Below are 57,671 nucleotides of genomic sequence, written 5' to 3'. Positions count from 1 at the left end.
ACTTGGTATCACGCACGTGGCAGAGCCGGAGACGGATCACTTGTTTTCGATGACAATAATAAAGATGGTGTTTGGGATCCAGTTCATCAGGGGAGTGAAAATCTTGCATATGAAATAGGGCGTGATGGATCGATGACGCGTTATTTGGAAGGATCATTGAACTATAATCGGTTGTTTGGCAATAAACATAGAATAGGAGCACTGTTCCTTTACAATCAAAAAATTTATGTCAAGACTCAAGCGGGAGATGCGAATAGCTCGCTCCCATATAAGAATCAAGGTATCGCAGGTCGCCTTACATATGCATTCAATGACACTTATTTCGGTGAGGTGAATGTGGGTTACAACGGTTCTGAGAATTTTGCACGTGGACATCGTTTCGGAGTTTTCCCTGCTGTAGCGATAGGTTGGATGGTATCTCATGAGAAATGGTTTCAACCATTGATTAAAACTCTTGATCTGCTAAAACTGAAAGCTTCTTATGGTAAAGTAGGTAATGATGATATCGGCGGACAGAGACGCTGGGTATATGAATCGACTATAGTTAACAGTGGATCGTGGAATTATGGTGACAATGGTACTCAAGGTGGAACAGGTATTCGTATCGGTGAAGTAGAAAATCTGAATGCTTCTTGGGAAGAAGCTTTGAAACTGAATGTAGGAGTTGAGTTCTCCTTGTTCAATAAGGTAAAGGTTCAAGCTGACTATTTTAAAGAAAAACGCAACGGTATTTTTCTTCAGCGTTCAGGATTGCCAGCTATTGTAGGTCTGTCTACTACTCCTTATGTAAATGTCGGTAAAACGATGAATCAGGGATTCGATGGTACGGTAGAATATTCACAAAAAGTGGGTGAAATCTTTTTAACTGCACGTGGTAATCTGACTTATACCCGTAATAAATTGCTGAACAATGACGATCCGGATTGGGAATATAAATATCAGAATCGCATCGGTAAGCCTTTCGGAAAAGGCGGGGGGATGCAACCATTTGGTCTGATTGCCTTGGGATTATTCGAAAGTCAGGAAGAAATTGATGCCAGCCCGAAACAAAACTTTGGTGCATATCGTGTGGGAGATATTCGATATCAGGACATTAATGGTGATGGAGTGATTGATGCTCAAGACCAAGTAGCCATCGGATATACGAATTTGCCGGAAATTGTTTATGGTTTTGGAGCAACAGCTCAATGGAAAAATTGGGATATTAATGTATTTTTTCAGGGTGTAGGGCATTCTTCCTTCTTTTTGGATGGTTCTTCTATTCGTAAGCCATTCTCTACAGATAATATGGAACGGTCGTCTATTAACAGCGATGTGTATGGAAATGTATGGATGTCTACCAATACGCCCGAAGAAAATGCGAACGTTATTTATCCGCGTATGAGTAACGGCGGTGGTGGAGCAGGTGCTTCAAATAATAATCAGACTTCTACATGGTGGTTACGTGATGGAAGCTTCATGCGTCTGAAAAACTTTGAGATTGGCTATTCTCTTCCTAAATCGTTGTTGAATAAAACTTTCATTAAATCATTCCGTATCTATGCGTCAGGTAGTAACTTACTGACATTTAGTGATTTTAAATTGTGGGATCCTGAGAAAGGAAATGGAGATGGTTCGGGGTATCCGCTGAACAGAGTCATCACGTTTGGTTTTAATGCAAACTTCTAATAAACAGTTGAATCATGAATAAATTTTGGACTAAAACAATTTATATAATGGCTGCTGCATGTAGCCTCACTTTCTCTTCTTGCAGTGATTTTCTGGATAGACAAGAGGACGAAAAACTAACTTTTGATAAGATTTGGCAATCCCGCAATACTATCAAACAGTATTGGTTGAACACAATGTCCTTTCTGCCGAATGAGAATATCAGCAATGTGATAGATAACGATCCCTACCTCGGTGCTGCCGATGAAATTACAGTGGCTTATGACCGTCAATACCGTAAAATAAACTTTGGTTCGTGGAATGCGAATAATGTTCCTTACGATCGCTTTGCAAAATATTATAAAGGTATCCGGGAGTGCAACATCTTTTTGCAGAATGTAGACCGGTCGTCCGATCCGATTTTGACTAAAGACCAGATTGAAGAATGGAAAGTGCAGACTCGCTTTGCCAGAGCTTACTACTATTTTCTTTTGATGCGCGACTATGGCCCGGTGTTCCTTGTAGGTGATGAATTGCTTGATTTCGCGGCATCTACGGCAGAATTGTATCGTCCTCGTAATACTTGGGAACAATGTGTAGATTATGTTGTAGCCGAGATGAAAGCATGCGCCGAGAATCCATCTATGCTAAGGCAAGCCGAACTGGAGAAAATGAATTACGGCTTTGCAACCAAAGGTACTTGTTATGCTGTTATATCGCGCCTGACATTGTACTCTGCACGTGACCTATACAATGGTAACACATTATATAAAAGTGTAAAAAACCCCGTAGTCTCCGAATTTCCCGAACTCTCCGGCGTTAATCTTTTCCCACAAGAATACAAGGCGGATAAATGGTTGATAGCTGCCGAGGCTGCTCGTAAAGTATTTGAAGATGGTAGTTACCAGCTTTACCGTGCGACTTCTAACAATCCCTATGAAAATTATGTAGGTGTAATCAATGAAACGTGGAATAGTGAGTTGATTTGGACTGACAGATATTGTAAAATAAACGATTGGGGATTGTGTACAGTTCCTACCAGTGTAGGTGGTACGGCCTATGGTTCTATGGGTCCTACTCAGCAACAAGTAGATGCTTATGCCATGAACAACGGTCGTTATCCGATCATCGGTTACGAGTCTAATGGAATACCCGTCATTGATCCGCTATCAAATTATAGCAAAAATGAGTTTGAAAAAACGAAATGGACATACCCCAGCAAAGGATGGTCTAATAAAGACAATTTCGATATTACCGCTCCCAATATGTATAAGGATCGTGAACCTCGTTTTTATGTTTCCATCTTCTTTGGCGGAAACTATTTTATCCACGGACAGAGCGGTGCTACTCAGGGCACAATGACTTCATTTGCCAAAGGTGCTAATGGTAACAAGTCGCAAGACTTCCCGAAAAGCGGATACCTTATTAATCGTGTTTACAACCATAAATTAAACTCTGCCAATGGCAACTGGGGTAATATGACATTCCCACTGTTCCGTTTGGGAGAAACCTACCTGAACTTTATAGAAGCAGTGCTCGAATGTAAAAAACGTGGAGTAGTACTTCCCGCAGGTTATGAGCAGGAGGCGATGGATAAATGGGCGGATTTGAGAAGCCGTTCGGGTATGTCACCGATTACGGATAGTTATCCGAATGCTTCTGTAGAAGAGTTGATTGAACTTTGTCGTAAGGAGAGAAGAGTAGAGTTGGCTTTCGAAAGACATCGTTACTTTGATACTCGTACGTGGATGATTGCCGAACAAACCGATAATGGGCCGATGTATGGTATGGACACTACTTGTCCGTTGGAGAAGAATATGGATTCTAGTGAAACTCCTGACGGATTTTGGAAACGTGTTGTATTTGAAACACGTGTGTTCAAGAGTAACCACTATCTCTATCCGTTCTCCCAGAGAGAGTTGGACAGAAATATGATTCTGACTCAAAACTATGGCTGGTAATCTGAATAGTAAGATATATAATAGAATGAATGTGATGAAAAAACAATTATTATACATATCCCTGGCAAGCATGTTATTGACTATGAGTGCTTGTGAAAACGATGGAAAAAATGATTTTCTGAGTGACTTCTCCACCACCATGTACTTCACAAATAGTGGAGTGCAGGAGTTGGGATGTCTCAAGATAGGCGAACCTGCTGATTATAATGTGTATGTCTACAAAGCCGGTAGCGACCTGTCTGCTGTGTCGGATGCAACGGCTACATTGCTTACTGAAGAAGAATTGCAGGAATATAATCAGGCTAACGGCACCCAGTACAAACTGTTGCCCGAAAATTGTTATGAAGCTCAGAAAAGAGTTGATCTACAGTTTGCATCTTCTGAGCTGGTACATGCTTTCCCTGTCGAATTTGACGCTGACAAGATTGATGCGTTGGATAAGAGTGTGGAATATGTGTTACCCTACAATCTGACTTCGTCAAAGCCGGTCAATGAAAATAAAAATATAGTGCTGATTAAGCCGGTAGTGGTTATGCCTACAATCGGTTTCAATAATCCGGATATGGAAGTGGTGACTGTATCTCCATCAGATCCGAAACAGGTGGTCATACAGAAAGTACTTTCTGTACCCTTTCAGAACCGTTGGACTTTTGACTGCACGCTCGCTGTTGATGAGTCGGCAATTGAGAAGTACAATAGAGAAAACGACACAGATTATAAGTTACTTCCCGCAGACCAATATAAATATGATAAAGCCATTTCGTTCAAGGCAGGAAGCAATGAGGCAATTGTAAAAGTAACCATTAACCGTACGGAAGAACTCGTTTGTGGCAATTATATGCTGCCACTTAAATTAGTTTCATGTACACATCCCCATATTGTAGCTGAAGACTCCAAGAGTGTAGCGGCGGTAGGTTACTGTTATACATTACCCAAAATACCTTTGTCGATTGAAATGTTGAGTGCCAACGCAACGACAACTGACGGAAAGGGATTGCCCGGATTGATTGACGGAGTGGGAAATGGTATGCATTATCATACAGACTGGAATGGAAAATATGTAGATGAAACATACAGACACTACATCGATATCCACTTTAAGGCTCCTATTCAACGGATGATGCTCGAGTACTGGACTCGATTTAATAATGCTACACTTGCTCCACAGAGAGTGGTGTTGTGGACGAGCAACGATGGAGTGACGTGGGCGCAATGGCAGGTATTGGAAGGGAATCTTCCCACTACGAAGAATACCAAATACCAGTCTACCTTCTTCAAATCCGAACAGCCATTTAGCTATTTGCGTTTCTCTGTGACCAAGAATTCTGCCGGAGAAGTAGGATCGGCGGTAAAAAAAGACGGATGCTTTAGTATAGATGACTTAATTATCTACGGTCAGTAATTATTTATTTTCAGGAAAGATTAGGACCTGTTTCTGCCATCCGATATGAGATAGGTCCTTATTTTTTTATAAATTAAGCAGATAAGTACCGATTATAAATTAAGTATGACATGAAAAAAAAGTTATTGTATGTATTGTATATGCTTTGCGGTGTTTTATGTAATGCTTGCGAAGAAAGTAGCGAAGAATCATTCGTAGTCCCTTCTCTTGAGGTAGATAGTAAGAGTATGTATTTTGGTGAAGAGGCCGATACCAAAGAAATAGAAGTCACTTCGAATGTGGAGTGGGTAGCCGCTGTAGATGCATCCGGAAGAAGTTGGTGTCATATGACCGTAGAACAAGGAAAGATGATTGTTCGGGTGGATGAAAATACCGATAAGGATATGCGGAGGGCAAGCATTGAAATATCGGCTTCAGAATTAAGAAAGACCATTGAGGTAGCTCAACTTGGTTGGGGAAAAGCCATTTTGGTATCTCCGAAAGATGCCAATGTGGAAGCTATTGGAGGGAATCTCACCTTTGAAGTAACTGCAAATATAGAATATGCCATCCGGTTGGAAGACGGATGTAACTGGGTTCATCTCTCCCCCCAGACACGCGGAGCACACGATATGGTGACGAATGTTGTCTCATTTAAGATAGACATGAACGAGGGAGAAGTTCGTGCAACTACCATTTGGGTGACAGATAAGGATGAAGATTCGGAAATAGAACCGGTCCCTTTCAAAGTGAATCAGAAGAAGCTGGGTGATACCTACGAATCTACCGGTATGGAGGGACTCAAAGAAGACATTAAAGTCTTAGTCTCGAGAGCTGAAGCCAATAAACAACAGTCAACCAATGAAGGAGCAGCAAAAATGATAGACGGAGATATGAAAACGATCTATCATTCTCCTTACAACAATAATGAGGTGACTGAGCAATCGCCAGCTATCCTTACCTACTATTTTGACAGTGCGGTGGATATGGATTATCTGCTATATTACCCTCGGGCAGATGGAGGAACGAACGGTGTATTTAAAGAAGTAGAAGTGAAAGTGCTGTCTAATGCCAACGCTCGCGGAGTGGAGGAATGGCAAATCGTAGCAACGAAAAATCTGAATGGATCTACCAGTGCAAGTCGTATCGACTTCCCTGTTTCCCAGATTGGCGTGACTGCTGTACAGGTCGTTGTCAAATCGGGAGTTAATGAGTTGGCCTCTTGCGCGGAGATGGAGTTTTATAAGAAGAATCCGGATCACTTTGATTATGCCACCTTGTTTACAGATGCAAGTTGTAGTCAGTTGAAAGCTGGTGTAACGGAGCAAGATATCCAAAACTGTACTTATTCTTTCTTCAAGAATATTGCTTATTTCATGTATCATCGAAAGTATCCTCAAGAATTCAGGATTGCAGAGTTCAAAGCTTATCCGCATCCCAGCATTCAGCAGAAGATAAACAAAACCGGTGCATATAGTTTGATGGACAATCCGGCGGGGATCTATGTAACACAGGGGCAGGAACTAGTGGTTCTGGTGGCTGATACACACGGTGAAACTATTACTTTGCGTGTACAAAACCTTGATGTACCTGGTGGAAATGGTTATGGTGGCGATAGTTATCCACTGACAACCGGCATTAATAAACTGAAAATGAGGAATAAAGGACTGGTGTACGTAATGTATCACACTCAAACCCTCGAAGAAGTAGACCGGAAACTACCTGTCAAGATTCATTTTGCTTCGGGACAAGTCAACGGCTATTTCGATAGTCAGAAACACGAAGCCAGTCGTTGGAATGAACTATTGAACAGTACAGTATGCGGGTATTTTGATGTGTTGGGCAAGTATGCCCATCTTACATTCCCGGTAAACCGCTTTCGTACACATACTGGAAGCAGAGGAAAAGAATTGATTGACCTGTACGATAAATTTGTAGAGGGAGAGCAAATCTTTTTGGGATTGAAAAAATACGGAGGTATGTTCCAGAACCGCTTGTATTTCCATGTCGTTTATACTACCGGTGCTATGTATGCCGCTGATAACCACACTTATTATCCTGACGACAACATGCCCGCATTGTGTGATCCGACCTTACTAAGTACCACCTCATGCTGGGGGCCGGCACATGAAGTGGGACATGTGAACCAAACTCGTCCGGGATTGAAATGGGTAGGAACTACCGAAGTAACCAATAATATAATGTCGCAATATATACAGACCGTTGTGCTTAATAATGCTTCTCGTCTGCAAACAGACGGGTGTTACCCTAAAGCCTGGTCGAGTATCATTGCCAGCAAACACTCGCATTTATTGGAAACGGACTTCTTTTTCAAATTGGTCCCCTTCTGGCAACTGCAACTTTATTTTGGCAAGGTGAAAGGGCTTACTCCTACCGAAGCCAATGGATGGGATGGCTTTTATCCTCAAGTGTATGAATATATTCGGAAGAATCCGGATCTTTCCACAGATAGTGAAAGACAATTGGAGTTTGCTTATATATGTAGTAAAATAGCCAAAATGAATTTGACTTCCTTCTTCACTAAATGGGGATTTCTGGCTGCGGCGAGAATGACTGTCGATGACTATGGAACGAAAGAAGTGGTCATAACACAGGAACAAGTAGATGCTGTGAAAGCCCGTATTAAAGACTTGGGATATCCTGAACTGGGGGTGAATATTGAGTATATAACAGATAATAATGTGGATGAATTTGAACATCCGCAATCGGTGAAAGTAGGAACGGCAACCCGTAAAGGAGGAACTATTACTCTGAATGGCTGGGCAAATGTACTGGTATTCGAAGTGATGGATGGTGATAAAGTGGTATACGTGGCAGATGGAGTAAAACAGGTTGCCGGATTCACTGTGACGGGATGGAAAGATAGCTATAAAGTATTTGCGCTTTCAGCTAAAGAACGTATGGAAGTAATTCTTAAATAAACCCTTTATTCAAATAAATGAGTATAAGTATATTTCTGGTGTAAAAGTTGACAACATTGGTATAGCAATGTTCAATGTATGTAAGAAATAGTAGGTAAATTAATAAAAATTAAGTTTGTGATGAAAGTAATATTTGTTTTATTTGCTTGTGTATTAGGGAGTTTGCTCCCTCTAAAAGCACAGGAACTTGTTCCGTCCACTAAACCCAATGCGACACAACAAGCGTTGCAGAAGCGTGGATATGGTATGTTTATTCATTTTGGTATCAACACGTTTTGTCAGAAAGAATGGTCTGACGGTAGTGTACCGGCTTCAGCCTATAATCCGACGAATCTGGATTGTGACCAATGGGTTCGTGTAGCCCGGGATGCAGGTTTCCGTTACGTATTGCTTATAACGAAGCATCATGACGGATTCTGTTTATGGGATAGTCCTCATACGACCTATGATGTCGCTTCTTCTCCAAATAAAACGGATATTGTGGCTGAAGTTTCAAAAGCGTGTCGCAAATATGGGCTGCAGTTTGCTATCTATTATTCGTTGTGGGATCGTAAAGAGCCTTCGTTCCGTGATAAGGATAAGACAAAGTACATCGATTTTATGTGTAATCAGCTTACCGAACTCTTGACGAACTATGGTGAAGTATGCGAATTGTGGCTTGACGGTGGTTGGGCACGTAGTGTAAAGGACTGGGAGTTGCCCCGTGTTTATAAACTGGTGAAAAAATTGCAGCCCCACTGTGCAGTAGGTATTAATCATACCATCCAGACGGCACCGGGAAGCAGAAAGAATGTACTACCGGACTCAATGACGGTGGACAATCGTTATACTTTTCATTATTTTCCTAGTGATTTCCGCCTGTGGGATCCGAAGATTGCCCATCAGAACGATGCTAAGCAATATCTACATGAAGGTCAATCCTATTATCTGCCATTTGAACATACGGTATGTTTAAGTAAGGCATGGAACTGGTTTCAGAAACGTGAACCGCTACCTGTGAGGGATTTGGATGAATTGGAAGAATTATTCTATTGGTGCACCGACAATGGAAATACACTGGTGATGAATATACCACCCGATGAATCCGGACGTATACGTGAATATGAGGCAAATACCGCTATTGAATTAGGCAAGCGCTTGGGGCTGAAGAAAGGAAAACCGTTACCTAAAAATGGAAGATGTATTTCTATGAATCAAGCTGCGGAAGCTACATCTGTATATAAAGACGATTCACGTTTTACGGCGGATAAGGCTGTCGACGGTGGTATGCAAACTCGTTGGGCGGCAGCAGTGAATGACACATTGCCTACACTTACCATTGCATTGGACGCGACAAAGCCATTTAATAAAATAGCTATTTTTGAATATTGTGATACACGTAGTGGAGGTGATGGTTTTTCGAATTATCGAAAAAATAGGATTCAGGCCTATCGGATTGAAATCATGCAAGATGGTGAATGGATACCTGTTTATGTGAGTGATGAGCCAATGGGAGACTGTAAAATTATTCGCTTCCCGTGTCATTATCGTACTTCAAATATCCGATTGAAGGTTACCCGTGCCGTTGCTCCCCCTTCCATCTATGAGTTCAGTGTAATTGATAATTCGGACAAGAAGAAATAATATAGAATAGTTTGTAAGAATATGAGAGAAGTATCAATAGGCAAGCAAGGCAAAACGCTTTTGTTTGTTTTGGGATTATTTGTGCTGTTTTGCCCTTCTTCAATGAAGGCCATCCCATCCTTTGGGCAGTATCAAATGGAGTGCTCAGCAAAGCAAAAATCAATTCTTGGTGTACAGAGAATAAATCCGACTACAGTAGAAGTCTTATTCTCCGACAATCACAGGATGTCCTTCGATTTTTATGGAGATAATATATTTCGGATATTTCAAGATAATTCGGGGGGGATTATCAGGGATCCTAAAGCTAAACCTGAAGCGCAGATATTAGTCGACAATCCTCGAAAAATGCCGTTTAAGCTGGATTTGGAAGAGAATAACGATTTTGTCTTTTTGACTACAGAAAAGGTAAAGGTTCAACTGGATAAAAAGACCTCTTTACTCAAGGTGATTAATTTGTTGACTAACACTGTTGTAGTGGAAGAAATCGAAGCACCGCTTTTTGAGAAAGGAAAAGTAATCTTGACCTTGAAGGAGAATCCACAAGAATACTTCTACGGTGGAGGTGTCCAGAACGGACGTTTCTCCCACAAGGGCAAAGTGATTTCCATCGAAAACCAGAATAGCTGGACAGACGGGGGAGTTGCATCACCCACTCCTTATTACTGGTCTACGAATGGGTATGGCGTGATGTGGTACACATTTAAAAAAGGAAAATACGATTTCGGCGCTTCTGAACAGGGAAAGGTTAAGTTATATCACGAGTCAGACTATTTGGATGTATTCTATATGATTAACGACGGAGCGGTAGCCTTGTTGAATGACTTCTATCAACTGACGGGAAACCCTGTTCTGTTGCCTAAGTTCGGATTCTATCAGGGACACCTGAATGCCTATAATCGCGACTACTGGACAGAAAATGAGAAAGGTATCCTGTTTGAAGACGGCAAACGTTATAAAGAAAGCCAGAAAGATAACGGCGGAATCAAAGAATCGCTGAACGGAGAAAAGAACAACTACCAATTTTCCGCACGTGCAGTAATCGACCGTTATAAGAAACAGGATATGCCGTTAGGCTGGCTGCTCCCGAACGACGGCTATGGAGCCGGATACGGACAGACGGAAACACTGGATGGAAACATACAAAACCTGAAAAGCCTGGGCGATTATGCCCGTCAGAACGGAGTGGAAATCGGACTATGGACACAGTCGGACCTGCACCCGAAAGAAGGAGTGAGCGCTTTACTGCAAAGAGATATTGTGAAAGAAGTAAGAGATGCCGGAGTGCGAGTGTTGAAAACTGACGTAGCCTGGGTAGGTGCCGGCTATTCTTTCGGATTGAACGGGGTAGCTGACGTAGGACATATTATGCCTTACTACGGAAGTGATGCCCGACCGTTTATCATCTCCCTTGACGGCTGGGCAGGAACACAACGTTATGCCGGAATTTGGTCGGGCGACCAGACAGGTGGCGTATGGGAATATATCCGCTTCCACATCCCGACCTATATAGGTTCGGGACTGTCGGGACAACCGAACATCACCTCTGATATGGACGGTATCTTCGGTGGCAAGAATTTGCAGGTGAACACCCGTGACTTCCAATGGAAAACCTTTACTCCAATGGAGTTGAACATGGACGGCTGGGGATCGAATGAAAAATATCCGCATGCATTGGGAGAACCGGCTACTTCCATTAACCGCTGGTATCTGAAACTGAAATCGGAACTGATGCCTTATGCTTACAGCATTGCTAAAGAAGCTGTAGACGGTATGCCGATGATAAGAGCCATGTTTTTGGAATATCCGAACTCCTATACTCAAGGCACTGCCACGCAATATCAATATCTCTACGGCCCCTATTTCCTGGTTGCTCCTATTTATCAGACAACTAAAGCAGATGAGCAGGGAAATGATATCCGCAACGGCATTTACTTGCCCGAGGGTAGTACATGGATTGATTATTTTACAGGCGAGAAATACGAAGGAAACTGCATTCTCAATAATTTTGCAACTCCTCTCTGGAAACTCCCCGTATTCGTGAAGAACGGAGCAATTATTCCGCTGACGAATCCTAATAATAATGTAAGTGAAATCAATAAAGGCATCCGTATCTATGAGCTTTATCCGTATGGCAAGAGCACTTTTACCGAATATGACGATGACGGAGTAACCGAAGAATATAAACGGGGAAAAGGAGTGACAACGGATATAGAATCCGAAGTTGACAGCAAGAATAACGTCACTGTTACCATTTATCCTGCTAAAGGTGATTTTACAGGTTTTGTGAAAGAAAAGGCTACTGAATTCAGAATCAACGTCACTGCACAGCCGAAGAAAGTAACGGCACAACTGGGAAAGAAAAAAGTGAAACTGACAAAGGCCACCTCGAAAGATGAATTTGAGAAAAGTGAAAACGTATTCTTCTATGATGAAGCTCCCAATTTGAATCGGTTTGCTACCAAAGGAAGTGAGTTTGAAAAAGTAGTTATCACCAAGAATCCACAGCTTCTGGTGAAACTGGCTACTACTGATATTACGGCGAATACAACGGTTTTGCGTATCGAAGAATTCCGATTTGCTCCCGAAGACCAGCACCGGATAACTGCCGGAACTCTAGCTGCTCCTATTGCCCGGGTTACTGCCGGCAACACAGAAGCTTATACGCTAAAACCGACATGGGATAAAGTGGCTAATGCCGATTTCTATGAGATAGACTTTATGAATATGCTATATACTACGATTAAGGATACGGAACTGATGTTTGAGGACCTGGCTCCCGAAACTCCTTACTCGTTTAAGATACGTGCAGTCAATAAAGACGGAGTTTCCGACTGGGCCGAGTTCGGCGCTACAACCAAATCCGATCCGCTGGAATTTGCCATCCGTGGTATCAAGGGCGAATGTACGGCTGCCTCGCAAGGGAGAGTAGGAGTGAAGCGTCTGTTCGACTTAGTAGAATCAGGTGACATCTGGCATACGAAATACGGAGAGAAAGCCGTTCCGTTCGAACTGGTTATGGACTTGGTGACCGTCAACCAACTGGATAAGTTCCACTATCTGCCGCGTACAAACGCCGGTAACGGAACATTACTGAAAGGAACCGTTTCTTATAGCATGAATAAAGAGCAGTGGACGGAAGCCGGAACATTTGAATGGCAACGCAACGATGATGTGAAGATATTCGATTTCGCAAATCATCCTACCGCCCGTTATATCAAGTTAGCTGTTACCGAAGCTGTCGGCAACTACGGCTCGGGCAAAGAAATCTATGTATTCAAAGTACCTGGAACAGAGAGTTATCTCCAAGGGGATATCAATGTCGATGGTAAGATTGACGGCAATGACTTGACATCATATACCAACTACACAGGACTGAGAAAGGGTGACTCCGATTTCGAAGGATACATCAGCAATGGTGATATCAATAGAAATGGGCTGATTGACGCTTATGATATTTCGGTGGTTGCCACGCAGCTTGAAGGTGGTGTTGATAACCGCGGAAACGGGAAAGTGAACGGTGCGCTTGAAATCAGCACCCCGAAACAAATATATGACAAAGACGAGATTATTGAAATTCAAGTGAAAGGTGCCGACTTGTGTGCTGTCAACGCATTCAGCTTTGCTTTGCCTTATGACCAGCAGGATTATGAGTTTGTCGGGGTTGAATTACAGAACATGAATGCAATGGAGAATTTGACTTACGACCGTCTTCACACCAATGGCTCAAAAGCCCTGTATCCTACTTTCGTCAATGTAGGAAACAAGAAGACTCTTGAAGGAACCGCTGACTTATGCCTTTTGAAGCTTAAGGCAAAACGTAAATTGAAATTCGATCTGAAAATCATTGATGGCTTGTTAGTAGATAAGAAATTGAATACTCATAAACTGGGTATTCACTGATTGGGTTAGTTAGTAGAATTGTTCAGAAAGCTGCTCTTTTCTTTCTTTATGGAAGATAAGGGCAGCTTAAACGGAAAATATAACTCTCCTTAATCTATAAAGCCTGTTATCTTTGTCTTGAAAAATATAGTATTTATGAAGAAATTACTCTTAACCCTTGCCCTATGCATGGGCTATTTGTGTACTACAGTTGCGCAGACATTTATTAAAACCGAAGTGAAGCAGTCGATGCGGCGGGTGGCCGACTGGCAGATTGCTCATTACAACAAAGCAGTTTATGGTGACCTCAACTGGGTGAATGCCACTTTCTATCTGGGACTTGTCCACTGGGCTGCGATAGCCGAACAGACGGACAAGGACGATTCCTATTATAAATGGCTGTTACGTTTGGGAAACCGGAATTACTGGCAGGTAGACCAGCGGATGTATCATGCGGATGATATCTGTATTTCGCAGATGTATCTGTATATGTACGAAAAGTACAAGAAGAAAAACATGCTCATCCCGACACAGGCGCGTGCCGGATGGGTGATTGACAACCCGCCTTCCGGCTCGTTCAAACTGAACTATGGCGACGCAAGTACATTGGAACATTGGACTTGGTGTGACGCCCTGTTCATGGCTCCACCTGTTTACATGAAACTCTACAATATCACAGGAGACAAGAAATTCATCCGTTTCATGGATAAGGAATACAAAGCCACTTATGACTTCCTGTTCGACAAAGAAGAAAACCTCTTCTACCGTGACCACCGTTATTTTACAATGAAAGAAGCCAATGGCGCAAAAGTGTTCTGGGGACGCGGTAATGGTTGGGTGCTCGGCGGACTTGTAGAGATGTTGCGTGAACTTCCTGCCAAAAGCAAATACCGCCCGTTCTATCAGGATTTGTTTCAGAAGTTATGCCGGCGGATTGCTCCTCTCCAGAATAAGGACGGTTTCTGGCACGCAAGCCTGCTCGACCCTGCTTCCTATCCGTCGCCCGAGACGAGTTGCAGTGGTTTCTTTGTTTACGCCCTTGCCTATGGAATCAACGAAGGGCTTCTGCCGAAAGAAGAATTTCTGCCTGTGGTGGAGAAAGGATGGCAAGCCTTGGTGTCGGCTGTGGGAGAAGACGGAAAACTGGGATACGTGCAGCCTATCGGTGCCGACCCTAAGAAGGTGACTCCCAATATGACTGAAGTGTACGGTCCGGGTGCTTTCCTGCTGGCAGGGACGGAAGTTTACCGTATGGCACAGGATACCCCGAAACAAAACACGAATATCTCTCAAAGCCGTATTCGTGAAATCGCTGCCATGCTGCCCGATAAACCCGAAGAAATGGGTGTTTCCTATAAAGACCGTACTTTCTGGAACAAAGTAAAAGAGAGCGGCAATGCAGAAAAACTACTGACAGAAGAAGCTCCCGTATTATTGAAAAAGGGTATGCCCCCTTTTGTTGACTCATTATATCTGCATCTGAACAAGACGAATATCCGCCTGCCGGGTGAAAACATGATGAATGCGCGTTATCATTATCTTTTCCGGCTGACATTGGCCGAATGTCTTGAAAACAAAAGACGATATATTCCCGCCATTGAGAAAGCTCTGATTGCTCTTTGCAATCAGAACTCGTGGTCGATTCCCGCCCACGACCGCAATCTGAATAATTATCATGGGACAGATTATTATGTCGATTTGGTAGTTGCTACGGCCGGAAACGGAATCGCGCAGTGTGTAGCCATGCTCAACGACCGTTTGTCACCGGAAGTAAAGGCTCGTGTGCAGTGCGCTTTTCGTGAGAAAGTATTTCGTCCCGTGTACCGTTGCCTGGAAGAGACAAAACCTTTCTGGTGGTTCACGGCAACAAATAACTGGAACTCAGTTTGTCTGGCAGGCGTTACGGGGGCTGCCCTCACTCTGCTGGCGGATAAGGAAGAACGTGCTTATTTCGTAGCCGCAGCCGAAAAATATAACGTGTACGGTATGAAAGGGTATGCCGACGACGGTTATTGCAGTGAAGGCGTCGGTTACTACAATTACGGTTTCCGTGCCTACATCCTGCTGCGTGAGGAAGTATGTCGTGCCACACAAGGCAAGATAGACTTCTTCCGTGACCCTAAATTTGTACGTATCGCCCGATATGGTAAGAAAATACAGATGAATGAGGGCGTATGTCCGGCTTATTCCGATTGCCGTATCGGTCTGTCGACAGATAAATTCATTACGGATTATTGTGACCGTGCGCTTGGCGTTACTTCTCCGGCAGAAAAATACATTCTTCCGGCAGGAAATAATTTCTCTTTGTATCTCATAGAACTGTCCCCCCGACAAGTATGGAAGATGGAAATGACGGATGCTATCCGTCAAGCGTTAAAGGAAGACTCTGATTCTCTGCGTGCTTACTATGAAAAAGCGGGAATTCTCGTTGCGCGTCCTGCTGTGGGGAGTTCGTGTCTGCTGGCTGTCTCGGCCAAAGGTGGTAATAATGACGAAAACCATAATCATAATGATGTCGGTTCTTATGCCGTCGCTTTGGGAAAGAGTATGATGGTTGGCGATCAGGGCGGCCCTTTCTCTTATCCCGGTGATTATTTCAGTGCGGAAGCTCCCGCGAAATATAAGATCAAAGGTTCTTTCGGCCATCCTGTTCCGGTGGTAGACGGGAAAACGCAATCTGCCGGTTCCAAGGCGAAAGCTATTGTGCTCAGGAAAGAATTTGCAGAAGAAAAAGACTTGTTCAGTATTGACTATACATCAGCTTATTCTACCCCCAATCTGGATAAGTTGATCCGTACTTTCGTCTATGACCGCCAGGGTGAAGGCAGTTTCACCGTCAGTGACGAATTTACAGCCAATGCGCCTATCCGGTTCGAAACAGCCGTAACAACACAAGCCGACTGGAAAATTATTGATGACACACATCTTTTGCTCACTACTGGTACAGAACAGATGATTGTCAATGTCGAAGCATCCGGCAAAGTCGCATTTACTTCTGAAATCATCGAAGTGAATGCTCCGGCTTATACCCGCATCGGGATTGCGCTGAAGGAGCAGGCGGCGAAAGGATATATTCGGCTGAAGATGCAGGCGAAACAATTGTAATAATGAAGATACTGTGAAAAACACTATTTATATTTTATGATTCCGTAGGGGAGCTCTTTCAAAGATGCTGTTGGCGTGATGTAAATATTATAAAATAAAAATCATGATGACGGGACAGCCCCTCATCGCCCTCTATGCGAAAAAAGCAAAATCATTTCTCATATTCTCATGAAGAATGTTATTTGATTGATAATTAGAGGTATAGACTATGAGAATTAAAATGTTTACATGCATTTCTCATAGTTTATAGCTCTAAAATGCCTTCAAAGAAGGTATTTCTCATACTTTATTTTGCATTTCTCATGCTGTATATTATGCTTGTCCTTGTTTCAGGATACTAATATGTATAGGATAATATAACCGTAGTTTGTGTGTTAAGTCGGTAGACAACATATCTTTCACAACAGACATTGTTGTGTTTTCCTGCCTTCATCCGTATTATTCCACTCCAGTGAACAGACTGGTGCACTCAAGTAGATAGACATGTTCACTCTAGTGCACGAATCTGTTCACTGGAGTGCAACGATAGAGATGTCTTATTGAAAATCTATTGATTGCAATAGCATAATCTTTGGATATCAGCTAGTTATGATGAAGATGAGCGGTAGTTTTGCTACAGTTTATTAAGTGTTGATGATTAGACTATAAGAATACTATTTTTGATGAATGAGAAATGCTGGTAATGGTATGAGAAATGCATTGTTTTAAGTGCGTTTTCTTGATAAAACAATGAGAAATGCATGTAAATAATTTTATTCTCATTCTTTATGTGGTTAGTAATCAGATGAATATGTTTTGCTATGAGAATATGAGAAATGATTTTGTTTTTTTATTCTAGAAGCGGTCTGCCCTGATGTTGTAATGAAATTAGGATAGCCGCTCAATCATCTTCACATTTTCTCTATTTTATCAATGACACAGTATAGTTCACACCATAACGGTGCTCCCTTATGCAATTTCATATAATATGTTTTAATACCTTTAAGAATATCGTTGATACTTGTCAACTGTGTCATTTTAATATTTAAACGCAAACATGCTTCTTTTAGCTCATTCAAATAAGAAGGATCAAAAGGTAGTGTGGACACTATATCACGTGGAGATGAAATGCGGGAACTTACATAACAGGTAATCCCTTTTAATCCGTGTTCTAAGGATTTATCTTCGATCCGACGGATATCTATTTCCATTACTTTTTTATCCAGTTCTGATAATATATCATCTGTACAACCTGCCACAAATCCGTGATGTACAAGATATTCAATTCCCCATCCTATGCCACACAGTCCTGAAGAAAAACTTATCGAAAGATCCCAATGAATTCCTTCATAAATTTCAGATAACAATTCTTCAGCGTATTCTTCATACCATATATTATTCAGAAAGCGGGCACAATGAAAAAAGAATAGGACATAACCCATTTTGCCGTTATACAGTCCGATATTTTCAGTGACTTGACTTTTTAAAATTTGTTGTCCAATAATATTATTCAATTGTTTTTTGTCTATATTTATCGGAAGTTTGATCCATTCCGTGGGCAAGAGGTCGGGGGTATCTTTCCAGAAACTCCAGTTTTTGGGAGCAATGACTAACTTTTCCGTATTTTTGCCAAGCCAGGCTCCCCACCAACTAAAGCTATTATTGGTAATGATATGATGTTTACATTGTGATATCAGAAAAAGTTCTTCCCAAAGTTCTTCTACTGGACATTCGTCGCGGAAAAAGAAGAAAATGGGTTCACATTGTAATGATATACGCATTTGTTCCATAGCACGTTCGAAATAGTTATCAGAAATTATTTTTTGAAGAAGAATATTATAACTATCTGCCGTATTAGCTGGAACGTGCACGCTGACCGAACATTTACAACTGCGAATTTTATTCAAGATTTCTTTCGATTGCTCACTCAAGTGTGTTAAAGAAAACTGAAATGATTCACGAAGTTCATCTTCACAAGCTTCAGCATATTGATAACATTGCCATTTTCCATCAAATACCACCACAGGAGCATTAAAATCTTCAACTTGGTAAAAGACAGAAGAGAACTTTTCTGTAACTTTAATAATTTTCTTTTCCGGTAAGTTTTTACATTGCTGCTCTACGATTTTTATATCATCAGTTATATCAATAGGAAAAACGCCGTATAGAGAATCTGTTGTACGCCTTCCCTCAGGAAGAAGTGAAAGTATTGTTTTTCTTTGACCATCACGCCAAAACTTCTTAAGATAGCAGTAGAAGGCAAAGCCAAACATCTGGTCACCCAGGTTTCCCTGTAATTTAACTTGTGATACAGGTAAAAGACTTCTTGCATGGAGCAAGCTTGTACCAAGGTATTGATTCTTGTTGATAAGTTCTGCTTTATACTCTCCTTGATAATGAGTAAAGTCAGAATATCCATAAGCATCACTTAGAACCAAAGGTTCCGAGTCCTGTAAATAACAGTTCAAATATGATTCATCCTGATATCGTGCTATAATACCATTTGATATATCTTTGTTAATCATATTTCTACTCCATTCTGAAAACTTCAATAGCTCGTCTGTACGTCCTCCATAAAAACTGGCTTGATAATATCTTTTTCCTTTTCCAAAAGGAATATATGCATGACTATTCTTGTTGCGGTCATAGTGGTATTCATTAGGAGATTTATATCTGTTATGTTGAAAAGAAAGAGCTGCAAAATATCCATTCTGCTCTTCAGGAAGTATTTCAGTACTATAAATGGATTTTAAACAGCGGAAGTTTCCATTTAAGTAATAGATATAATCATAATTTTGACGCAATCGTTCACTTATTGAACAGATAAAATCAGATTTGGAAGAAACATTAATTATCCATCCCTTATCTTTTATAGCATGAAATGAAACATTTGGAATGTTCATCTTTAATAGTTCTATTGAATCTGTGAATACTTCATATCCTTTTTCCGCATCTATACAAAAGAATGTTTCGCAGGAAATATAAAATTCTTTCCAGAAACGGCAATAATATCCTGTTGCCATATAAACTATTCCAATTCTTATCATACAGGTTCTTTTATTTACGTGTTCTTAAAATAGACACCTCGCAGCTAACCATAAGGTAAACCTCTAATATAAATACTCTCAGCTTTTATTATACCCTATTAGAAAAATCAGTATTTAACTCTGATTAACTAGTCTGTTTTACTAAAAAGGTAGTGAGCATATTTATCCTCACACCTTCATATTCTATGATGATACGTTATTTGCCGAATTTATAGCAAAGAATAGGTGGATTTACAATAAGGCTTAAAAGTTAAAATACATTGTATGGTTATGTGTGTGGTAGGGTCAAGAAGGTATGCTGCGTATTTATATAAAAGGCAAAAAACAAAAGAAGCATATTTTCATTTGGATGATAGATGAAGAATGTGGCTTGAAATGTTCTGATATTTAGTCTTTAAGCAGTCATGTGTATAACTATAAAAAAAATGATTATGAAAAAGTTAAAGAAATTAGATCTAAAACAAGTAGAACTGAGTGATGATGAAATGAAGGTTTTAATTGGAGGGAAAATGATTTATAATTGTATTCGTACTCAGAAATACGACGACACTGGTGCAATATTTTATAAATTCTCAACTGATAGTTTGAGCTTAGCAAACTCTTGGTGTGCATTTTGGGAAAGTGCCGGTTGGGATACTACCGTAATCCCAGTAGATGATGGTAGTGGTAATCAGAATGTTCCATATTATTATGTATGATATTAATATTATGACTATGAATAAGTTTATCGCTTTCCTATTAACACTAAGTAGCAGTTTGTTTTGCATAGCACAGCAATATAAGGTTGATATAACAAAAGCTATTGTTAAAGAAATTTCCATTTCTGATGTTTTGTACGATATAAAGACTGTTAATGTAATAATACCAGATACTGTTGTATTAGATAATCCTTTTTTGTATTTAGCAGGAGATAAAAAATACTTAGTTTCGACCCAATTTAGTCCTGAGAGTTATCTATTTGATATACAAGGGAAATTTATACAAGAAATCTGTGGTAATCACATTCGTTGGCCTTGCAAACATTTTGATATGAAGAGGAATATCTTATATAGAGATAACTTTAAATATTGGCTTGGCATTGATGTTCAAACTAATAAAATAGTGAAACAAATTACAAAACCGAAGCAATTTAAGGATCAAATTGCTAATTTCATGCAAATATCTGAAGATAAATATATTGGGTATGTCAACAATCAATCTGGTAATTGTACTACTTTATTTGTCATTTTTGATAGCAGAGGAAACATTCTTTATCGGGAACCGAATAATCGAACTTATGTTAAAGCTCATATTGATAGCCCATATTTCCTCGGCTCTTTTTATGAATATGAGTCTCGTTATTTTTGTTTAGAGCCATTTTCGGGAACAACTGTATATGAAATAGGAGATAATATTCTATATCCGCATATTTACTTTTATGTGGGTGATAAAACACCAATTTATGAGTTTCAGGAATTGAATAGGGATAATCTAAATCATAAAGATGAATGGAAATTGTTTACAGTGCGAGAAACCCCAAATAGAATCTATTTCAGTTATATAACGCCTAAAGGATCGCGCTGGGGATTTTACAGCAAGAAAGAGGATCAGGCATATATTGCTCCTGCGTCGGATGAATCTAGAGAATCACTTCATTTCGGTGAAAAGAATTTTACCCCAGCTTTACTTCAAGACCAATATTCTGTAAGATCCGTAGTCAAAGGTGATACGCTTAAGGTATTAATAGGTGCATTAAAGTAAATTCTTATAGATAGAGCAAAACATGCAAGTAAGTATTATAGTTCCGGTATATAATTCGGCCGATTATTTGCCACTGTGTATTGAATCTTTACAAGCACAAAGTTTGTTGGACTATGAAATACTTCTGGTTGATGATGGATCTACGGATGTGACAGGAAGTATTTGTGATTCTTATATTGGTAAGGATTCACGTATAAAAGTCTTTCATCAGCCCAATAACGGCCTGTCGGAAGCACGGAACTTTGGTTTGAGAGAAGCTACGGGAGAATATGTTCTCTTTGTTGATAGTGATGATTGGATAGCATATAACACTTGCAATCTATTATATCAAAGAGCGAAGGAGACCGATGCGGATATTGTACTCACTACGATGTCTTATTGGAATAATGATAATACTTCTTATAAAATAGGAGAAAAGTCGGTACTTTTTTCCCAAGATGTGATATTGAATGGGGGATATTGCTTGCATGAAATGCTTAAAACAGGTTGCTATACTCCAATGGTTTGCGGCAATCTCTATCGTAAACAGTTTTTGGATTCTTTTCATCTGTTTTTTGAAGGGAGAATACATGAAGATGAGAGATTTTCTCCAATGGCATATTATTATGCAGAGCGGGTAGTTTACTTGTCCGGTGATTTTTACTTTTATCGGCAGCATGAGGATTCTATCATGCATAATTTTAAGTTTAAGGATCGTATGTTGGCATTGGTTGATATAAGTGAAGGATTATATGCGTTTACCGTGTCTCAAGATGATAAGGAAAAAATGTGCAAAAGGGATTTATGTTCTTTACTTTGGCTGGCCGGTTCGCTTTACCTTCGTGCACTCAAACTTAATGGTAGTTTACTTAGGGAAGGTGAGGAAGAACGTCTGGCAGATTGGAATACTTCCAATTTTCAGCAGTTTAAAGGTTCACTGACAAAAGAGAATTGGGAATGGCTTGAAGATTTAGAAATTCTTTTATTGGAACATCAGAAGAAAAATTGCTATATCAGTCAATGTAGTAATGATAAAAGGCAGTTATTTATTTTTTCATGTGAAAGTATTGGCAATAAGTATGGAGTAGGTACTTATTTACGTCAATTAATGCAATGTTTTGATTTGAAAGAATGGATGGTTTGCATAGTTTCGCTTTATGCTAGTGTTAAAGAACACTCTTTAGAAGAAAAGGACGGTATATTTTATTTTTCAATACCTTACAATTCATCTAATGTGGTTTCAAAAGGAAAAGACAGCACAGAAAGTCGATATTATAAAAGTGTCTTTTATTTTTTGACTTCTCACGTTCGTTATAGAAAGGTGTTTTGCCATTTTAATTTTGTTCATGTTTATGAATTGGCAATGCTTTTCAAACAAAAACTGAATAGCATTAATGTCTTTACTTTGCATTATATGGGATGGAGTTTTGATTTATTGGGTGATAGAGAAACTTTAGAATATGCTTTAGTTAATGCTAATGACGATAATGAGAAATATCTGAAAATGGAATTTGAAAAGGAACAACGTTTCATGACCGAATGCTGCGATAAAGTAATCACTATTGCGCGGCATTCCTATGATACTGTACGCACATTGTATAAGATTCCTGAATCGAAGCTTGTACTTATCCCCAATGCTTTACAAGATGAATATTTTGAACGTACTCCTGAAGAAGTGAAACAATTGAGGCAAAAGTATGGATTTGGTAACAATGAAAGGTTGTTAATATTTGCAGGAAGACTTAATCCGGTGAAAGGTGTTATTGAATTGATTAAAGCTTTTAAATTTTTACAAGAAGAAATGCCTGATGTTCGATTGATTATATCTGGTGATGGAGATTTTAAACATTGCTTCGAGGCTGCTAGCCCATATTGGTCACAAATAGTCTTTACTGGATTTATCCTCAAAGAACAACTTTTTGAGTTGTATGCAATTGCTGATATAGGAATTGCTCCTTCCCTGCATGAAGAGTTTGGATACGTAGTGCTAGAGATGATGATGAATAAGTTACCGGTAATTGTAAGTTCCAGTACGGGTTTGAAAGAAATTATGGATGAGGGTAAATATGGGGTATTAGTCGATATGAGTAATGATGATAGGATAACCCGATTAAAAGACATTATAATTGATTGGTTTAAATGCACAGGGAATAACAAAAAATATAAAGAGCTTGGTAGGCTACGATTTGAACGGGAATATTCGTTGGATATTTTTAAAGAAAGAATGAAAAAGTTGTATAACAATATATAGTAATCTTCAATGGATGCACTTATCATTGAATTTGCAAATGGTATAATGTTTTGGAAAAATATGATTTTAAGTAATTTGAAAATAGGGTATATTAATGAACAGATGGTTAAACTATTAGTTTATGGAAATCCTAAAAAGTCTCTTGGGCTAAAATAAGCAGTAGAAATGCTAAAGTTTTTTCCGCATTACCAGCAACTTGATTCAATGGACTGTGGCCCATCGTGCCTGCGTATGATTGCTAAATACTACGGCCGTTGTTATTCCCTTCAAAACTTAAGGGAAAGAAGTTTCATTACTCATCAAGGAGTCTCCATGCTAGGCATCAGCGATGCTGCTGAAAGTATAGGTCTGAGGACACAAGGAGTACGTATCAACCTTCAACAGTTGATTGAAGATGTCACTTTGCCTTGTATTCTTTATTGGAATCAGAATCATTTTGTAGTATTGTATGACATCAAGAAGAAAAGTTCTTTTTTAAAAACGACCGGAGATTACACATTCTGTATATCCGATCCCGCCAAAGGAAAGTATCTTATTGACAAAGCCGGATTTGAGAAATGCTGGATAAGCACCAAGGATGAAGGAAAGGAAGCCGGATTCGCCCTGTTGCTGACTCCCACTCCCGAATTTCACGAACGTATAGACGACCAAGAGCAACAAAAGAAAAACCTTTCTTTCTATCTGCGCTATCTGTTTCCATACAAGTCGCAATTATTCCAACTGATGATTGGGATGCTGTTGGGCAGTGTTTTCTCGCTTATCCTTCCTTTCCTGACGCAAGCAATGGTCGACCAGGGTATTGGAAATAGTAACCTGAATTTTATCACGCTGATACTGGTATCGCAGCTTGTACTGTCAGTCACCCAGACCGGAGTCGGTTTCATTCAGAGCTGGATAAGTCTGCATATGAATACCCGGATTAGCATCACTTTGATTTCCGACTTCATTGCCAAGCTGATGAGATTGCCCATCCGTTTTTTCGATGCAAAAAACATAGGTGATATCCTGCAACGGATTGGCGACCATGGACGTATTCAATCATTCATGACCGGAACAGCACTTTCCACCCTTTTTTCCTTTTTCAACTTCTTTGTCTTCGCCGGTATCATGGCTTATTATAATCTGGGCATACTAGTTGTCTTTCTGGTGGGTAATACCTTGTATGTCGTGTGGATTCTCTCTTTCATGCGTTACCGTCGCAAACTGGATAATGCACGTTTTTCCCAAGCTTCTGCCAATCAGAGCAACATGGTGCAACTCATCACAGGCATGCAGGAAATTAAGCTTAATAATTGCGAGAAACAACAACGCTGGAAATGGGAATCCATACAGGTGAAACTGTTTAAAATAAGTATCAAAGGTACTGCACTGGGACAGACTCAGCAGGTAGGCTCTATATTCTTCAGCCAGACGACATCACTTCTCATTTCCTTCTTGTCAGCAAAAGCGGTAGTGGATGGGGAAATAACCTTGGGTATGATGATGTCCATCAGTTATATCATCGGACAATTGTCGGGGCCTATCGGTCAGGTGATAAGTTTCAGCCAATCATTGCAGGATGCAAAAATAAGCCTTGAACGGCTCAATGAGATTAATAACAAAGAGGAAGAAATCATCGACATGAATGACAAAATCAATGTGTTGCCGGAGAACAGGGACATAACGATGGAAAATGTATGTTTCAGCTATGACGGTGCGGAAAGGGATTATGTGCTGGATAATCTGAATCTCACCATTCCGCACAACAAGGTGACTGCTATTGTAGGTGCCAGCGGTAGCGGCAAGACGACTGTTGTCAAACTACTCTTGGGTTTTTATAATCCGGTAAAAGGGGACATTAAAGTGGGGAATTATTCGCTGAAAGACATTAACCCTCATTTGTGGCGGCAAAATACCGGAGCCGTGATGCAGGAAGGATTTCTTTTCTCGGATTCCATTGCGAAAAACATTGCTGTCAGCGATGAGTCGGTAGATACGAAGAAACTGTTGAATGCGGTGGAGATGGCCAATATCAAGGAATTTATCGAATCACTCCCGCAAAAGTATAACAGTAAGATTGGTATGGAAGGAAACGGCGTGAGTCAGGGACAGAAGCAACGGTTGCTCATTGCGAGGGCTGTCTATAAGAACCCGGCGTTTCTCTTCTTTGACGAAGCTACGAATGCACTGGATGCCAACAATGAGAAAAAGATATTGGATAATCTGACGCACTTTTATGAAGGAAAGACGGTGGTAGTGGTGGCGCATCGGCTCAGCACGGTGCAGAATGCGGATAATATCGTGGTGATGGAAGCCGGAAAGGTGATTGAGTCGGGCACTCATAAGGAATTGACGGCGAAGAAAGGAGCTTACTACACATTGGTGAAGAATCAACTGGAACTGGGAGTATAGCGTATGGAAAACAGGAAACCGGAAATAGAATTAAGAAGCGAAGATTTCAATGAAGTGCTGAGTGCCGTCCCCGCATGGATTGTCCGTTGGGGAATCACGATGATAGCCTGTGTCGTTCTGATGCTGCTTGTAGGCAGTGCCGTATTCAGATACCCGGACATCATCAGTTCTACAGTAAGCTTGACCGGAACCACGCCTGTGTCCGCAGTGGTGGCTAGGACTTCGGGGAAGTTGCAGGAACTGTATGTTGAGAACAATCAGCAAGTGCAAGCAAATGCTTTGCTTGCAGTGATAGAGAATCCTGCCCGGACGGATGATATAATCCGGTTGAAAGAGTTGGTACAACAAGCTGAGAGTAATCTGGATACTATTGCTTTGGTCCCTTCCCAACAGCTTCAGCTTGGTAGCTTACAGTCTCTTTATTCGTCTTTTTATCTTTCTATGTCCGAATACAAGCAGTTTAAAGAGTTGGCTTATCATTTAAAAAAGATAGGCTTGGTAAAAGCTCGGATTGTGCAGAATGAAGCTTATTATACCAATATGCTGAAACAGAAAGAATTGTCGGCAGCCCAGACAGAAATCGCCCACCAACAATATGCCCGGGATTCTCTCTTGGGTGTCAAGGGGCTTATTTCTAAAGAAGCTGTCGAAGAGTCTTACAGCAGATACCTGCAATCTTTCCTCTCGGCAGAAAATATGGACCGCTCTTTGGAAAACCTGCAGATTCAACTGGCACAGATGAATGAGTCTTTGTATGATACGGAATATCAGTATCTGGATCAGAGAAATACGCTGGAAACGAAGTTGCGTTCGCTCATCAACCAATTAAGGGCTGAGATAGATGCTTGGGAGATAAACTATGCGCTGATAACTCCGGTAGACGGTGAGATTACCCTGACACAGTATTGGACGAACAATCAGAATGTGACGGCAGGAAATATCGTTTTTAATATTGTTCCTACTAATCAGGGGGAGATTATCGGAAAGGCGCTGTTACCGACGGAAAGGTCTGGCAAGGTAAAAAAGGGTCAGAAGGTGAATATACGGTTTAATAATTATCCGGATAAAGAATTTGGAATCGTGAAAGGAACGGTAAAAAACATCTCTTTGATACCGGTAGTGGATGGACAGAATGTCAAAAGCTATATGGTAGATATCCAACTTCCGAACGGATTACGAACCAGCTATAACAAAGAATTGCCGTTTCTGCCGGAAATGGAGGGACAGGCGGATATTATCACCGAAGATATATCTTTATTGGAAAGGTTCCTGATGCCAATAAGGAAAGTGATAACAGAAGGATTAAAGAACGAAGATATGTAATGAAATTGATTGGATTTGTATATTTTTGAGCTACATTTGCCGAACATTGAATGCAAATGTCTCATTTAATATAGAATACCAATGAAAAGCAAATTATTACTCGCATGTACAATCCTATTGTTCTGTTCTTGTTTTCTGTACGGACAGAATCAATCTTCTAAGGTCTCAAACTCCAATGAAAATAATAACAGCGGGTGGGTTCAGCATCCATGGCAAGGGAAGAAAGTAGGGTATATAGGGGATTCTATCACAGACCCTAACTGCTATGGTGACAAGATAAAAAAGTATTGGGATTTTCTACAGGAATGGTTAGGGATTACTCCTTATGTATATGGGATAAGCGGGCGGCAATGGAACGATGTTCCCCGTCAGGCAGAACTGTTGAAGAAAGAACATGGCGGAGAAGTGGATGCAATCATTGTTTTGATGGGCACGAATGATTTTAATGCCGGTGTACCTATTGGAGAATGGTTTACGGAAACGGAAGAACAGGTGATGGCGGCTCGTGGCGAAACCAAAAAGATGGAAACCCGTAAGAAACGGACTCCTGTGATGGATGGAACTACTTATAAGGGACGTATTAATATAGGGATAACACGGATGAAGCAGCTTTTTCCTGATAAACAAATCGTTCTGCTGACTCCGCTGCATCGCGCATTTGCCGATTTCGGAGAAAAGAATGTGCAGCCCGACGAAAACTATCAGAATAGTTGCGGTGAATATGTGGATGCTTATGTGCAAGCAGTCAAAGAAGCCGGTAATATTTGGGGACTGCCTGTGATAGACTTTCACGCTGTGACGGGGCTGAATCCGATGATAGAGGAACAACTTATCTATTTTTATGATTCGGGTTTCGACCGTCTGCATCCTAACACGAAAGGGCAGGAACGCATGGCACGTACATTAATGTACCAATTACTAACATTGCCGGTAGCCTTTTAAAAGCGGATTGGACTAAAATCTATGAGATTGTACTCTTTTCTATAGGGACTTGCCTTCCGAAACTCTATTTTTGTGCTTTATAAAAAAATAATACTTATGAGACATAAATTTCTGTTTTCTCTATTCAGTCTTCTGTTTGTCACTTTGGCTATCCATAGCAAGCAAAAAGAATTTGTTTTAACTTCCGGTGAAACGGTTGCGATAAGTTGTAGTCCTTCTGAAGGACTGGTAGTGCATACTGCATTGGAACTGCTAACCCGCGATATTCAGACCGTATTGTCGTCCACTGCCCAAGTGAATGAAAGTACTGGAATGATTGTCGTAGGAACGTTAGGGCAGAGTGAACTTCTTGAACAAACAGGTGTAGATGTCTCAGTCTTGAAAGGGAAACGACAAGCCTTTCTACTGACTGTGTCACCGGAAGGAAAACTGGTGGTAGCTGGTAGTGATAAACATGGCACAGCATACGGAATACTCGAAATCTCCCGTTTGCTGGGTGTCTCCCCTTGGGAATGGTGGGCAGATGTGACTCCGAATAAGAAGGAACTTTTCAAACTTTCACGGAAGTTCCGAAGTGTCCAGTCGCCCTCGGTGGAATATCGCGGAATTTTTATCAATGACGAAGACTGGGGCTTGATGCCATGGAGCAACCGGACTTATGAACCTTCGGATGTGAAAGGTGAAATCGGACCTCGGACGAATGAGCGTATTTTCGAACTGCTGCTTCGCCTGCGTGCCAATACCTATTGGCCGGCTATGCACGAATGTACACTTCCGTTCTTTTTGACCAAAGGCAACCGGGAAGCGGCAAAGAAATATGGAATATTCATAGGTGCTTCGCATTGCGAACCGATGGCTTGTAATGCTGCCGGTGAGTGGAAGCGGAGAGGCGATGGAGCGTATGACTATGTAAATAACAGTGCCGCAGTTTATAAATTCTGGGAAGACCGTGTGAAAGAGGTTGCCGGCCAGGAAATACTCTATACGCTGGGTATGCGTGGCGTGCATGACAGCAAGATGCAGGGGGCCAAAACGGTGGAAGAGCAGAAGGCGGTGATAGACCGCGTGTTTGTAGACCAGCGTGGATTGATCGGGAAATACGTCAATAAGGATATGACTAAAGTGCCGCAGGTCTTTATCCCTTATAAAGAAGTGCTTGATATTTATCATGCCGGATTGCAGGTTCCCGATGACATTACATTGATGTGGTGTGATGATAATTACGGCTATATCCGCCATTTTCCTACTGCCGAGGAGCGTGTGCGTAAAGGGGGGAATGGCGTTTACTACCATGTATCTTATTGGGGACGTCCGCATGACTATCTTTGGTTGGGTACGATGAGTCCTTCATTGATTTATCAGCAGATGAAACTCGCCTATGATCAGGGCATACAGAAAATGTGGATATTAAATGTCGGGGATATCAAGCCTGCCGAATATCAGATAGAACTGTTTATGGATATGGCTTGGAATCTGGATGCGTTAGCTTCGGAAGGAGTGACCTCTCATCTGAAACATTGGTTGGAACGGGAATTCGGGACTTCATGTGCAAAGGCTGTATTACCTGTAATGCAGGAACATTATCGTTTGGCTCATATCCGCAAACCGGAATTTATGGGAAATACGAGAGAAGAGGAAAAAGATCCCGCCTACCGTATTGTTAAAGATTTGCCCTGGAGTGAAAAAGAGATAAACGAGCGTTTGCAGGCTTACGGTGAGTTGTCGGAAACGGTGGAACGTATGGCTTTGAAAGTTCCGGTTGACAGGCAGAGTGCCTATTTTGAATTGGTGAAATATCCGGTACAGGCTGCCGCGCAAATGAACCGGAAGCTATTGTACGCTCAGTTGGCGCGTCATGGAAAGGCGGATTGGGAACAGAGTGACCTTGCTTATGACAGCATTGCTGCATTGACGAAACAGTATAATTCTCTGGAAGATGGTAAATGGAACCGTGTGATGGACTTCAAGCCTCGCAAACTACCAGTATTTGATAGAGTGGAGAGAAAAAATGCGACTTCGTCAATGGCAAAAGAGCGTATCGCTATCCATAAGTGGAACGGGCTGGACGGCAAGAATAAACAGAGCGGAAAGGTAGTAACAACTCCTGTTACTTATGAAGGCTTGGGCTATGAAGGCAGGGCGGCAGGCATCAATATGGGAGATGCATTGACTTTTTCTTTCGGTACATGTGAAGCGGATTCGGTAGAAGTAGACATCCGTTTGTTGCCTAATCATCCTGTGCACGGAGAGCAATTGCGCTTCTCAGTATCTTTGGACGGTTCAAAACCTGAAGTAATTTCTTACGAAACGAAAGGACGCAGTGAGGAATGGAAGGAGAATGTATTGCGTAATCAGGCTATCCGGAAGATAGTGTTTCCGGTATCCGGAAAGAAATCCCACCAACTGGTGATTAAGGCATTGGACGAAGGAGTGATATTGGATCAAGTGATGCTCTATATGCCGGATAAACGTTAAGCGCAGTTTTCCGCAAAGTAATAAACTATGGAATGTAATTCAAAAAATAAGTCCTGTCGCCTTTCGGCGACAGGACTTTCTCAATCATGAATGTATTTATGCGGTATAGAGATTTATATGATTGAGAATTTCTACTGACGAGCGAAAAGCTCGTCCACCTTTTTCTTTAAATCCTCTCCACGTAAGTCTTTGTCTACGATTTTTCCTTCCTTGTCTATGATATATAATTTAGGAATAGCATACACCTGATAAAGTTCTGCAACCGGACATCTTTTCATACCTTTGAGAGATGAAACATGGAGCCACGGTATCTGTATTTTGTCAATGGATTTCATCCATGCTGCTTTTGAGTTATCCATAGAGATGCCTACTACCTTTAACCCTTTATCTTTGTATTTTGCATATATTTCCTTAACAGTAGGCATTTCTGCAATACAGGGCGCACACCAGGAAGCCCAAAAATCGAGAATGACAATATGACCTTTTAGACTTTTGAGCGAAAAATCCTCTCCTGTCACAGTCGGCAATGTAAAATCCGGTGCTTTCGCTCCCGGAGCCAAAGCCTTCATCTTTGCAATGCTTTCTTTCAGTTCGATTCCCTTCGGTGTCTTTTTTGCCTTTTCTCCCATACCGTTGTAGAATGCTTCCGTCTCATCCACAGGAATACCTTTCAGCAGATTCATAACAATGAAGTAAGGCGCGGCGAGACAATTTCCATACTGGTTTAGAAAATCATTTTTCTCGTTCTCCCTTTCCTGAAGAACAGCCTTTAGCTTCTCCTCACATTCAGCTTTCTTCGACAGGTCGTTTTCTTTGGCACTTTTTTCTATGCCGGTGACAAACATTCCTTCGCTCATCTTGCGTATAAAATCATGTCCCCAATATGCCAGGATAGCTTCAGAAGCCTTATGCTCTATTGAATCCCCTATTATTTCATAAGCGGCTGCCGGCGCCTTATAAGAGTATTCTACATCCCTTATGAGTATATTGGCAGGTTTTCCGTCACCCATCAGTGGCCGGTATCCTTTGCTACCTTCATGAGTGACAGACAGGAGTTGCATCTTGTCCAGTTTTCCCGAGAGCTTGTAACTTCCGTCCGGGGCTACGATGGTCGAATCAATCGTTACCGCTTCGGGAGTATCTGCAGGGAAGTTACTCAAATAGACCTTTTTCCCTATTCCGGTAGCCCATTTTCCTTCGATTTGATAGGGAACCTGGGCAAATCCCATTCCCGTTGTCAGACAGACGGCGATTATGGTATTTATAATCCAGCTTTTCATATACATATTTATTTAATTTATTATGGATATCTATTAGTTATCTGGAGAAATAATCAGCAGGAAGCGGGTCATCCGGATAAGTGTTCCTCTGAAATTCTATCAGGTCGGTTTCAGCTCTTTCCAGCATAAACTTGTAAGCTAACGCAGCCCGGTTCTTTACTTTCGGGAAACGTTCGAATACTCTGTCTATTTTGGTCTTGGGTGTTTTCATGATGAAAGATACATAATAGCCGAAGTCCTCGTTATTGCTGGGATTCATGATGTAGTACAGTATATCTCCACCATAGATAGGACTGGCATTGATAACTGTCGCCGAATAACATGAATACTCCAAATCCGTAAATTCTCCCAGCGGGTCTTGAAGAACATCTATTATAAAATAAGCCTCATTGGTAGCATTAAAGTCTGTCGGCTCCACACCTACGGCTGTATAAATAGAGTTTAGTAATGCCGTGTTGATGGAAGATTTCATCCCCTGCCAGTCTTTTTCCTTCAAGTCGTCCATATCCTTGCTGACGTGGGCGATGACTATGCCATGTGTTTTCAGTTCCAGCACATCCACGAGTTTACTATATTCCTTATTGTTACAGACGGAATCTACTAGAAAGATTCTGTATGGAAGAAATTTCTTTGTGAATGCGGGCGGATATTCGTTCAATGCGTCGTTCTCCAGAAAGGAAATCATGCGTTTGATGTATGACTCGCTTCCTTCCTTTTCTACAGGGACATACCATTTGATATCACTGCTGCTCCATCCGAAATACAGGTCACTGGCTGGAAAATCATATAATATTTTACTGCCGTATTTCTCATAAAATGCATTAATCTGAGTATCGACTGCCGTTTTTCCTGTACTTTCCGGGTCATAGATTGTACTGTTGAGCTCGTCTATGGGAGTCAGTGAGTCCTCGGAGCAGGCGGTTATGGCTACTGTCATGACGATGCACCATGCATATAGTATATTCTTTATCATAATGATACTTTTTTAGTGGTTGTTATTCAAGTGTTCCCTGCGAAGAAGAAGCGATAACTTCCCGCTGGTTGTTCTCAATAGCATTATTATAACTAGTCTCATCTTCGGGAATAGGAAGCACATAGTTCGGACTTCCCGTTTTCAGACGATATACCGAGTACTCTTTGGGCGAACTGAAAAGCTGATGCTCCACAGACGGCATACCCTGGCGGCGCATATCCCAAAAACGCATAATTTCTTCAAAACACAACTCCCTGCGACGCTCCTGCCAGATGAATTGAATTAAATCATCTTTTGTTGCGAAGTCCGAGACTTGCTTTTCGGCATCGGGGCTTCCCGATTTGTATTTCTTTACCCGCAGTTGGTTGAGTAACCCGATAGCGTCATTGCTGACACCGCTTGCTTTCTGTGTATATGCTTCTGCCAGGTTCAAGTAAAGTTCGGGAGTTCTCCAGGCCTGACTGGAATAGTTTGTGCCCGCTCTCTGGTCGTATTTGTGCGGGTGGTATTGTCCCGCATAATAAGTAGGATTGAATGTGTTACCGGATTTGTTATATCTTCTTTGGAAATAAGCTTGAAGCCGCAAGTCGTCCTCATTATATAGTCCGATTAAAGAATTTTCCCCTGTCCACGAAGTATGAAAGCCATATTCGTAGTACATGAGCACAGGACTGTTCGGCGCAAGATAATCATAACCACCGTCACTCCGTCCGAATCCGAAGACTACTTCATCCAGTTGCTGGTTGTTGGCGCAAAAGCCGGTCTTCTCGAAAGATGAAACGTACCCGAATAAGGTTGCATCTTCATTATTCAAGTCGTGGATAGAGGAATTCTTGGCCAGAAACTTCTCAGCCGCCGAGATAACCCCGTCCCAGTCCTGCTGGAACAAAGCGATTCGTGCTGCCAGGAAATAGATGGCAGCAGAAGTAATTTCCGGTTTTCTGCCGGTATACTTTTCACATTGGAATACAGCTCCCGCCATATACTCCTGTGCCTTCTTTATGTCATCATTGATTAATGCATATACCTCTCTGATAGTAGCCCTCGGTTGCGGAGCAATTTGTATTTCCGGGCTGGTCTTTATCACAACGCCCGGTTTATCCAGGTTGGCTGTCGAGTAAGGAAGGGCATACGTATTTATCAGGCAGAAGTAATGATAAGCGCGCAGTGCATATGCCTGTGCCGCCAATGCCCGGTAAAGTCCTTCTTCCGTTTCTGCATAAGTCATTTCCGGCAAGGCATTGATAATAGTGTTACATCCCAGTATGTTGCTATACCGTCCGCTCCAGAATCCGTCTTTGATATTTTCCGAATAATCACTCTGCCATACGAAAGCAGCTTCACCATATCCCGCCTTGGCATCTATTCCTTCCCGCCAGGTGGTACAATACTTGTCGTTTTTCTGCTCCGTAGTATAGTAGAGAGGGCCCATTTCTACATCGTCCGTCATCAGGTTGACAAAAGATATTTGCGAGCCGAACCGGTCGGGATAACCTTCTCCCAAAAGCAGCGGGACAAAATCGGTTACAGATTCGGGTATCAGCAAGTCTGCTGAGTCCTCTTTCAGATAGTCGCTGCATGAAAAGAGCGACAGGATAGCCGTAAAAGACGCTATATGTATAATTTTCTTATTCATGATTTCTAGCTATTTGATGTTAAAATGAAACATTTACTCCTAAACTGAATGTCGGTAAAGCGGGGATATTGGCTCCGTTCGTTTCCGGATCCAGCCCGTTCCACTTCTTGTCCGCAATGGTGAACAGATTAGTTACCTGAAAACGCAGCATCAGACTGTTGACATTCAACGGTTGCAACATCTTTTTGGGGAAATTGTAACTAAGCGAAACGAGTTTCAGTTTGAGAAAATCAGCTTTCGCCACCCTGATATTGCTGTAATTATACATTTCGTATGGATAAATAGTTTTTCCTTTTATTGTCGCGTCATAAGTATCGTAAGCGGCTCCCGCTTCCGTTCCGAAGTAGTTGGTCAATGCGGTGCTGTTATACGACGCCGGATAGATGGTCTGGTCGCCGGGCTTGTTCCAGCACTTCAGCCAGTCGGTGGAAAGGTTGCTCAACGGATCTATATAATGTGTATTATCTGCGTAATAATTGGGAATCCGTGCCACGCTTCCGATACTATAAGTGAAATTCATGGATAAAGAGAAATCCTTATAACGAAGTTGCGTGTCGAATCCACCGGTCAGTTTGGGGAAGATGGAGCCGCAGCGTACTAGTCTCATATCCGTCTTTGAGCCCCGGATCGATTCTCTTCCATCCCTTGTATAGAACATGGCATAGCCGTTGTCCTGATTGATACCTGCAAACTCATAAGCGTAAAGGGAACCGATAGGGGCTCCTTCTATGGCGAGACTACCATTCAGCATCTTTTCTACAATCTCCACATCACTTAAATCTTCCGGGTTGGCATAAGTGATTTTATTGATGTTGCGGCTGAAGTTCATGCCGATTCTCCATTCCCAGTCTTTCCGCTTTAAAAGTCCGATGTTGACAAAACCTTCCACCCCCTTGTTGGTCATTTCTCCTGCGTTATAATATAGCAGGGTTCTTCCGTTGGATGAGGCTACCGTTTTACTCATAATCAGGTCAGATGTTTTCTTGCCGTAGACATCGAGTCCACCTCTTAGCCGTCCTTCGAGCAAGGAGAAGTCGACAGCAGCGTTCCACGAACGTGTTTTCTCCCATCTCAAGTCGGGGTTGGGCAATAAACGGATACTTGAAGTCGGAATATTCTCCACCCTATTACCAGTCGTGATTATCAGATAGGGCGAGGAATCTTCGTGGATATTTCCCTGGATACCGTAGGAACTTCTGAGAGCCAGATTGTCTATCCAGGAAACATCTTTCAGGAATGCTTCGTTCATCAAATTCCATTTCACCGCGAATGAGTAAGTAGGCAACCAGCGGTATTTGGGATTGCTGCCGAATTTGTTGGAACCATCCGAACGGATATTCATATTCAGAATATAGCGGTTGTCATATGAGTAGGAAGCCACGCCGTAGAAAGAGGCAACCTGTGTGAAGGAATTGGTATTGGCAGGAAGCGTCTTTCCCGTCTGTATATACTGACTGGTGAACAGCTCGGTTATCACCGGATTGAATTTCTCGCCGAATTCCGGTGTCCAGCCGTAGCCCGTGATTCCTACGCCTTTGTAAGCATTGCGTCGTGCTTCCGTACCTGCCATGACATTGACGTGATGGTATCCACCGAATATTCCGGTGTAACTTACTTGGTTTCTAATGGTATAACCCGTTTTACGCAGGTTGGATTGATACAGCATACCACCGTAAGGGAGTGCGGACGCATTATAAATATCCGTATCATAGGGAGTGTACATACCATAATCCCATCCTCTGATATCGCTTATGTTGTAAGACTGTTCGGTAGCCCAGTCCCTTTGTGCCGTATTGGTATTGTGGTAAGAGAAAGTACCGGTATACTTCAGTCCGCTGATGATATTCACATCCAGTTGGAGCAAGGCGTTGAAATCATCCAGTTGCGATGATTTTCCGGTATTATCCAGCTCTTTGAGGATATTATAGCCGATAGACTTTGTTCCGGTGTTTCCGGCTTTCTCATAAGTCATATAATATGAGCCGTCATTGTTGAAAGCAGGAATGGTTCTTGACTTGTTATATGCATAGTTGAAAGGATTGACAGAAGAACTGTATCCGCTATTGGCAGTATTGGTGAAGTCCACTTTGGCGGTAAAGCTGATGTGCTTGTTAATATCCATCGTCATCTTAGCCAGCGTACTGATTTTTTCAGTATCCGAACCTTTAGCCGCGCCTTCGATATTCTGATAACCGGCAGAGATGTAATAAGTCATTTTCTCCGTACCGCCGGACACGCTGACGTTGTGAGTATGCGTGATGCTGTTGCGGAACAAATGCTTGAACCAGTCCGTATTCCTTGTCTGCATGGCGCCGACTTCCGATTTGAACTCGTCCAGAGTCATGTCTTTGTTCATCAATGCTTCATAAGCCCCCTCGTATGTCGGACCATACGGCGTGCGTCCGAAGTTGTATCCGGCATCAACCAACTGTTTGGAGAAAGCGATACGTTCCTGCGAATTCATCTGATGATAGTTGGAGTAGGAAGGACGGGTATTCAGCGTGACATTACCATTATAAGTAATGACGGGACGTCCTGCCTTTCCTTTCTTGGTGGTAACCACAATCACCCCATTAGCGGCTTTCACACCATAAATGGCGGTTGCCGATGCATCTTTCAATACAGTGATACTTTCAATATCCTGCGGATTTACCCCCGAGATGGCGTTACCTATCAGATATTCGGCATCTTCACTATTGATATCCGAAGCAGTGAAAGGTACATCCTGTTCAAGGATAACTCCGTCCACCACCCATACCGGCGATTTATTACCGTTGATGGTGGCGTTACCACGGATACGGATTTTGGGAGTGGCACTAGGCTCACCCGAAGTATTCATTACCGCCATGCCCGGTATAGTACCCTGAAGCATCTGGTCGATAGAACTGACTCCCTGCACCATGATGTCCGCAGCTTTTATAGAGGAAACCGCACTGGCGGATTCACGGCGGTCCATCACCTGATAACCTGTGATGACAACCTCACTCAAGGCGGCATCGCTTTCTTTCAAGATGACAGGAGATACCTTCTTGTTGGCAAGTCCCTTTTCGACAGATACTTTGACTTGTCTTGTTTGCATTCCCAGATAAGAAAACCGGAGCGTGTAAGTTGTGCTGTTTTCAACTAGAAAGTTGTAAGCCCCGTTTATATCCGTGGTTGTCACCCATTTCGTTCCCTCAATGATGACGTGCGCTCCCGGAAGCGGCTGCCTGTTTTCGTCTATGACGATACCGTCCAACTGGCATAGCCTGGATTTTGCTTCAGCTTCCGGACTGCCGGGTTTCAGGGCAATCGTAATAAAATTGCCGTCTATCTTATACACCAACGGCTTTTTGCCAATCACTTCATCCAGCGCTTCGGTGACTGTCTTGTTCCTGATACTCCCCGTGACGCCATAGGCAAAGATATCCTCATAGTTAAAGATAAACTTGTATCCGCTTGCTTCCTCTATTTTCTTGAAAGCATTGGCAAGCCGTTCATTTTTGAACTCAAGTGAAATCCTCTTTTCACTTTGTTGTCCCCGGATATTGGCGCTGAATACTGTTAAGGTCAACAACAACCAGAACATTTTGGCCGCAAAGTGATTCATTCTGCTCCTTTTGAAGGAATTAGTCCCAATTTCCACCATGATTATGCATTTAGTGTTTGACAAATTTTGTTCTTTTACTCCTATAAAACCCTTCTGTAAGCTTTTTTAAGCCTTCTATATGTTTATTACGTTTTGTCATCGGGAATGGGTGACAGAAAAGAAACTTTTTTTGAGAAAACACAGGCAATTAGTTTTAATTTATGCTTTCTGAATAATTATGCAACAACTAAACACTTGAGTTGTGTGGCAAAATGAAAGGTGTTAATAGAATAAAACTGCCATACAACCATGTTTTGTGTGGCTATATGACAGTTTATAGTATTACAGAGTTAAAAAACTATTTTGAGAAAAGCTCATCCATCTTTTGGGCAAGTTTTTCTCCGCGCAGGTCTTGTGCTATGATTTTTCCTTGCGCGTCGATGATATACATGCGGGGAATACCCGTCACTTTGAACATTTGCGCTATGGGGCATTTCCATCCTTTCAGTGAGGATACGTGCTTCCAGGTTAGTCCTTTTCTTTCGATGGCACCTTTCCAGGCAGCTTCTTTCTCGTCCAGTGATACGCCGAGAATTTCCAGCCCTTTGCTCTGATATTTCTCGTAGATTGCTTTCAAGTTGGGCACTTCCGCCAGGCAGGGGCCACACCAGGACGCCCAAAAGTCCAGCAACACGATGTGTCCGCGGAGCTCATACAGGGAAAGTTTCTTCCCTTCGGGAGTAGTCAGTTCAAAGTTAGGCACCATTCCACCTATATTGACCTGTTGCATATCTTCTATCTTTTGCTTCAAAACCAACCCCGGAGCCGATTTCTTTACCCGGTCTGTCAGCTTGTCATAGAAAGAAAGCACCTCGTCCAGTGTTTGGTTCGTCATTAGATAACGCTCGAAGAAATAAGTTGAGGCAATGTCATTGCGGGTGGTATCCATATAGTTCTGCACCGACCTTGCAATCAGGCTGTCTATCATGGCTACTTTGTATTTGGCCGAATCAATGGCCGTCGTATCTTTTGAGTTCAATGCTTGTGACAGTGTTATCATCTTTCCCAATTGGAAGAAAGAAGCGGTGGTAGAAAGCGTTCCGCCTGCTTTCAATACTTCTTGTTCGCGGCCGCCATTAACTTCTATATGGGTGGTATTACGTGTTTTCCCTTTCTTGTCGGTGACTGTTTTCTCTTCGATAGTCACTTGAAGGGGAGTGGCATTGACAAAGATTTCAGCTTTATTCTTGGGGCTGCAACTGATGGACATCCGCTGTTCCTCTTTTACCTTTCCTTTCAGTGAGAAAGAGAAATCCGAGGCAACCTTTACTGAGTCGATAGCTTGCAGGCTATCGGCCGTGATGTATTTCTGCAGATAAACAGTTTTTCCAGCTCCGTTCTCCCAGGTTCCTTCAATCTGGTAGGGCACTTGCGCCACAGCCATAGAAACTGCTGGTAAGAAGATACAAAGTCCATAAAATCTTTTCATTTTCATCGTTCTCTTTTTTTATAGTTTACTTATCGTAATCCGGTTACCCTCGAGGGTAGCCTTCACTTTTCCTACCTGATTGAGAAGTTTGAGAACTTGTTCCGGCTGGTCTGTACGTTCCGCCCAGAAATTGAAATGATAGTGCATGGACGCTTCGTCCGCGAAAACGATAGACAAGTTATACCAGCGCCCGATGGCTTTCATGATTTCAACGAGCTGCGCTTCTCTGAAACAGAATAAATCCTCTTTCCAAGCTACGTACTCATTGATGTCTACTTTGCGCGGGATGAGCATCGAGTCGTTTTCATCCAGGGGAGCATCCTCGCCGGGATGAAGCTGCAATTCATTCTCTTTTTGAGTGTCGGATACGATGACACTGCCCGATACCAGTGTGACATGCCTGCTTTCGTGGGGATAAGACCGAAAGTTGAATTCGGTTCCCAGTACACGCGTTTCCGCTGTTCCGCTTTTTACGATGAAAGGACGGCCGGCATCTTTGGCGACATGGAAAAATGCTTCCCCTTCCAGTTCCACTCTCCGTTCTTTGCCGGCAAACCGGTTGGGATAGTGCAGCTTGCTTTCCGCATTCAGCCAGACTTCCGTTCCGTCTTCCAGTACGATTTTGAAATTCTTACCTCTCGGCGTGCTTAATATATGTGTAGCCACCGGCTCTTCCGCTTCGGTGACGTGTTGGTATCTTAGGGACTCATTTTCCAGTTGAGCCCCTGTCTTCGCTAATAAATGTTTGTTTGCTTCACTGGTGACAGGCACAATCTGTCCGTCACCGGTTTGTAGTTCTATGCTCTGCACTCTTTCAGAAGCGGGGAAAACAACCGCCACTTCTGTATACGGATTTTCTTCTGTGGTAGAGAAGAATGAATAACCTATGACGAGCAAGGCGATAGCTGCCGCACTTGCCGCCCATAAATAATACTTTCTGAATGAGGACGTTTGGTGATGCGGGTCTACCCGTTTCCAGGCTTTCTCCACATCCGGCGCCATCTGCGGACTCAGATTCATCAAGGCTTCCCGGCTGTCCATTATTTCACGGAACAAAGCGTAGTGGGATTCCTCTTCGAGCCAGGCAATGAATTCTTCCGACTGGCGGAATTTCCAGTCGTCCAATGCCCGTAAGGCATATTCGTAATCTTGCTCCTGCATGTGTTGCTCTTCAGTTTTCATATTCTATATATTATTACGTTGTGCTATAAGAAATGGGTGACAATAAAAACTCTTTTTTGTCTTCGTGCGCCATTTTTATTTCTCGGTTTTATTTCTGACGAAAGATAAGGCTCTGGATATGAGTGTTTTTACAGTGTTGACCGTGATGCCCATTTCTTCTGCCGCTTCTTTATATTTCTTTCCGTGGAGAAAGCAGGCTTCAAAGACTTTGCGGGTCTGCGGCGGGAGTTGGTTGATGGCGGACATCACTTGGGAGATACGTTCCTGATGTTCTTCGTCGTCACTGTTCTCTTCCCACTGTTCGGCGTTCTGCGAGATATTGGAAGCGTATCTGCTCTTAACGTCGCAGTGGCGCAGGTGGTCGATGCAGCTATTGCGGACGAGGGAATATAATAAAGGTAGTGGCGAAACGTCTCCCACTACCGTATCATAGTTTTCCCATAAATAGCTAAAGGTGTCTCCCACTATATCCTCTGCACATTCCTGGTCGTTGACCAGGTTGAACGCATAGAAATATAGCCGGGTATAATTCGCCCGGAACAATGCTTCAAAGTCTTTGTACTTCTTCTCTTTTGAATAGGTCATAATTAGTGTCGGGTTACTAACCGCAGGACAAACCAGGCATGACGGGCTACGGTACCAATCAGTCCGTAGTGTGTAGCCATGATACGGAATCTTTCTTTGAGAGACGCTTTCCGGTTGCGGGTAGTCATCCCTTCATCCAGGTAGTCGATAATCGTCAAGTGGGTATTATGGAGTGTACGCGCTTTCTTCATGATGCGGATGCACCAGTCGAAGTCGGCGGAAAAGCGATATTTCAGATTGTAGGGTTCCACCAGCGTGTGGCGGGGGAAGAAAGCCTGGTGGCAGACCAGCATTCCCTGTTTGAAACTTTTCCAGGTCAGTGTTTCCGGGGCGGCCAGCCGGCGCATACGCAGGAAGTGCCTGTCCTTGTCTACGATGGCGGTTTCTCCGTAGAGTATGTCGGGAAGCTCGTTGCCATTGATGCTGTGCACCATCTGTTGCAGCGTATCGTCCTCGTGAAAGCAGTCGCCCGCATTCAGGAAGCAAAGGTAGTCGCCACCGGCAAGGGCGATTCCTTTATTCATGGCGTCATATAATCCTTTGTCCGGTTCGCTCACTACGGTGTGTATCCGCTCACGGTAGCGGTTGATAATAGCTAAAGTTCCATCCTTGGAAGCTCCGTCCACGATGATATATTCCACGTGATGATACGTCTGCGAGATGACACTTTGAATCGTGTCTTCCAGCACCTTCTCAGCGTTGTATGTCACCGTGATAATCGAGAACTTGGGAGTAGGGTGGATGCTATGCATATTTTCCCGTTATTTTGTTGTAGACATCTGTATATTTCTTTGCGATGATGCTTTCCGAGTAGTTGGCCACTACCTTGCGGCAGGCTTGCGCGGAGAGCTGGTCATATTCCGGCTCCGTCAAAATCCAGTATATGCCGTTAGCTAAATCTTCCGAAGATTTATATCGGGCTACGTAGCCGTTGTGCAGATGGTCAATCATTTCGGGGATACCGCCTACGTTGAATCCTACGCAGGGCACTCCGCAAGCCATCGCTTCCATAATCATGTTTGGAAGATTCTCTTCCAGAGACGGGATGGCAAAGAGGTCTACGGCATTGTAGATATCTACTATTTCGTGCTCATTCTTCATATAAGGGAGCGGATAGACGCGGAAAGGAAGCATTGCTTGCAGTTGCTGCGACTGGTTGCCGAATACGACGACTCCCAGCGAATCTTTCCATTCGGGATGTTTCTCTGCCAGCAGTTTGCAGGCTTCGATGAGATAATCCACCCCTTTGCGTTTGTCGGTAATCTTCAGCGAGCCGAACAGAATCAGCTTCTTGTCTTCCGGCAACATGAACTTAGCCCGTGCTTTCTGCTTGTCCATTGGCTTGAACAGATTGGTATTGATGGCATTCGGGATATTAGTGACGCTTTTCCCTTCAAACAGCGCACTGGATTTGGCCTGTTCTTTCAGCCAACGGCTGCAAGTGACGAAATGAATGGGAGCTTGGCTGTATAACTTTTGTTTCTTGTGGAAAGTGCGGTAAGACAGGTCTTTCCGTCCCCCACCTTTATAGATGTAAGGGCAGTTGTGACATTCCTGCTGATAGTTCTTACATTCCCGCGCATAATGGCAGATACCCGTACATGGCCACATATCGTGCATTGTCCAGACTACGGGTTTGCCGGATACAAGTATTTTCCGTATATCACTCAATGAGAGCATTCCCTGATTAATCCAGTGCAAGTGGATAACGTCAGCCTGGCGGAATTCCGGGAGTGATGTAATATCCGTCCCCGTATTGGCAATGTCCACGTCAAACAGGTGGTAACGGCGGAAACGGTTGGCACTCCAGATAACGATGCGTTCCCACATGAATTTCCATACTTGCAGCCAATTCCCTTTCAGACTAACCACACTGATTTGGTCAGTTTGCTTGTCGCGTACCAGCATTTTGGCCTTGATACCGTTGTTTTTCAGTGATTCCATTAGCCGGCTTGCTGCGATGGCTGCTCCGCCTATTCGCTCGGATGTATTTATAATCAGGACTCTCATGGGCATAAAAGTTTATGCAAATGTACGGTTTTTCGGCATGAATTCTACAGTTTTGCTTCTTCTATTTTCCGGTAGATTTTATTTTTTTTGTCTTTGTATAGCTGATATAGCCTTTTTCCATTGCGTAAACTTTGTTGCTCCGTGAATTTGTTATTCCATAATCTCATGCCACCTACACTTAATGATTTGAAGTTTGCGTTGTACCATCCCACTTGCAAATCTGTAAGCCATGCACGTGCGCATAGTTCATAATCATCGAACTGGAAAGGAGCAAATTGAAAATCTATATGATGCAGGTATTCGGTAAAAAGCTGCTTGTTTAACCACATGGGAGCTCTGTTTACGGCAGGTACGAAGCTGAACTTGTCTTCATGCTCGTACTTGCCGCCATGTCCAATCTGTGTGTCTTCTTCAAAAACAATATCCAACCCGTCTTTTCCACCCAATATGGCCAGACGTGGATATTTCTCAAAATACTTTATCGCTTCTGTTATCCAGGATAGATCGGCAAAATCATCATCATCCTGCAAGAGAGCGATATATTTCCCGTTAGCAAAACGGATGACTTTATCGTACATAATGTTCTCGTACAAGTCGTTAGACCGTATTAGAAATTCATTACTTCCTTTCAGATACCGAGTCAGTTCTTTGGTGTGGGACAACTCGGAACCGTCATCAATGACAATAATTTCAATCGAAGGGTAGTTTCTTAATTTAGGTATGATATGCTTGATTTGAAGACTTTTGTTATGTGATTGAATGATAATGCTTACCTGTGGTTCGTCATTATACCCTTTAGCTGCCCATACTTCATAAGACTTTTTGTTTTGATTGATTTTCGTCCGCTTTTGTAACGTTAATTTTATCTTGTTTAGAAACAGTTTCATGATGCTGTATAATAGGTTGGTTTAATAATGTTTATTTCTTTTCAGCCATTTGTTTATTCGGTTTTTGACAGCTTTCGTGATGATAGAGAAATTGCCGTATTTCAGGTTGAGGAACAGTTCTTCGAACGAACGTCCTATCTTAATCCACGGATGATCCCATCCCATGATGCGGTAGACGCTTTTCTTGTATGCTACGTTCTCAATGACGTAGCGGGGATGCTTCAGCGGGAAGTCCGCTTCGTGGCGTTTCATCGTGAAGATACGCCGATAAGCTTTAGGCAATGTATGCACCGAGCCGGCAAAGTGTGTGGAATCTGCCGTTGCTCCCAGATTGTTAATCATATTGCGGGTGGGGACGATGCTCAGTCCGGAACCGAACAGTATGGAAGCATGGAAGATGGTCTCATAAAATGCCTTTTGGTGCTCGCGATGGCGCTGGCACATATAGATGAAGTCACTTCGGAATTTGCGTTCCTTAATAAGTTGCTCAAGCTGTTTCATGTTGAAGGAATCGTCCAGGAAATCGTAAAATTCGTCCCATTGGTCGACTACACGTCTCCAGCTTGCCCATCCCCAGATGGAGAAAGTGGTGGCGAAGAAATAATCATAAGGCATGTCCCTGGTGATTTCTTCGGGATTGAATCCGGCAATCATGCTGATGCGGGTATCGTGTTCGTATTTGTCGAGCATCTCTTTGCAAAACAGGAAAAAGGAGACGGACGGCACGTCGTCGTCCTCAAGCACAATGCACTTCTCTACTTTCGAGAAAGCCCATTTCTGTGAAATGTATTCCGAAGGGTCACAGCCGAAGTTCCGTTCCTGATAAAGACGTTCTACCTCGCACTCCCAGTCTATCTGCGCCACGATTTCTCGGCAAGCCTCTATCCCCGGGCGGTCGCGCTCGTCTCTCGCTCCGTCCTGATAGAGAAACAACCGGGACGGACGTGCTTTCTTTACTTGCTCGAACACTTGCGACAACTGTTGCGGGCGGTTGAAGAACAGAATCAGTACTGAGACATCTACGAGGGCGGGTTTCATGACTTCTTTATTAATTCCGGGTGAATGTAAACGGCATGGATTATCTGCTTTTCTTTGGACGGAATGTCCATATAGTTTCTATATAAATCTTTCAGATAGGCATCCGGATTGGCTGGAGCCATGAACGTTTTCCCTTCGAAGGTGATTGCCGAAAGGGGGAATACGGAATCATTGCGGTGCATGATGCCGTAACCGTTGTTTATCAATACGTTGGACAGGTAAGTATCTTTCTTGTAGAATAAACATAAGATACTCCAAATACCCCTGTATATTATATTCTTGGCGCCAAAATAGAAAAACTCGGCAAACGAGCGCAAACTGTAATAATGCCGTGCATGCAGGATGGAATAACTGGTGGATATACCTTTGCACAGTTTCTTCACCCACGGCCGGGGGACGCTCGGATAAGGGATAAACGGAAAAATGTCCAGGAAAAGCCCTTTCTCGTAACTGACGTCGAATGTATCTCCGCCTTCTATATAGAGCGAGTTCAGGTCGCGTATTTTGATGATAGGCTCTTTGTTCAACGGGTCGCTTTCCGGGGTTTGCAGGAATAGAGATTCGGACAGTTCGGCGGGAGCCACTTTGATGAATCTTTGCAGGTCGGGCAGGCGCATTCCTAAGTCGATGTCGTCGTCCCAAGGGATAAATCCGCCGTGGCGTACAGCTCCGAGAAGCGTGCCGCCATCCAGCCAGTAGTCTATTTTGTGCTTCCGGCAGATGCGGTCTACCTCTTCGAGGATAGAAAGCTGCTTCAACTGGCAGGTGCGCAGATTCTGCGCTACGTAGGCGGATAAATATGGATTACTCATAATTCGTTTCTTTTGATGTCGATTACCTGACCGGTAAATTCGGTGAGCAGCGACTGTATGGTAGCCATTGCCACTTTTTCGGAAGAGAGCAGGCTGTCTTCCGGTTCGATGCCGAAGTTGTGAACGCGCATCGGGGTTTTGGTCCGTTCGGGATTGATGCAGTTGACACTGATACCAAATGATTCCCATTCTTGCGCGATGGCTTGCACGAAGTTTACGATGGCGGCTTTTGTGGATGAATAGATGCTGTAGAAAGCCCTGCCCCTTGTGTAAGAACTGGAAGTGAAGAATATCAACTTTCCCTTGCTCTCTTTCAGGTACGGATAGGCTTCGAGCGCTACGTTGATCGTTCCCATATAATTGGTATTCACTGCATTACTGATAGTCTGATAGTCGCTGCTGACCAACGGTTCTTTATTCAGTATGCCGGCAGTATTGATGACGTAATCTATTCGCTGCGTTTGCTGATATACGCTTTCGAGTGCATTGGCTACCTGCTCTTTGCATCCTACATCCGTTCCGTTCAGATTGCGGGAGAAGCAGAATACCTGCGACCCTTTTTCCTGCAAGATACGGGCAATATCAGCTCCGATACCATAACTTCCGCCAAAGATAACCGCTACTTTATTGTTGAGTTGCGACTCTTCGCAGGGAAGATTGCTCAGTTCGCTTTTGCGTAGTTGGAAAAACTTGTCCAGCAAGTAAGTGTCTTCCTTATAGGTTAGCTTCATATTGCTTTCTTCTCCCATTACTACATAGACGGGTACTTCGGGTAGGTACTTCACGACTACACCGCAGTCATCGGTCACTTTGAAATGCGGGTCTTTCAGGGCATTTTCGTATGCCTGGCGGATGCTTTCTATATGAAATGCCTGTGGAGTCTGACCGCGTTTCAGCTTGCTGCGGTCGGGGATACTCCGGATGAAGTCTCCCTCGGTTTCGATGATCGTATCCGTAGCCGGCATTGCCACGTCGATGGCTTTGTAAGTTTTCAACGCTTCAATCACGTCGTTGATAATCCGCTGGCTGACCAGAGGGCGTACAGCGTCATGGAAGATCAGATTGACATCTTCTCCCTCGTAAGCGTTGATGGCCGACAGGCTGGAATGGTATCTTTCTTCTCCCCCTTTTAGTATTTTCTTTACTTTCTTCCATCCGTTCTTGATGATGATGGATTCGATGTCGGAGATATAGAAAGGGTTGGAGACAATGGCTATTTCGTCTATATGCGGATTGCTTTCGAATGCGTCGATAGTATGTTCCACTACCATTTTGCCTGCTACCTTGAAGAATTGCTTGGGTGTCGACAGCCCCAATCGGTTGCCTACTCCGCCTGCTAATATAATAGCTATGTTCCTTTTCATTTTTTTTGTATGAGCTACTGTTATGATATGATGCAAAAATAGTAATTAATTGGCGTTAAGAGGTAAGACTCTGTTGAATTTTTATTTAATGCCGGCGGATATAGTCCGTTGCCACCTGTCCGCGTCCCGGAATAGGGAGGGTAGATGCGTGTGGAAAATCCTGGAGCGAGCAGTCTGCCGGGTTGATGTCCGGGTAGAATTTCTTTAACAGGAACAGGCTGGGGCCGGTGGTGATGCTTCCTATAAAGACGGAAGCGTCCATCAATATCTGTATGGAAGAAAGGAAACGTGCCATTTGTTTCTGTTTCAACTCTTTGGTGGTTTGCGTGAAACTACTGTTGACATATCCTTGTTCGTCGGGGCTGCATAGGGTATGCCAGTGTATGTCCGGAGCTAGGGTTTGCAGTTGCCGGAAGAGACGGTAGTCGTCGGTCAGTACAAAGACGTCATGTGCCGTTGTCTTTTCTTTGATAAGCTGTATGTAGTGTTCGGGTGGCAGCAGGCTGGTTTCGGTTATTTTGTCGCCGCCGCGTATCTGGCATCCTGCGTATACTGGCGGAAGTTGCAGGCTGTCCGTCAGTTGGCGGCATTCCTGTGCGGTTGTCTCGTTGAGCTTCCAGGTGATTTCCGTCAGCTTTCGGAATGCGTGGAGGTAGTCGCCGTCTATTTCCAGTTCGGGGATATTGAAATGTTGATTAGGGTGAAACTTTATCTGAAAATTGAGCAATACCGGTTTACTATATACGAAAAAGGAGAGGATCTTTCCGATAATATTCTTGTAAGTTACCTTTAGTTTCCATTTCAGTAGCTTTGTTTTAGGCAGTTTCTTGTCGTTCATCAACGCTTGCCACGAAGGTAGACGATGGGTGTTGTACGTATGGTGAAACGATTCGTGCACTTGTTCGCAGAAAGGGGCGAAACAATCTTCCCAGCCCTTTTCCCAACCGAAATTGGCATCGTCGGAGTAGAGCTTGAATTGTATCTTATGTTGCAGGCAGTAGAGCATCGCATGAATCATATAGGTGTATTCGGTAAAGAATCCGGCATCTATACCTATATGATAAACCATTGTCTTCCTGAAAGAACTGTTCAGCAGGCGATATTGGGTGGCAAGATCATTCGTGTTCATGAGTTTTCTTTTTGATGAAATATGCTATGCTTTCTTTGAAGGTGACCGAACGGCTTGCCCACATGGCGGCTACATAGAGTGCTGCTGCCAGTAGTATTTTACTCGCCAGGCGGATATAAATGTTCTCAATAAAGTAGGTGAGATTGTAGGTGATCGCCATTACAGCAGCTGCAATGAGGGCATAAGGGAGTATATCTGCTAGGGCATGGCGCAGTTTTAGTCCGATGGTCTGCTGTACGAAGTAGTGCCATGTCAGTATCCACAGAATATTGATGGAGACGTAAACGGCAAGCATGGCATATATTCCATGAGAATGAACTAAAAGAACACTTGAAAGCAGAATAATTCCGAGGGATATGGTGTTCCACATATAGACGCGGGATTTTCCTTTGCTGATGATAAGCTGCTGGTAGAGGTATGTAATAGGGGCAAAAGCTCCGCTGATGCACAGAATCTGCATAATGGATATGCTGGAATACCATTTGTCAGTGATGGTAATGATAATCAGTTCTTCCGATATGATGCCCAGTCCTAGCATGGCAGGGAATGCGACGAAGGCGGTGAAGCGCAGCATTTTGCGGAATACCCGCTTTTGTCGTTCGGTGTCGTCCGAGATTTTTGTGAGTACCGGTTGTGCCACTCCGTTTATCATGCCGGATATAAAGAGTTGCCCCATGCCGCACCATTTATTAGCCTGATTATAGTATCCTACTTCCTGTTCTGTGTAGAACTTACCCAATACCACAGAAAATAGGTTGTTGCTGATGTGATTGAATGCATTGGTTATCAGTAACTTCCCGCTGAATTCGAACATTTCTTTGATGGGGGTGAAGTTGATTTGGAGTGTCGGTCGCCAATGGGTGAAATGCCAGTAGCAGGCGGTATTGATTGTTACGTAAACTATGCTTTGTGTGGCAATACCCCAATAAGAGAAGCCGAAGTAAGCTAGTGTGACTCCCGTGATTCCTGAAACGATGAGTCCGATAACCGATGATAAAGCACGTTGCTTGACCATCAGATTACGCAGGAGATAGGCGCTGTGGGATATGCCCAGGCTGGCAATGAAAAATCCTATAAAGGAGTAACGTGCCAGTGGTGTTAGTTCGGGGGTATCATAGAAATCGGCAATGAGCGGTGCACATAAGAAAAGCAGCAGATACAGAGACAGACTGATGGCTGCATTAAACCAAAATACAGCATTGTAATCATTGTGCGTCACCTCTTTCTTGTTGACAAGCGCTGCCGTGAAGCCGCTTTCCTGTATCGAACTGGCTATGAGGGAGAAGATTGCCAGCATCCCCACCATTCCATAGTCTGCCGGGGTGAGCAACCGTGCAAGAAATATTCCGAAAAGTAGATTCAGTAATTGCTGTATGCCGTTACTGAATCCGCCCCAGAATAATCCTTTGGCTGTCTTTTCTTTTAGTGACTGATTTTCACTCATATCATAGTCTTTCCTTTAACTGCTAAAATGATATTCTTTGCCAAACAGTAACTTTATTAAAGATGTTACTTGTTCGGTTACTTGTTCAGCCGCTTGTTCGGTTACTTGTTCGGTCATCGGAAAAAAGAATCGGGTTTTGCAAATATCTGCAGAACACATTATTCTGTTATTTTACTTCGCTACCCGGCTTCACTTCACGTCCCGGCATAATGACCGCCAGGCTACCGTCGTTATTCTCGGCACTCAGAATCATGCCTTCGCTGACGATACCTTTCAGCTTGCGCGGAGCAAGGTTGGCGATGAAGCAAACCTGTTTGCCTACCAGTTCTTCCGGTTGGTAATGCTTGGCAATGCCCGATACGATGGTACGTGTTTCCAGTCCGTCGTCAATCTTGAATTGCAATAATTTATCTGCTTTCGGAACTTTCTGACATTCAAGGATAGTGCCTACGCGGATATCCAGTTTCGTGAAATCATCGAATTCGATGTTCGGACGAATCGGATTAGCTTTGTAGTTGGCTTCTTCGTTCGCTTTCTTTGTATCGAGCAGTTTTTGTACCTGTGCTTCGATGGTAGCGTCTTCGATTTTCTCGAACAGCAGTTCCGGTTTGTTCAACTGGTGTCCTACGGAAAGCAGGTTGTCTCTTCCCAGTTCGGACCAGTCGAAGGTATCCATGTTCAGCATCTTGCGGAGTTTTTCCGAACTGAACGGCAGGAACGGGTCGAAAGCAATGGCAAGATTGGCAACCAGTTGCAGGGAGATGTTCAGGATGGTTCCTACACGTTCCATGTCTGTTTTTGCCAGCTTCCACGGTTCGGTGTCGGCGAGGTATTTATTACCGATGCGTGCCAGGTTCATCGCTTCTTTCTGTGCGTCACGGAATTTGAATACGTCGAGCAGCTTTTCCACTTCCGCTTTTACGTCGGCAAATTCTTTCAGCGTTTCCTTGTCATAGTCGGTCAGCTTGCCCTGTGCGGGAACTTTCCCGTCGAAGTATTTCTGAGTTAGTACCATGGCGCGATTCACGAAGTTACCATATACGGCTACCAGTTCGTTGTTATTGCGTGCCTGGAAGTCTTTCCAAGTGAAGTCGTTGTCTTTTGTTTCCGGTGCGTTGGCGGTCAGTACGTAGCGGAGTACGTCTTGCTTGCCCGGGAAATCAACCAGATATTCGTGCAACCATACGGCCCAGTTGCGTGAAGTGGATATTTTGTCTCCTTCCAGATTCAGAAATTCGTTGCTCGGCACGTTGTCCGGCAGGATATAGCTGCCTTCTGCTTTCAGCATAGCGGGGAATACGATACAGTGGAACACGATATTGTCTTTTCCGATGAAGTGCAGCAGACGGGTTTCAGGGTCTTTCCACCATGTCTCCCAGCTATCGGGAAGAAGTTCTTTCGTGTTGGAGATGTATCCGATAGGAGCGTCGAACCATACGTAAAGCACCTTTCCTTCCGCTCCTTCTACGGGAACAGGGATACCCCAGTCGAGGTCACGGCTTACGGCGCGTGGTTGCAGTCCCATGTCGAGCCAGCTCTTGCATTGGCCGTACACGTTCGGACGCCATTCTTTGTGGTCTTCGAGAATCCATTTGCGCAGCCAGTCTTCGTGCTTGTCGAGAGGGAGATACCAGTGTTTGGTTTCTTTCATCACCGGTTTGCTGCCGCTGATAGCGCTTTTGGGGTTGATAAGGTCTGTCGGCGAGAGTGAAGTTCCGCATTTCTCGCATTGGTCGCCGTAGGCTCCTTCCGAGTGGCAGTGAGGACATTCGCCGGTGATATAGCGGTCGGCAAGGAATGTTTTTGCTTCTTCGTCGTAATATTGTTCGGAAGTCTTTTCGATAAATTCTCCCTTGTTGTATAATGTCTTGAAGAAATCCGAAGCCAGGTGGTGATGCGTCGGTGAAGTGGTGCGGCTATATACGTCGAATGAGATGCCGAACTCTTTGAATGATTCCTTTATCAGCGTATGGTAGCGGTCTACTACATCCTGCGGGGTCACTCCCTCTTTCTTGGCGCGGATCGTGATAGGCACTCCGTGTTCGTCCGAACCGCCGATGAATAATACATCTTCTTTCTTCAGACGCAGATAACGCACATAGATATCTGCCGGTACATATACACCGGCCAGATGACCGATGTGGACAGGCCCGTTCGCATACGGCAGTGCCGATGTGACGGTGGTTCTTTTGAATTTCTTTTCCATTATATAGTGTGATTTTTGTTGTTTTCAACTTTGCAATGTGCAAAGATAGTGACTTTTCACCACAGATTATCGGATTGATACAGATTTTTTCACCCTTTGATATCGTTAGAAATCGTCTGCGAATGCTTGGATATAGGATAATAACACTAATGCCAGTAAAGCCTTTTCAAAGATATTCTCTTTCATCCCTATTTGATAGGGGATGATAATGCAGATATTGCAGGATTTCAAGTTCAATAGTCATTCCATATTTTTTTTATCGGGCCAAAAGTACGAATTTTAAAGTATATATCGGGACAATTTGGCCTGATTTTTATAGTTTTGTTCATTGTTTTGTCCCGATTAATATGGTTTCTTTAAACGAGATGGTAGCTAGGTAAATGGAGAAACTCTATCCTGAAATTGATGTTTGGGATACCAGACCGTTCACATGTCTTTTTTTTGCCTAGAAGTTATTGTTTATTTCCTAAGCTTAAGGTATATCAGGAGATGTTCTTAAGATTGTTTTTGATATTAGTGAGATTGTAGGTATTTATTAGGAATACTGTTCTTTTGTAATAATAGAATGATGTTGAATATATCTTAGTACAGCATCATTCTATTATTGTAATAGTTTAGCGATAAACAGCGAATATATCACCATAAATTCCGATAAGATTATCCAATGAGATAGTTGGTGCTAATGGTCCAAATCCATTTTTGCTACTTAATAAAGTATTAATTGGGTCAACTAAGCCGTCAGCGCCTATTGCTACGTGTGTAACAATTGCTGAATGGTCAGGAAATAGTGCGTTTGGGTTATTAGGACCCATTCCTGGAGCTCCGGGATGTGGATTATGCCACACAACTATATCACCAGGAGTAGCATTATGTACATTACCAACTAAAGCGTGTTCATCCCTTAAAACGGTTAAAAAATCTTGTCCAGAAAAAACACTATAGCCATGTGCGGTAAAAGTACCTAAACTATGACCATGACAGAAATATCGTTGATCTATAGGGTTGGTTGGATTTGGAATCCAGACTCTTACTTGATTCCCAAGTCTTGTTGAAGCAAAACCACAGCTACCATTAACGCCCTTGATGGTACTCGGTGTAAGGGCTGCGGGGGGAGTTATTATTGGTCCCATATTTGTCTAATATAAATAATTATCTCCTACTCTCTCTAAGGCTTTTCGGAATCCGCCTATGTTATATCTCTGTAAGCTTATACCGTAAAACTACTCCGTAATCTCCAAACTCAAACGATCCCTTTTCTCAATCCCATAAACTTTCTTCTGAAACACTCAGAATTGCTTTATCCTCACTTCAACCCCATATTCTCCGAAAGTATAATCTTTCATATTTGGATGTAACGGTAATATATTTACTGCATCCCGTTTTTTAGCTCTTCAAATCCAATCTTAGGATAAGTATAAGAAAAGAACCGGAAGTTATCCGCACCGTACCATATATCATTTTCACTGGAGATACCGTTTCATTGAGTGCATGGTATTAATCAGATGTCAGGTGACGTTTGACTGCCATGAGGAAGTTGATATGCATCAAAGTTCGTATCAATGCTCTGTCGATTTTCAAAGAAGAATTTCATTATATTCAATACATCTACTATTATCAATTTCAAATTCATTATGTTCTAATACTAATTCAAGTGTTAATGGTGTTTGGTGAGTTATAGTTTCATGCTCACTTTTTGAATTTAAAGTCACTTTAATCCCATATTTACCAAGAGAAGAAAGTCAACTTTTGACTTCTTCATCACCTTCAATAATTGTCATATGTTTGCTGGTGGATCTATATGCCCATCATGTGAACTAATATGGGTTGTTACCTAAAAATAGCAAAGGGATTATGGTTGGTGAGGTTGCGTGAAGTGCATTTGTTGGGATGGTAGTAGATGACGTTGTATATTTAATGATTTGTAAAAAAAACTATATGTAATTCTAGTTGGTGGTATGTCAGTTTGGCATACCACCGTAGTGTACATGTTATTTGTACTATAGATTTCTAAATACAAAAAATAGATATTTTTTGTTCTATATTTTACTATTGATATTGACATATACTACAATATGTAATAGGCTTTTTTATGATGTCTCGGTATTTTATTTTACATTTGTCTGCATCATTATCAGTGTAATCTTTTACCCATAATTTACCATCAATACTCCAATGAGAACCACATCTTTTCGTAGAACTTTTGTCAATTTCTTCAATTTTACCATTTGTCTTGAGAACTTTTCTGGTTTCATCTTTGTCGATATAAGTGTCTATGTCGTAAAATCCAACAGTTTCGTCAGCAGCACATGAGAAGGTCTGAAAGTTATTTGTTCCTACCCAGATGTTATAATCAAATACAACCATTGAATGCATACATGACCCATTTAAAGTGAAAAAACCTATAATGTATCCTGGAAATAATACTTGGCTCATATTATCTTTAGTTACTATATATTCATCACTAATTCCATTCCATAACAGATTGCTAAACTCATTTTCTGGGATATTATCAGGGCATTTGTAATCCATATTCAGTCTTTTGTATCTATCTTTACAATAATCTAAAACTGTTTTATGACACAAAGCATTAGAATTATCTAGGTTAACTATTCCATGTTCTATTATTAACTGCATAATTGTTTGATCTTATCTTCCTACTCTCTCCAAGGCTTTTCGGAACCCGCCTATTAATGATTATATTTCTGTAAGCTTACGCTGTAAATCTACCACATAATCCATCACCCATTACTATCCGTTTTCTGAACTCTACAAAGTTTCTTTCAAACCTCTTTATATGCTTGCCGGTGGATCTATATATGTCCACCATGTGGGATAAATAGTGTGAAGTGCGGGCTCAGTATTACTAAGGTGTCGGCTTAGGAGTATTGGCACGTAAGGTGAGTATAAACAGACCCTCCATTGATGCGAAATACAGGTTTCGTTTCACATCAATGGAGGGTTATCAGAATCAAATACAGCTTTCAAAATGAAGAGCCTGAAGTCTCTATTTCTTACATTCAAGCACGCTTTTAGCCAAGATTACCGATGAAATGGGACATTTCTGACTGGCTGAAAGACTGAAACCATTTCTACTACTTTTATTTAGATTGTTTCATTTTTGTATGTTAACGCAGGTTATTCGGCGAACGTAAAAGCCTTGATACGTTTTCTCCATCCATTTCTGAATTTCTTGTTTGCCGGACGTTTCTCGCAGATACGTTCGATAAACTCGTATCGTGCCTGTTTGATTCTTCCGAATAGTTCGGCTTGAGGTTCGTAAGAATTGAGTGCGGAAAGGGTGTTTTTACCTACAATGCCGTCAGCCGTTACTTCCAATATTTCTTGTGGTATTTTGATGCCGTATATACCGGAAGCCCATACCCAATCGACTAAGATATTGGCGATGGATTGGTTTTTGATTTCATCGGCTTTCCACCGATTCCAATATAATCCTTTCATGATATCGGTCCATTCTTCTTTGGACATTTTTTTCAAGTCATCTACACTTGGTTCGGGGAGTCTTTTCTTTTTTCGGTATTCCTTATAAGTCCCGATGGTTACTCCCATATTGGTAGCACCACCCAAATCGTCAGGATCATTCACAAAACCGCCTTCCCATTTTAGGATAAACGGTGTAAGTTCATTTACGTTTGCCATAATGTCTCATATTAAGTTTCTTGTCAAAGTTAAGACAATGATATGATTATGGTTTGCCCATTTTCTGAATGGTTGATACTTTTTTCTGAAAGCGCCAAAAGAAAATGGCAGCCATCTTATTGATGACCGCCATTCTCATATTCAGTGGAATATCCTGGCTATTTTTGAAGAAGGATATTAAGTTTAATTAATCGTGACGTTGGCGGCTTTCAGTGCTTCCGCGTTGTTTATGTCGGGTGTTATCGTCTTTGCCTTGATTGTGCCATTGATGAGGTTGATTGTACAGTTCGACAAGGTGATGGCTTCACATACGGTTGTGCCTGCCATGCCATCTTGTAAACCGCCTATGGCGTTATTTCCCCAGCCATCTCCTTTAGTCGCGGTAATGTTGCCGCCCAATATTTCTATTGTTCCACAATTTCCATAACTTCCACAACCGATACCTGCGGCACCACTGCCTCCTTTTGCGATGATCGTACCACCCAAGATGCGGATATTTCCGGCATTACGATAAGTGAAAATATATCCGTCGTGGTGACCTCCACCTATTCCGGCACACGCATAAGCACCTGTAACATTCAGAGTGCCATTGCCTTGTATTACTACTGTACTGTTTGGCTGAGGGAAAATAGGTGCTTCCACCCCGCCTGTGGATGTGAGTGTGCTCGTGCCTTCCAGTTCCAATGTGGCAGTGGCATTGTTCTGGATCTTAATGATTGATGAAGAGGTATGGGTCATGGTAACATTATCTAATATGACAGTAGCATCAGCGTTTACGGTCAGCTGGTGGTTGGATATTGTTCCGGTTACTTTGTATGTTCCTCTCTTTTCGATGGTGTAATCGCCCTTTGTGAGGTCTATTGTTGTCGGTTCCGGCTTATTCACTTTCTGCACCGTATAAGTGTAGACATTTCCGGCCACCAATTTAATATCGGGATTGTAGTAATAGATATTCTCGTTTACTTCTATCTTTACGAACTTGTTGTTGCCGTTCTGTGTTAAATCATCCGGTGCGAGTATGGCGGTATAGTAGCCGTCATTCGTTTTCTGAGTGGGGAGATAATCTTTAGTTTTTCCTTCCGTTGTCACCGTTCCTTGATTGTTGCTACAAGAGGTATAACCGTAGAAAGAGACTTTGGCATCCTGTAGGTTGTCCGCTGTTCCCTCCAGCTTGACACGGAACTTGGCCAACTGATGGGTGAAAGACAATGAGATACCGTTTACATCATTATATTTTCCTTTGCCTTCGCCTTTCAGTATGTAGGGGAATTTTGAGACATGGTCTTGTCCGGTCAAGGACACATCGGTATTTTCCTTCGGATACCAGCCGTAAACAGCCTGTTCATCCGTGTTTTGCCAATAGACAGGAAGGGTGGCTGTTACATTCCCGTTTTCATCCAATGTATAAGAACCTTCCTGGGGGCTATTGCCTATTTTTACGCCAATGACTTCGCCGCCGTCCCACTTGCTACTTGTCCCATCCGGGTTTTCCGACACCCGTGTCTGCGGTGTCCCTTCCGGTACTGCTTGTACGGCGGTAAACGTCAGCGGATACATTCCGTCGGGTAGTTCCGTTCCTGCTTCATTCATTTCCGCTGCCTGTTCGCTCTCGCACGCCGAGAAGGAGAGAAGTCCTGCCAAGAGGCAATAGGGTATCAGTTGTTGTATGTTCATAATCCTATTTTTTTGAGTTTTTACATTGTGCCACCGCCTCTGGCGGGAGAGACAGCTACACTTTCGTGAATC

At 42.6% G+C, this 57,671-nt stretch carries 36 protein-coding genes (1 of these 36 cut by a window edge); 15 read left to right on the top strand and 21 right to left on the bottom strand.

The features are described 5' to 3' along the window. The 7 genes from BacF7301_RS03645 to BacF7301_RS03615 form a co-directional block, all read left to right on the top strand. Nucleotides 1-1,668, top strand: the 3' portion of a protein-coding gene (locus tag BacF7301_RS03645) for a SusC/RagA family TonB-linked outer membrane protein (protein ID WP_167960308.1). The gene continues 1,509 nt to the left of window position 1, outside the view; 1,668 of the gene's 3,177 nt are visible here — the last part of the coding sequence; the start codon falls outside the window, past its left edge; it ends in the stop codon at nt 1,666-1,668. Nucleotides 1,669-1,682: 14 nt separating this feature from the next. Continuing rightward, a complete protein-coding gene (locus tag BacF7301_RS03640) occupies nt 1,683-3,608 on the top strand; it encodes a RagB/SusD family nutrient uptake outer membrane protein (protein WP_167960306.1) in 1,926 nt (641 codons plus the stop codon). 34 nt (nt 3,609-3,642) lie between these two features. Further along, entirely contained in the window at nt 3,643-5,010 is a 1,368-nt protein-coding gene (locus tag BacF7301_RS03635) for a DUF1735 domain-containing protein (RefSeq protein ID WP_167960304.1), read from the top strand. Between the two features lie 110 nt (nt 5,011-5,120). Then, the gene (locus BacF7301_RS03630; protein ID WP_167960302.1) at nt 5,121-7,931 is read left to right on the top strand and encodes a M60 family metallopeptidase; all 2,811 of its coding nucleotides are present in this window, start codon (nt 5,121-5,123) and stop codon (nt 7,929-7,931) included. A 120-nt stretch (nt 7,932-8,051) separates the two neighbouring features. Further along, entirely contained in the window at nt 8,052-9,554 is a 1,503-nt protein-coding gene (locus tag BacF7301_RS03625; RefSeq protein ID WP_167960300.1) for an alpha-L-fucosidase, read from the top strand. Nucleotides 9,555-9,575: 21 nt separating this feature from the next. Further along, nucleotides 9,576-13,454 carry a TIM-barrel domain-containing protein gene (locus BacF7301_RS03620; protein ID WP_167960298.1) on the top strand — a complete coding sequence of 1,293 codons (3,879 nt, stop codon included), beginning with the start codon at nt 9,576-9,578 and terminating at the stop codon, nt 13,452-13,454. Between the two features lie 135 nt (nt 13,455-13,589). Continuing rightward, the gene (locus BacF7301_RS03615) at nt 13,590-16,538 is read left to right on the top strand and encodes a glycoside hydrolase family 88/105 protein (RefSeq protein ID WP_167960296.1); all 2,949 of its coding nucleotides are present in this window, start codon (nt 13,590-13,592) and stop codon (nt 16,536-16,538) included. A gap of 890 nt (nt 16,539-17,428) precedes the next feature. Here BacF7301_RS03615 and BacF7301_RS03610 read toward each other — a convergent pair. Then, nucleotides 17,429-19,564 (bottom strand): alpha-1,2-fucosyltransferase, encoded by a 2,136-nt coding sequence (locus BacF7301_RS03610; protein ID WP_167960294.1) that lies wholly within the window; start codon nt 19,562-19,564, stop codon nt 17,429-17,431. A 431-nt stretch (nt 19,565-19,995) separates the two neighbouring features. Between BacF7301_RS03610 and BacF7301_RS03605 the strand changes: the two genes are divergently transcribed. The 8 genes from BacF7301_RS03605 to BacF7301_RS03570 all read left to right on the top strand — a co-directional run bounded on the left by BacF7301_RS03605 (nt 19,996) and on the right by BacF7301_RS03570 (nt 30,665). Next, nucleotides 19,996-20,262, top strand: a complete 267-nt coding sequence (locus tag BacF7301_RS03605; protein ID WP_167960292.1) for a TIGR04149 family rSAM-modified RiPP — start codon at nt 19,996-19,998, stop codon at nt 20,260-20,262. 16 nt (nt 20,263-20,278) lie between these two features. Then, nucleotides 20,279-21,304 (top strand): DUF4934 domain-containing protein, encoded by a 1,026-nt coding sequence (locus BacF7301_RS03600; protein WP_167960290.1) that lies wholly within the window; start codon nt 20,279-20,281, stop codon nt 21,302-21,304. Nucleotides 21,305-21,326: 22 nt separating this feature from the next. Next, nucleotides 21,327-23,534, top strand: a complete 2,208-nt coding sequence (locus BacF7301_RS03595) for a glycosyltransferase (protein ID WP_167960288.1) — start codon at nt 21,327-21,329, stop codon at nt 23,532-23,534. A 9-nt stretch (nt 23,535-23,543) separates the two neighbouring features. Further along, nucleotides 23,544-23,690: a hypothetical protein gene (locus BacF7301_RS03590; protein ID WP_167960286.1), complete on the top strand. Its 147-nt coding sequence runs from the start codon at nt 23,544-23,546 to the stop codon at nt 23,688-23,690. 9 nt (nt 23,691-23,699) lie between these two features. Further along, a complete protein-coding gene (locus BacF7301_RS03585; protein WP_167960284.1) occupies nt 23,700-25,925 on the top strand; it encodes a peptidase domain-containing ABC transporter in 2,226 nt (741 codons plus the stop codon). 3 nt (nt 25,926-25,928) lie between these two features. Further along, on the top strand, nt 25,929-27,248 hold the full coding sequence (locus tag BacF7301_RS03580; RefSeq protein ID WP_167960282.1) for an HlyD family secretion protein: 1,320 nt from the start codon (nt 25,929-25,931) through the stop codon (nt 27,246-27,248). Between the two features lie 81 nt (nt 27,249-27,329). Continuing rightward, a complete protein-coding gene (locus BacF7301_RS03575) occupies nt 27,330-28,190 on the top strand; it encodes an SGNH/GDSL hydrolase family protein (RefSeq protein ID WP_167960280.1) in 861 nt (286 codons plus the stop codon). Nucleotides 28,191-28,286: 96 nt separating this feature from the next. Beyond that, nucleotides 28,287-30,665 carry a glycosyl hydrolase 115 family protein gene (locus tag BacF7301_RS03570; protein ID WP_167960278.1) on the top strand — a complete coding sequence of 793 codons (2,379 nt, stop codon included), beginning with the start codon at nt 28,287-28,289 and terminating at the stop codon, nt 30,663-30,665. Nucleotides 30,666-30,796: 131 nt separating this feature from the next. Here the strand turns inward: BacF7301_RS03570 and BacF7301_RS03565 are convergent, their stop codons facing one another. The 20 genes from BacF7301_RS03565 to BacF7301_RS03470 form a co-directional block, all read right to left on the bottom strand. Beyond that, entirely contained in the window at nt 30,797-31,945 is a 1,149-nt protein-coding gene (locus BacF7301_RS03565) for a TlpA disulfide reductase family protein (RefSeq protein WP_167960276.1), read from the bottom strand. A 37-nt stretch (nt 31,946-31,982) separates the two neighbouring features. Then, entirely contained in the window at nt 31,983-32,918 is a 936-nt protein-coding gene (locus BacF7301_RS03560; RefSeq protein WP_167960274.1) for a hypothetical protein, read from the bottom strand. Between the two features lie 22 nt (nt 32,919-32,940). Beyond that, complete coding sequence (locus BacF7301_RS03555; RefSeq protein WP_167960272.1) at nt 32,941-34,554, bottom strand: RagB/SusD family nutrient uptake outer membrane protein; 1,614 nt, start codon at nt 34,552-34,554, stop codon at nt 32,941-32,943. A 19-nt stretch (nt 34,555-34,573) separates the two neighbouring features. Further along, on the bottom strand, nt 34,574-38,143 hold the full coding sequence (locus tag BacF7301_RS03550; RefSeq protein ID WP_167960270.1) for a SusC/RagA family TonB-linked outer membrane protein: 3,570 nt from the start codon (nt 38,141-38,143) through the stop codon (nt 34,574-34,576). A 337-nt stretch (nt 38,144-38,480) separates the two neighbouring features. Then, nucleotides 38,481-39,611, bottom strand: coding sequence for a TlpA disulfide reductase family protein (locus BacF7301_RS03545; protein ID WP_167960268.1), 1,131 nt, complete (start codon nt 39,609-39,611; stop codon nt 38,481-38,483). Nucleotides 39,612-39,629: 18 nt separating this feature from the next. Continuing rightward, nucleotides 39,630-40,793: a FecR family protein gene (locus BacF7301_RS03540; RefSeq protein WP_167960266.1), complete on the bottom strand. Its 1,164-nt coding sequence runs from the start codon at nt 40,791-40,793 to the stop codon at nt 39,630-39,632. 75 nt (nt 40,794-40,868) lie between these two features. Beyond that, on the bottom strand, nt 40,869-41,378 hold the full coding sequence (locus tag BacF7301_RS03535; protein ID WP_167960264.1) for an RNA polymerase sigma-70 factor: 510 nt from the start codon (nt 41,376-41,378) through the stop codon (nt 40,869-40,871). A 2-nt stretch (nt 41,379-41,380) separates the two neighbouring features. Continuing rightward, nucleotides 41,381-42,130, bottom strand: coding sequence for a glycosyltransferase family 2 protein (locus BacF7301_RS03530; protein WP_167960262.1), 750 nt, complete (start codon nt 42,128-42,130; stop codon nt 41,381-41,383). Continuing rightward, nucleotides 42,123-43,388, bottom strand: a complete 1,266-nt coding sequence (locus BacF7301_RS03525; RefSeq protein WP_167960260.1) for a glycosyltransferase family 4 protein — start codon at nt 43,386-43,388, stop codon at nt 42,123-42,125. The genes BacF7301_RS03530 and BacF7301_RS03525 overlap by 8 nt, the downstream gene beginning before the upstream one ends. Nucleotides 43,389-43,432: 44 nt before the next feature. After that, nucleotides 43,433-44,275, bottom strand: a complete 843-nt coding sequence (locus tag BacF7301_RS03520) for a glycosyltransferase (RefSeq protein ID WP_167960258.1) — start codon at nt 44,273-44,275, stop codon at nt 43,433-43,435. Between the two features lie 21 nt (nt 44,276-44,296). Beyond that, the gene (locus tag BacF7301_RS03515) at nt 44,297-45,313 is read right to left on the bottom strand and encodes a hemolysin activation protein (protein WP_167960256.1); all 1,017 of its coding nucleotides are present in this window, start codon (nt 45,311-45,313) and stop codon (nt 44,297-44,299) included. Further along, nucleotides 45,310-46,125 carry a LicD family protein gene (locus BacF7301_RS03510; protein WP_167960254.1) on the bottom strand — a complete coding sequence of 272 codons (816 nt, stop codon included), beginning with the start codon at nt 46,123-46,125 and terminating at the stop codon, nt 45,310-45,312. The genes BacF7301_RS03515 and BacF7301_RS03510 overlap by 4 nt, the downstream gene beginning before the upstream one ends. Next, nucleotides 46,122-47,489, bottom strand: coding sequence for a bifunctional cytidylyltransferase/SDR family oxidoreductase (locus BacF7301_RS03505; RefSeq protein ID WP_167960252.1), 1,368 nt, complete (start codon nt 47,487-47,489; stop codon nt 46,122-46,124). The genes BacF7301_RS03510 and BacF7301_RS03505 overlap by 4 nt, the downstream gene beginning before the upstream one ends. An 85-nt stretch (nt 47,490-47,574) precedes the next feature. After that, nucleotides 47,575-48,618, bottom strand: coding sequence for a hypothetical protein (locus BacF7301_RS03500; RefSeq protein WP_167960250.1), 1,044 nt, complete (start codon nt 48,616-48,618; stop codon nt 47,575-47,577). Further along, nucleotides 48,605-50,062, bottom strand: coding sequence for an O-glycosylation flippase (wzx, locus tag BacF7301_RS03495; protein WP_167960248.1), 1,458 nt, complete (start codon nt 50,060-50,062; stop codon nt 48,605-48,607). The genes BacF7301_RS03500 and wzx overlap by 14 nt, the downstream gene beginning before the upstream one ends. A 166-nt stretch (nt 50,063-50,228) precedes the next feature. Continuing rightward, nucleotides 50,229-52,268 carry a methionine--tRNA ligase gene (gene metG / locus BacF7301_RS03490; protein WP_167960246.1) on the bottom strand — a complete coding sequence of 680 codons (2,040 nt, stop codon included), beginning with the start codon at nt 52,266-52,268 and terminating at the stop codon, nt 50,229-50,231. Between the two features lie 614 nt (nt 52,269-52,882). Beyond that, entirely contained in the window at nt 52,883-53,398 is a 516-nt protein-coding gene (locus BacF7301_RS03485; RefSeq protein WP_167960244.1) for a hypothetical protein, read from the bottom strand. A 916-nt stretch (nt 53,399-54,314) separates the two neighbouring features. Beyond that, nucleotides 54,315-54,902: a hypothetical protein gene (locus tag BacF7301_RS03480; protein WP_167960242.1), complete on the bottom strand. Its 588-nt coding sequence runs from the start codon at nt 54,900-54,902 to the stop codon at nt 54,315-54,317. Nucleotides 54,903-55,403: 501 nt separating this feature from the next. Next, entirely contained in the window at nt 55,404-55,925 is a 522-nt protein-coding gene (locus tag BacF7301_RS03475) for a glycoside hydrolase family 108 protein (protein ID WP_167960240.1), read from the bottom strand. A 183-nt stretch (nt 55,926-56,108) separates the two neighbouring features. Next, complete coding sequence (locus BacF7301_RS03470) at nt 56,109-57,599, bottom strand: fimbrillin family protein (protein ID WP_167960238.1); 1,491 nt, start codon at nt 57,597-57,599, stop codon at nt 56,109-56,111. Nucleotides 57,600-57,671 lie beyond the last annotated feature (72 nt).

Origin of the sequence: Bacteroides faecium (genome assembly GCF_012113595.1) — a bacterium.
In the GTDB taxonomy this organism is placed as follows: Bacteria; Bacteroidota; Bacteroidia; order Bacteroidales; family Bacteroidaceae; genus Bacteroides; species Bacteroides faecium.
Note: the sequence above shows the minus strand (reverse complement) of the source record. Positions and strands in the feature narration are given on the sequence as shown.

Bases quoted from the DNA above. Each gene is read 5' to 3' on its own strand.
- BacF7301_RS03640 (WP_167960306.1), top strand. From the start codon at position 1,683: ATGAATAAATTTTGGACTAAAACAATTTATATAATGGCTGCTGCATGT.
- BacF7301_RS03635 (WP_167960304.1), top strand. From the start codon at position 3,643: ATGAAAAAACAATTATTATACATATCCCTGGCAAGCATGTTATTGACT.
- BacF7301_RS03630 (WP_167960302.1), top strand. From the start codon at position 5,121: ATGAAAAAAAAGTTATTGTATGTATTGTATATGCTTTGCGGTGTTTTA.
- BacF7301_RS03625 (WP_167960300.1), top strand. From the start codon at position 8,052: ATGAAAGTAATATTTGTTTTATTTGCTTGTGTATTAGGGAGTTTGCTC.
- BacF7301_RS03620 (WP_167960298.1), top strand. From the start codon at position 9,576: ATGAGAGAAGTATCAATAGGCAAGCAAGGCAAAACGCTTTTGTTTGTT.
- BacF7301_RS03615 (WP_167960296.1), top strand. From the start codon at position 13,590: ATGAAGAAATTACTCTTAACCCTTGCCCTATGCATGGGCTATTTGTGT.
- BacF7301_RS03610 (WP_167960294.1), bottom strand. From the start codon at position 19,564: ATGATAAGAATTGGAATAGTTTATATGGCAACAGGATATTATTGCCGT.
- BacF7301_RS03605 (WP_167960292.1), top strand. From the start codon at position 19,996: ATGAAAAAGTTAAAGAAATTAGATCTAAAACAAGTAGAACTGAGTGAT.
- BacF7301_RS03600 (WP_167960290.1), top strand. From the start codon at position 20,279: ATGAATAAGTTTATCGCTTTCCTATTAACACTAAGTAGCAGTTTGTTT.
- BacF7301_RS03595 (WP_167960288.1), top strand. From the start codon at position 21,327: ATGCAAGTAAGTATTATAGTTCCGGTATATAATTCGGCCGATTATTTG.
- BacF7301_RS03590 (WP_167960286.1), top strand. From the start codon at position 23,544: ATGGATGCACTTATCATTGAATTTGCAAATGGTATAATGTTTTGGAAA.
- BacF7301_RS03585 (WP_167960284.1), top strand. From the start codon at position 23,700: ATGCTAAAGTTTTTTCCGCATTACCAGCAACTTGATTCAATGGACTGT.
- BacF7301_RS03580 (WP_167960282.1), top strand. From the start codon at position 25,929: ATGGAAAACAGGAAACCGGAAATAGAATTAAGAAGCGAAGATTTCAAT.
- BacF7301_RS03575 (WP_167960280.1), top strand. From the start codon at position 27,330: ATGAAAAGCAAATTATTACTCGCATGTACAATCCTATTGTTCTGTTCT.
- BacF7301_RS03570 (WP_167960278.1), top strand. From the start codon at position 28,287: ATGAGACATAAATTTCTGTTTTCTCTATTCAGTCTTCTGTTTGTCACT.
- BacF7301_RS03565 (WP_167960276.1), bottom strand. From the start codon at position 31,945: ATGAAAAGCTGGATTATAAATACCATAATCGCCGTCTGTCTGACAACG.
- BacF7301_RS03560 (WP_167960274.1), bottom strand. From the start codon at position 32,918: ATGATAAAGAATATACTATATGCATGGTGCATCGTCATGACAGTAGCC.
- BacF7301_RS03555 (WP_167960272.1), bottom strand. From the start codon at position 34,554: ATGAATAAGAAAATTATACATATAGCGTCTTTTACGGCTATCCTGTCG.
- BacF7301_RS03550 (WP_167960270.1), bottom strand. From the start codon at position 38,143: ATGAATCACTTTGCGGCCAAAATGTTCTGGTTGTTGTTGACCTTAACA.
- BacF7301_RS03545 (WP_167960268.1), bottom strand. From the start codon at position 39,611: ATGAAAAGATTTTATGGACTTTGTATCTTCTTACCAGCAGTTTCTATG.
- BacF7301_RS03540 (WP_167960266.1), bottom strand. From the start codon at position 40,793: ATGAAAACTGAAGAGCAACACATGCAGGAGCAAGATTACGAATATGCC.
- BacF7301_RS03535 (WP_167960264.1), bottom strand. From the start codon at position 41,378: ATGACCTATTCAAAAGAGAAGAAGTACAAAGACTTTGAAGCATTGTTC.
- BacF7301_RS03530 (WP_167960262.1), bottom strand. From the start codon at position 42,130: ATGCATAGCATCCACCCTACTCCCAAGTTCTCGATTATCACGGTGACA.
- BacF7301_RS03525 (WP_167960260.1), bottom strand. From the start codon at position 43,388: ATGAGAGTCCTGATTATAAATACATCCGAGCGAATAGGCGGAGCAGCC.
- BacF7301_RS03520 (WP_167960258.1), bottom strand. From the start codon at position 44,275: ATGAAACTGTTTCTAAACAAGATAAAATTAACGTTACAAAAGCGGACG.
- BacF7301_RS03515 (WP_167960256.1), bottom strand. From the start codon at position 45,313: ATGAAACCCGCCCTCGTAGATGTCTCAGTACTGATTCTGTTCTTCAAC.
- BacF7301_RS03510 (WP_167960254.1), bottom strand. From the start codon at position 46,125: ATGAGTAATCCATATTTATCCGCCTACGTAGCGCAGAATCTGCGCACC.
- BacF7301_RS03505 (WP_167960252.1), bottom strand. From the start codon at position 47,489: ATGAAAAGGAACATAGCTATTATATTAGCAGGCGGAGTAGGCAACCGA.
- BacF7301_RS03500 (WP_167960250.1), bottom strand. From the start codon at position 48,618: ATGAACACGAATGATCTTGCCACCCAATATCGCCTGCTGAACAGTTCT.
- wzx (WP_167960248.1), bottom strand. From the start codon at position 50,062: ATGAGTGAAAATCAGTCACTAAAAGAAAAGACAGCCAAAGGATTATTC.
- metG (WP_167960246.1), bottom strand. From the start codon at position 52,268: ATGGAAAAGAAATTCAAAAGAACCACCGTCACATCGGCACTGCCGTAT.
- BacF7301_RS03485 (WP_167960244.1), bottom strand. From the start codon at position 53,398: ATGGGACCAATAATAACTCCCCCCGCAGCCCTTACACCGAGTACCATC.
- BacF7301_RS03480 (WP_167960242.1), bottom strand. From the start codon at position 54,902: ATGCAGTTAATAATAGAACATGGAATAGTTAACCTAGATAATTCTAAT.
- BacF7301_RS03475 (WP_167960240.1), bottom strand. From the start codon at position 55,925: ATGGCAAACGTAAATGAACTTACACCGTTTATCCTAAAATGGGAAGGC.
- BacF7301_RS03470 (WP_167960238.1), bottom strand. From the start codon at position 57,599: ATGAACATACAACAACTGATACCCTATTGCCTCTTGGCAGGACTTCTC.